Consider the following 57,671-nt stretch of genomic DNA (forward strand, 5'->3'; position numbering starts at 1 on the left):
GCCGCCGGTACCGGGTCGATGAGCGCCACCTGCTCACCGACTGGCGGCAGCGCCTCGCCGGCACCCGCGCCCTGGTGCTGGCCGCCGCCCGATCCGTCGACGAGGATCCACGCGACGGCACACTGGCCGCCGCGGCGAAGCTGCGTGCCACCCGCCTCGCCGAGGAGATCACCACCACCGCGGTGCGGTTGCTCGGGCCAGGGGCGCGCTGGGAGCACCCGATGCTGGACAAGCTCCTGCGCGACGCGCGGGCCTTCGAATTCATGGAGGGCACCGGCAACATTCAACGGCTAACCCTCGCCGAGGGCTATCTGCAGGGACGGCTTCCCGATGTCCGCGCCGCGTGAGCCGGTCTGGGTCGACGTCGGGGCGCCGCCGGGCACCGACGTGTGGCACATCGTGCTGGATGTCGCACGCGAGACCGTCGACCCGTTCACCGCGCTGCTCGACGCCGACGAGCTTCGGCGCGCGCACCGGCTGCGCGACGAGCAGGCGGCCCACCGCTTCGTGGCGGCGCACGGGGCGGTGCGGTCGGTACTGGGCAGCTACCTCGACGTCGCCGGCTACGCGCTGCACTGGGCACGCGGCCCCAACGGCAAGCCGTACTTCGACGGCGAGTGGCGCCGGTGGCAGTGGAGTCTGAGCCGCTCCGGAGGTCATGCCCTGCTCGCCGTCCGCCTGCACGACCCGGTCGGGGTGGACGTGGAGCAGATTCGCGACGATGTCCAGGCCAGCGCCCTCGCGGCCCGGTTCATGCCGCCCGAGGAGGCCGCCGAGGTCGCCGGACAGCCCGACGACGCCGCGCGCAACGCCGCCTATCACCGGTTGCTGTCGCGCAAGGAGGCGTGCGTGAAAGCCAGCGGCGGGCGCCTGTTGGACGGGCTGCGCCTCGGCGTCCTGGTACCCGGGATCGTCGAGGGCACCGGCGCCTTCGTCGGGCAGCGCTGGTCGCTGCGGGACCTGCCCGCCCCGCCGGGCTTCGTCGCCACCCTGGCCACGGTCGGTGACCGGCCCCGACGGCTACGGATGTTCGAGTGGGACTGGCGAACCTACCCGTACGGCGTCCACACCGACGCACCGATCGGCCGACCATCCGGGCGGACCGAGGCCACCCGACCACCGGGAGACGAGGACTCGTCCCCGCCGAACGTTGCGAGGAGGGCCGCATGAGACAGCATCCGGAACCCGCCCGCCGGCGCTGCCGGCCAGCCAACTCCACCGGGCCGGGCCGGGGCCGTTGCGGTGAGCACGACGACCGGTGCACCGCCCGGCGGTCCGCGGCCGGCGGACCGTACCCGCCGGGCGCTGCGCCGCAGGTCCGCTTCACCCCTTCGGCGATACCCGTCCTGACCTGTACGCCCGCCCGGCATGACGCGGCGCTGCGGGGTGCCGTGGAGGCCCTGGCCCGTCTGGGCCGCTCGGATCTGGGCGGCATCCTGCGGGTCAACGCACCGGGCCCGGCCGATGCCGCCGCCGAACGCCTCGCCGCACGGCGGGCCGTCGAGAACGCACTGCACGGCGGCTGCGGAAGCGTGCTGCTCCCGCCACCCTGCCCTCCGTCCGGGCCGCACCGGACCCGCCAGGACACGCCGACACCGCCCGGCCCCCCACCAACGACTCCCCTTCAGAGTGAGGAAATCCGATGACGTCTACCGACAAGCCCCAGGCCGCACCCGACGGGGGCCAGGCGGCGGTCCAGTGGCGGAAGGTCATCACCCTGACCGCCAGCCAGGGTCTGTCGCTGACCGCCGACTACGTCCTGCTCGTCGCCCTGGCCTGGACCGCGGTCCAACTCGGCGGCGTGGGCGCGATCACCACCCTGATGCTGGCCGGCACCATCCCCCGCGCCCTGACGCTCATCTTCTCCGGTGCCATCGCCGACACGCTGGGTGCCCGGTTCGTCCTGTTACGGACTACCTCCGCCCGCGCCCTGCTGCTCGCCACCGCCGCGGTGGTCACCTTCACCACGCCATGGTTCTGGCCACTGGTGGTGGTCGCAGCCATCGAGGGGGTGTTGCTGGGCATCGGCAGCCCGGCCGCTGGCACCCTGATGCCCCGGCTGGCCGGAGGTGAGCAGTTGGCCCGAGCGAACTCGCTGTCGTCCCTGGTCACCCGACTCGCGCCGATCATCGGCACCCCGATCGGCGCCTGGCTGATCGCCACCGGTGAGCTGTGGGAGGCCATGGCGGTGGTGGCGGCCACCTGCACGGTCTCGTTCGCCGCGATGTGGGTGGTCACCCGAGGCATGGACGGTGGCGACCGGATGCCGGGCGAGAACATGCTCCGGCGCTCCGGCGACGGCATCCGCCTGCTGCGGACGTACGGTCGCCTGCGGTGGCTGTTCATCTGCGCGTTCCTGCTCGACATGGCCTTCGGCTGGCCGATCGAGGTGGCCCTGCCGCTGATCGTCGACGGGCGGGGCTGGGGCGTCGGCTCGGTGGCCGTGGTCGTGGTGGCGTTCAGCTGCGGTGCGATCGCCGCCGGGTTGGCCGGTGCCCTGCTCGCCCACCGCATCCCGTTGATGGTGCGCCTGGTCGTCACGGGCGTCGGCATCGGTCTCGGCATCCTGGCAATGGCGGCGATGAACTCGGTGTTCACGCTCGCCGCGGTCGGCGCGCTGGTCGGTCTGATGGCCGGCCTGAACGGCCCGGCCATCGTCACCGTCTACCAGCAGGCGTCCCCTCGCGCCCGGCTGGGCACGGCGATGTCGATGCTGACGCTGGCCGGCATCGGCACCGTTCCGGTGTCGATCGTCGTCTTCGGCGCGCTCTCCGCCGTGATCGGGGTGACCGCCACCTGGTTCGTGTGCGGGCTGGTCGCCCTGGCCGCGCCCGTAGCGGCGCTGCGGGCCCTACGCCAGCCGGCACCGGGGCCGGAGAGCCTGGGCGCCCCGGCCACCACCGGCACCGCGTCACCCGCTACCGAGCCCACGCCGGCTGGGGCAGCCCTGTCCATTGAAGCACCGGCGACGGTCGGGGCGCCGTCGGTATCCGCGGTCGTCGACGGTCCGCGCGAATCCGGTCCCGACCTCATCACCGACGCCGAATCCGACCGCGTCACGGACGAGCTTCTGGTTGGCACGAACCGGTCCGCCTGACCCACCCGGCGGGTGCGCCGTGACCCGCTGCCCTGAGAAGTCAAGCGGTCGGGATTCGTCGCCTGGTGCCACGGATCCCGGCCGCTGACCCGGTCAGTCCGGCGCGACGTAGTAGAAGCGCCGGTAGCCCAGCAGCATCCCCTCGTCGGTCAGGGTGAACACGTCGACGAAGTCCTGGCCGCTCTTGCCCGGCAGATCGGTGTACCGGCCGGTGACGGCGACACCGTCACCGTCCGCGATCACCTTGTAGATCTGGTGGTGGCTCGGCGGCCCGGCAAGCCGGGCATGGGTACGCAGCACCTCGTTGCGCCCGTTCCCGTGCACCATGTCCGGCCGCTGGACCTGCACGTTCTCGTCGAACAGCGAGCCGAATCCGTCGATGTCACCGATGTTCAGATAGTGGTACGACAGTCGAACGTGGTCGACCCCGGCCGCAGTGGCGGCACCATACTTCAGCGAACCCCCATAGCTGGTCATCCGGTGGTCTCCTCTGTCTGGCTAGCTGGCCCCCACCCGTGTGCGGCCGCTGAACAGAATCTCCACGAGACGGACAACTTCCGCCTATCACGGCGCTTTCTCCACCGACCGCTCGATCCGCGCTGATGGCCGGCGGGGCGCCGTTCGTGGCATCCCAAACGGCGACGAGTCGCGCGGGAGTTGCATTTTCCCGCCGTTTCCGCAGGGCAGCAGCCTGCACAGATGCAGAGATACGACCGGAAACGGGCAATTTCGATCGATAGCCGTCGAAGATCACCTCATTCGTTTTGGCTGCTGGACAAATCTGTCGCCAATGGAGTGAACTGTTTCAACAGAAACACACTGTCGGCCTGGGAGTACCATGCACAACCTGACCCTCACCCTCCCGGTCGCTGAGGCCGGGATCGTCTTCCGCGTCCTCGGGCCCCTCCAGGTGGACGGGCCGACCCGGACAGTCCGCATCCCCCCGGGGCGTCAGGAGATCATCCTCGCCTGCCTGCTCATGGAGGCAGGCCGGCTCGTCGACACCGACCGATTGCTCGATCTCGTCTGGCCGGACGAGGCACCGGACACCGCCCGTACCCAGATCCAGATCTGCGTGTCACGGCTGCGCAAGAGCTTCACCCAGGCGGGCGTCAACGCCTCAGTGGTCTCCCGCGCCCCCGGCTACCTCCTGCGGACCGACGACGACACGGTGGACCTTCAGGTGTTCAACCGCCAGGTGATGGCGTCGCGGGTACTGGTCAAGGAAGGCAGGCTCGCCGAGGCGGCCGAAACCCTGCGCGCCGCCGTGTCGCTGTGGCGGGGGCCGTGCCTCAGCGGCGTACCCAGCGACGCACTGCGCACCCGTGGGCTGCGGCTGGACGAGGAGCGGCTGACGGCGATCGAGACGTACCTCGGGCTGGAACTGAGCCTCGGACGCAGCCACGAACTGGTCGGCGAGATCAGCCAACTGCTGCACGAACATCCGCTGCGCGAGCGGCTGCGCGGACAGCTGATGCTGGCGCTGCACCGCTCCGGCCGGCAGGCGGAGGCGCTCGACGTCTACCGTGCCGGCCGTCAGCTGCTCAACGACGAGTTGGGGCTGGAGCCGGGTGAGGAGCTGCGCCAACTGGAGACCGCCATCCTCACCAGAGACCCCGCACTGCACCTGCCGGCCACGCCGGCCCCGGTGACGACGTCACCGCGCATCCCCGACGTGCCCACCGCGCCACTGGCCCCGTACGGCGAGGAGCAGCCGCACCAGCTACCCGCCGACACGGCGGACTTCGTGGTGAACGAGCCGATCCTGCACACGATCGAGGCCGCGTTGCTCGGCGGCGACGGGCAGCGGGCCCTCGGGCTCGTGGTCATCGCCGGTAAACCCGGAATCGGCAAGAGTGCGCTCGCCACCCACGTCGCACACCGTCTCGGCGCGCAGCGGTTCCCCGACGGGCAGCTCTACTGCGACCTGCGTGGCGTCGGCGTCGACACGGTCAGCGCGAAGGACGCCCTCGGCCGGTTCCTGCGGGCGCTCGGCATTCCCGGCCCGGTGATCCCGGACACCACCGACGAGCGCGCCGAGATGTACCGGACGCTGCTGGCCTCACGCCGGATGCTGGTCGTCCTGGACGACGCCGCCAACGAGGCCCAGATCATGCCACTGCTGCCGGGCAGCAGCAGCTGCGCGGTCCTGGTCACCAGTCGGTCGCGGCTGACCGCGCTGCCCGGTGCCCAGCGGGTCGAACTGGACGTACTCGACCAGTCGCAGGCCCTGCAACTGCTGAGCCGGGTGATCAGCGCCGAGCGGGTGGCCCAGGAGCCGGAAGCCGCCATCGCGCTGGTACGGACGGTCGGCGGGCTTCCGCTGGCGTTGCGGATCGTGGCCGCGCGGCTGGCCGCCCGGCCGCACTGGAATCTCGCGTCGATGGTGCACCGCCTGGCCAACGAGCGGCACCGGCTCGACGAGCTCGCGCACGGCGAGATGACGATGCGGGCCAGCCTCTCCCTGACCCACGACGGCCTGCGCCGCCCCGACCGGCGGCTGCTGCGGCTGTTCAGCCTGGCGGAGGGACCGACGGTGCCGGGTTGGATCGCCGGCGCCCTGCTCGACGACGACCGTCCGTTCCCGTCCGACCTGCTGGAACCCCTGGTGGACGTGCAGATGCTAGACGCGGTAGCCATCGAACGCACCGGCGAGTTCCGCTACCGGTTCCACGAGGTGATCCGCCTGTTCGCCCGCGAACAGCTCACCCTGCACGACGGTGAAGCCGTCCAGCTGGCGGCGACCGAGCGGATGATCGGCGGCTGGCTTTCGATCGCCGAGCAGGCACACGCCCGCATCTACGGCGGCGCCTACACCCTGCTGCGCGGTGACGGCATGCGATGGAATCCGCCGGCCAGTTACGTCGAGAGTCTGCTGACCGAGCCGCTCGAATGGCTCGACAGTGAGCAGCCCAGTCTCTGCCTGGCCGTCGAGCAGGCCGCCCGCGCGGGTCTGCACGAACTCTCGTGGAACCTGGCCACCACGCTGGTGACCCTGTTCGAGGCACGAGGCTACTTCGATCAGTGGGAACGGACGCACCGGCGGGCCCTGGAAGCCGCTCAGAAGGCGGGCAACCGACGCGGTACGGCAGCTGTTCTCGCCTCGCTGGGCACGATGCACCTGAGCCGGCAGCAGCCGGACGAGGCACGGCAGTCACTCGGTGCGGCACTGGAGATCTTCGACGAGCTGGAGGATCTGCACGGACTCGCCCTGTGCCGCCGGGATCTCGCCCTGCTGGACCGGCAGATCGGTGAGGACGACCGCGCGCTCGTGCTCTACGAGCAGGCGGCCCGTGACTTCGATCGAGTCGGAGATGTGATCGGCCGGGCGACAGTCCTGACCCAGAGCGCCTACGTGTGGATGCGCCGCGGTCACACCGCCATGGCGCAGGATCAGCTCGACGAGGCACTGGCCGTCTTCCGTTCCGTCGGGTACGCCCACGGAGAGGCGCACGCCCTGCGCCGCGCGGGGCAGGTACTGCTGTGCCGTGGTGAGCACGCTCAGGCGGAGCAGGTTCTGGCGAAGGTGCTGGAGATGGTCCGCCGTGGCCGCGACATCATCGGCGAGGGACACCTGCTGCGCAACCTCGGTGAGGTCCACGAGGCCAGCGGACGCTTCGAGCAGGCCCGTGAGGCGTACGCGCAGGCGCTGGCGGTGCGGGAGAAGATCATCGATCTCGGCGGCGCGGCGGTGGTGCGCCTCGACCTGGCCCGGCTGCTGTTCCACAGCGGTCAGTTCGTCGAGGCCGGCGAACTGCTGGAGCAGGCCACGGAGACCTTCCGGGCCCGGGGCATGCGCCCTGAGCTGCGGGAGGCGGAACGGCTGGCGCAGGAGCTCGCCACCTCAGGTCCGTCCGCCTCCTGACCTCGCCGCTATCACCGCTATCACCGCACTGCGGGAGAACCCGGCAGCGCCGCTCCCCGCACCCCGGCGAACAGCTTGTCGACCTTGCAAAAATCCGCCCTGACCTGCGATGACACCACCGATTGGCGGCAGGATGGCCCGCCGATAGCGAGATCACGACCATGGTGTGTGACGGCGGTTGTCCCGGTGTCGAGATCGGTGCCGGACGGCGCTTCCTGGCGCGCTACCCCCGTCGCCACGACATCGTGATAGGGAGTGGGACAACAGATGAGCATCGCCGTGCCGACCACCGAGAACGTGCCGCTGTTCGGGTTACTGGTACGCCAGCATCGCATGCGTATCGGGCTGACCCAGCGGGAACTGGCGGACCTCTCCACCGTCAGCGTCCGGGCGATCCGCGACCTCGAACAGGGCCGGGCACGCCGACCACGGCAGGACACCGTACGGCTGATCGCCGACGGCCTGCGGCTCGGGGTGCGGGCCCGCGCCGATCTGGAGTCGGCCGCCGGCGAAGGACGGACCAGTTGGGCGGTGAAGGCCAGCTACGAGGCCGACCCGCCGGCCCCACCCCTCGCCGTCGACGTGCAACTCGGGCGGGAGGCCGAGACCGCCGTCATCGTCGACGAACTCGCCTCCGGCGCCGAACGGCTGGTGACCATCGTCGGGATAGACGGCGTCGGCCGCACCCGCCTCGCCCTTGAGGTGGCTACCCGGTTGCACATTGCTGACCGCACCCCGGTGCTCTGGTGTCCCGTGACCGGTCCGGCCGGCAGTGACCGGCTGTCCACACTGGTACGCGCCGCCGCCGATCAGCTGCTCGGCACCGGCGGTGGACCGCACCTCGTGAACGGGACGGACGACATCGCCGCATTCGTGGAGATCGTCGCCGACCGGCCGCCGCTGCTGGTGCTCGACGGGGTGGTGGAGGCCGCCTGTCCCAGCCGTGTGGTGCAGCTGCTGCGCGACTGCCCGGGTCTACGGATCCTGGTCACCGCCGCATTCCCGCTGGGGGCACCCGGTGAGCGACACTTCCTGCTCAATCCGCTGGCCGTCGCCGACGAGGGCGAACCCTTCAATGCGGACGCACCCGCCGTACGGATCTTCATGGAGCGGGCCCGCCGGTACCGTCCCGACGTCAACCCCGACGCCCGGGAAACCGCGCTGATCGCAGACATCTGCCGGCGGCTCGACGGGATACCGCAGGCCGTCCACGCCGCCGCTTCCTGGCTGGTCGTCTACGACATCGCGACCCTGCACCAGTGCCTGCACGACGGTCCGGCCGAACTGCTGCACCACCTCGCCGGCCCCGACGGCGGCACCAACCTGCGCGACGCCCTGGACCGCCGGCTCGCCACCCTACCCACTGCCGAACGCGAACTGCTCGACGCGCTCTGCGTCCAAGGTGAGACCTTCGACCTGGCCGAGGTGATGACGCTGACCGGCCGCAGCCTGCCCGACAGCGGCCGCGCGGTCCGCTCCCTGGTGCTACGTGGCCTGGTGCGCCCCTCGTACACGGCCGGCCAGTCCCGGTTCCGGATCCTGCACCTGGTACGCGCGGCCCAGCTCTGCGCTCTGGACGTCCGGGTCTGACAGTGCGGTGCGGCCGCGGCGGCACGCCAACCGGCGTGCCCCCGGCTCGTCCGCACCGCGACCCGGTGGCGCGAGTCTCACCACCGGCGACGCTCCGCCCCCGTACGCGTCACGAGCCCCGCGATCACCATGCTCGGCTTCCCCTGCATTCACAGCTAAGACGAGGACTGGCGGCGCAGTCCCATTGGCACGCCGGGCTACGGCTCGGGCGTCAACTTAGCTCGGCGAAGGTGAATGCGTGCACCTGTTCTGTGGCGGAAGATGCCGGTCAGCTCGAATCCTGCCGGTGTGGGGTGGCGGATGGCGGGACCGAATACACCAGTCTGTGGTGTCCTTTCGATAGCGATCACGAGCTCATCGACATGTTCGAGCTTGTGGACCAGGGCCTGGTGGGCCCCTACTGCGAGGATCCTCCGTGAGCCGCTTTCGTAGCAGGTGACCAGCCACTGCCGTAGGTCGTTGGTGGGGGCGGCGGGCAGTGTGAAGTGTTGGGGCGCGTGGCCGCCCGGAATTCCCTCTTTGATCGTGTCGGTATGGAGCACGAGGTCTGCCGTGGCGCGCAACTCTGCGAGTAGTTCCTCTTCTATCTCGCGGTGGTCGGGGTCGAGAGTGTAGGCCCAGGTCAGGTAGGGGCGACGGCGGTGGGTGGCGGTGAGCCAGGGGCGCAGGACGGTGAGGGTTTCGTCGGGGATGACGTGGGTTTCGACGTCGATGCCGTGGGCGGTGAGTACGGCGGCGCCTCCGTCGCCTCGGGAAGTGGGGTCGATGACGCTGATGACGACTCGGGTGATGCCGGCGTTGATGAGTTCTTGGCGACAGGCGGGGGTGACGCCGATGTGGTTGCAGGGTTCGAGGGTGACGACGGCGGTGCCGCCTCGCGCTGCGGTGCCGGCTGCGGCGAGGGCGTTGACCTCGGCGTGGGGTTGGCCTTTGCGGTGGTGGTAGCCGGTGCCGACGGTGTTGCCGTCGCGGTCGAGGATGACGCAGCCGACGGGTGGGTTCGGGCTGGTGGTGCCCAGTCCGAACGATGACAGGATTATCGCTTGCCGCATCGCGGCCAGTTCAGCGGCGGATGCCATCAGCCGGCCCCTTGAAGATCGTGGAGGAAGTCGCGGACCTCTGGTAGTTGCTGGTGGCGGTTGATCGCGGTACCGAGTTGCGCGAGTTGACGTAGGACGTAGCGCAACGCCGTGTTCGCCTGCTCGACGGCGTGGGTGGGGTGTCCGCTGGTCAGCCGTTGTTGGCTGCTGCGGTAGGTCACCCACGCGGTCATGATCGGGTCGTCGATCTGCTCTGCCCAGGCGAACGCCTGCTGTGTCCACCGGTTGCCCGCCACAGCTTCATCGAGACACTGGTGGAGCCAGGCGGCGGACTCGGCGTACTGGGCAGCGAGACGAACGGCGCCCGGCCGCAACCCTCGGGGCACCTCCGGTAGGAAGTCCGTGATCGCGGTCAGCTGTTTGGTGACGCCCGTCAGGGCATACTCGGGACCGAACAGCTTGTCGTTCTGCACCAGCAGATGCCACTGCTCGCGCAGCAGATGGATGGTCTCGTCCACGCTCCAGCTTGCCGACCCACCGGAAATCAACGTAGTGGACTGCGACATTCCGGTCGGGATATAGCAAGTCGAGCGAAGCGTTGACGGCGTCAGCCAACTCGGTGCGGGACATGCACTGGCCAGGCCGTATCGGTGAGGGCGTCCGCTTCCGGGCAGTGCTGAGGACGGTGTTCGGTGTGATTGTGGTGTCTGGATGGCGCGGCACCCTGTCTCCCCTCAGCCCGGCATGCCCGACTATGCCAGTGACTGTGGAGATCATCCACCGCCGATGCAGTCGCCCCGGACGCGACACGGTGCGACGGTCAGGTCGGACCGTAGGTCGGTCCACCGCCTGCGACCCGGCGCGCCGACCGAGGCGCGGGCCGGGTGGGTCGGCCCACCCGTGTGACGTGCAACAGCCGGTCCGGCGCTACGTCCAGCAGCGTGCCGAGGGTCGTGCGGGTGACGGCCACGTCGATCAGCTGGCTCAGCGGATGTGTAGCCAGCCCGGCCGTGTGCAGCGTCAACCAGCACCGCATCAGCACCCGTCCGAACTCGATCTGCCCGGCCTGGTCGAGACGGTCGGGGGCGACCAGGGCCAGCACGGTGCCACCACGGGCCAGTGGGTCGTCGGCGGCCGCGAGCAGTCGGGGCAGACCCAGCGGACGCAGGACCGGGTACGCGGCCAGCGCCGCACCTAGCCCCATCGCGACGGGCCGGGACAGGGCGAGGCAGCGGTCGGTGAGCCCGTCGGTGTGGTAGTTCGGATGCGTCGGATCGAGCCGAAGCCAACGGCGCAACTCGGCGGTGACCGCCGGGTCCGCGTACAGGTGACGGTCGGCGGTGCGCAGGAGGGCACTGAGGCGGTCGGCCTGCGGCACCACCCGTACCTCGCCGCCGGCCTGCCGGGCCTCCCGGTCCACCGCCGCGAGCGCCTCCGGGTCCGGACCGGCGGAGAACCGACCCCGGTCGGTACGGCGTTCCCACACGTCGGTGGCGCGGAAGGGGGTCGGGTAGCGGTCCTCGGCCGGCTGTAGCCAACCCACCCACTGGTCCTCGTGATCGGCGACGTACTGCAGGTGCAGGTCGGCGTCGGCCGCGACGATCAGGCAGGTCTCGACGAAGGCGCCGAGGGACAGTCGCAGGTCGCGACCGGTGGGGTCACCTGCTGGCAGCGTGTGGGCGGCGGTCCATCCGACGCGGATCGCCTCGGGTTCGTACCGTAGCCGCCACGGCTGGGTGTTGTGGGCGCTCGGGGCCCGCCAGCACAGCGGTTCGAGCGCGCGGAACGCGTCGAGGTCCACCTATCGCTCCTTGGCGTAGAAGGTGTACCCGTGCAGCGGGCGACCACCGAGGCGCCGGTACTGGGCGGCCGATGCCGGGTTGTCCCGCTCGACGTAGGTGCTGCGCAGGGTGGTGTAGCCGGCGGCGTACAGGTTGTGGTGCAGGTGGGCGGAGAGCAGCCGCTGGTAGCCGTGTCCCTGGTACTGCGGCACGACGCCCTTGATGATCAGCACTGCCTCCCGCCGGTAACGGCGACGGGCGGCCAGCAACCGCAGCTGGTTGACCGGGTGCAGGTCGCCGCGGACGCCGGCCAGGAATTCGCTGATGTCCGGTACGCAGAGCACGAACGCCACCGCAGCGCCGTCGCGGGTCAGGTAGAGCAGCAACGACTCGTCCAGCAGGTATGCCAGCCCGTCGGTCTGCCGCCGTAGTTGCTCGGCGGAGATCGGGGTGTAGTAGCCGAGTTGGGCGAAGGAGTCGTTCAGCATCCCGCGCAGCAGGTCGAGCTGCTCGTCGAGGCGCCGCAGGTCACCTCGGTGCACTTCGAGCCGTATGCCGTCCGATTTTATGTACGTCGACGGCTTCGGCTGCGCCGGTGCGGGCACGGGGCAGATCCAGGTGTCGGCTTCGAAGCGGCGGTGAAACCCGTACGCCTCGTAGGCGGTCACGTAGTGCGGCGGGTTCCAGGCGCTGTCGACGAAGCCCCGGTCGGCGTACCCGGAGGTGATCACCCCACCGGCCTGGTTGGGTAGCAGCGCCACCGGGCCGAAGATCAGGTCCCGGTCGGCGTCGGCGTACGCGGTGATCGCGTCGAACAGCGGCCCGGCGGCCGGCTCGGTGAACTCGGTGAGCCCGAAAAGCTGGCAGCGGCGACCGAGTTTGGCGTCGAAGGCCGCGTCGGTGTGCAGGGTGGTGCGTCCGATCACCGTGCCGGTGGCGTTACGCAGCAGGTACATCGGCACGCCGTCGCGCCACCACCGCCGGATCTGCTGGCGTGGGGTGGGCACGTGACGCGGTTCGCCCGTGTACAGCCGATCGGTGAGCGTGAGGAACTCCCGCAGGTCCCGGCGACCGGTGACCCGTTCGAACCGGGTGTTCACCGCACGACCTCCGGCCCGATCGTCTCCGCACCGATGGGGGTGAAGGTGGTGATGTGTCCCATCTCCGGGCCTTCGGCTCGCCACGTGCCGTTGGAGTATCCGTCCGGCGCAGCGGTGTAGAGCCGGATGAAGCCGGCGGTCGCGTTGCGGGTGCCGTCGGTCAGCCAGACCATCAACCGGCGGTGGTGGCGGGTCCGGGCGAAGCGCAGCATCGCGTCGCGGTCGGTGAAGAAGGCGATCGTGCCGAGCGTCAACGGGAACTGCCAGTAGACGGTGTGCCAGCAGTAGCCGGACATCCGGCGCATGTCGCGCAGCATCCGGAACCAGGCCGGTGCCAGCCGCAGCAGGACCAGGGGGTTGGTGTAGCGGGTCGCGCCGATGAACATGGCGCCGGCGCGGGCCTGCGCGGGGGCGCGGGAGAAGTCACGGGTACGCATGGTCACCTCACCAGATAGACGTTCTTGATCTTTTGTTCGCCGGCGAACGGGCCGCTGCCGGGTTCGTGTAGTTCCACCCGCAGGTCACCGGCGGTCGGGTCCTCCACGAGGGACTGCGCGAAGTCACGGGAGACCGAGGTGAGGTGCCGGCGTACCCCGCTGCGGCAGGCGGCCGCAAGGGCTTCGTGTTGCGAGGCGGGCAGCGGGCGGCGCAGTTCGATGTGGATCACCGGCCGGGTCTCCAGCGCCGCGTCCTCGACCAGCGCCAGACAGAAGCGATTGATCTCGGCGGCGTACGAGTTGCCGGCGTAGAGGCCGTACTCGACGTCCTGGGGGTAGAGGTTGGCCCCCAGGTAGGAGACCGTGGAGTCACGCCTACCGAACAGCAGCAACACCGGCAGAGTCATCCGCTCGACGGAGACGGCGGTGCGGAACTCGGCCCGGCGTACCGGGTCGGCGTGCGCCAACTCGACGATCCGCCGGTACGGCACGAGCAGCGCCTCGTCACCGATGTTGTAGCGCAGCCGGGGCTGGAGCACGTCACCGGTGACCGTGCAGACCAGCTCCCGCTGCTCATTGGTCTCCAGGTAGGTGGCGAACGGGTTGTACTGGAACACCATGGGCAGCCGCTGCTCGTCGGCGCCGAGCAACTCGACCCGCAGCGCGCGGTCGTTCTGCAACCGTCGCCGCAGCCACACGGTGAACCGGGTCTCCGCGCCGATGCCGATGGTCAGGTCCGAGGCCCCGTACGCCGACCGCACCAGCGCGAACCGCTGCTCCAGGTAGTCGCGCAGCGCCTCGGTCATCCCCTCACCTCCGCAACTGGCGTAGATGCGGTACCGCGACCAGGGGAACTCCTCGGCGTCGAGCCGGTCGCGCAGATGCTTGAGAAACGGCGGGTACGCGGTCACCAGGTAGTCGAAGTCCGGGCCGAACTCGCGGAGCGTGTCGACGATCTTCCCGAGGTCCGGGCCGGTGTTCTTCACCATCGCGACCCGGGCCATCGCGGCGCCGGTCGTCGTCCCGGTCGCCCAGGCCCCCATCGAATAGGCGTTGATCACGAACGGTCGACGCATCGGAAAGACCAGCCCGGTGTAGCCGGCGATGTCCCGGTGCACCGCCCGCAGTTCCCGGTCCCCACGAGGCCAGTTGAACGGCCGCCCGGACGAGCCGGCCGACTCGTCGACCACCACCCCACGGGTCGGCAACCGCCCGCCCCAGCAGCGTGCGGCGGCGTCGTGGGCCACCACGTAGCCGACCTTGTCGGTCTCCGGGAAATCCGACAGCCGACGACGCACACCGGCCGGCCGGGCGCGCAGGAAGGCCCGGTAGGCGGGCACCTGCCGGGCGGCCCGTACGCAGACGGACTGCGCGTGTGCCGCAGCCAGCGTGTCCAGGGCCGGATGGTGTCGCCGCGCCATCCACCGCCATCCGGCGGGGTGGCGGCTGACGAGCCGGCTCAGCGCGGCGACCGCGCGCCCGAGGGGGGCCAGCACGGCCTGCCGGCCACGCGCGGCCACGGCCGGCAGCGGTGAAGAAGTGGTACGCAGAGCGAGGTGTCGGTGCGGCAGATCGGCCATGCCATGATCCTCGCGATGCCGACGGGCCGACACCTGAGACCGCGGACGGTGTCCGCCCTGAGCATCCCTACTCAGACGAACTCATCGTGCCCGCCGGTCCGGACGCAGCCCGAGGCGGGCATCGGGCTGCGTCCGCTGCGTCCTCCGTCGGGTCCGGCGGGTCGACGCGCCCACCGCGACCGCCGTGGCCGAGATACGCAGACATGCCCTCAGCTGGCAGCTACGGCGGGCGGACCCGCCACTACCGCATGGCGGGCAAGGAGGTCACCGTACCGGGATGAGCCCTTTCTCGGCGTACCCGAAAGGCATCCGCTGCCGTCGATCGTCGGGCGGCGCGGACCTGTGCAGATCGATGACGAAGGCGGGCGTCGCGGTGAATCCGTCGGTACTCACACCACCGTCTCGCTGGACCGGGCTCGGGCTTCGATGTGCCGGCGGTTGTCCGCGGAGCAGCCGCGCCAACCCACGCGCAACGGCGTGGACCACCACCGATGGAAGTGGTCCACGCCGTTGTCAACGTGCTTTACACTGCGGCGTCACACGATGGCGATCGACCGCACCTGGGTGTTGCCCTTGGTGTCGACGTACACCTTGTGATCGCCGACGGTGTAGGTGCCAGCGGCGTTGTTGTTGATGGTGAACGTGGCCGTCACCGCAGACTCGCTGCCGTCGACATGCGTCTGCTGCACCGTGATGGTCAACTCGTTCGTGTTGCCCTTCAACTTCTTCACCACTGCCGCGGGCTTTGCATCGACGACCGCGTTGGCAACCGTCACGTAGACCGCGTCGGGCGAGGAGAACTCCGCGTTCTTCTCCCCGTCACCGAACAGGAAGAAGCCTCGCTGTTCGATCGCCCCACGCCCGGGGAACGGATCCGGGTTCGAGGCCAGGAACGCCGGATTGACCGTGTACAGGTCCGTCTTGGAATCCGCGAGGACGGTCCGCACCCCGCTGTACGGTGCGTCGGTGATCGCGAGGTTGACCGACAGGTAGATGGCGTCGGGGTTGGTGGCCGACATGCGCGAGAAGAAGTACTTGTCCGCACTCTGCCCGGCGGGAACGGCCAGCGGCACGACCCTGTCGCCGACCAGGATGTTGAACTGGAAGTCGCCGTAGCCACCGGCCACGAACTTCGCCCAGGCCGCGTCCGACATGTGGTCGGGGCGCTCCACCTTGAACTCCAGACGCATCGGCGCCACGTACGTGCTGTTGAGGTACTCGGGGTCGGTCAGGGGCAGGTAGACCCCTCCCGGGGCGTGCCCCAGTGCGAAAGCCGACGCAGTCGGGGCCGAGTTGCCCCGCCCGTTCCACATCGGGATGTTGAACGAGGTGGCACCGAGCAGGGCCTGGTTGCCCAGCTGGTTCGTGCCGACAGCGGCCGACGCGTCCTTGAAGGTTCCAATCGTGACGTCGAGCAGGTCGAGGTCCGAGCGGTCGGCGTTCAGCCCTGGCATGTCTGCCCACATGAACTTGGCACCGGCGGGCCCGGAGTAGCGGGCCATCTCCAGCATGCCATCGGCCATGATCTTGGTCATCTGCACTGCAGAGTCGACCTTCATCCGCTCGTTTGCCGTGTGCCACCAGCGCTCGTTACCCGGCAGGACGGCGCCGAAAGCGGTCATCTTGTTGCGGAAGTTGCTGGCGAGGGTGCCACCGGTCGTGCCCTGCGGATAGACCACGTCCCTGAGGGAATGGGGATCCGCGAACTCCTCCGGGTTGTGGTCCATCGAGGCCCGGTAGCTGCCGAACTGAAGAGCCGTCAGCGGGTTGTCGTGGGTGACGTACAACCCGGCGCCGATGGGCGAGCCGAGGTTGCCGATGGTGAAACCCTTCGACTGGAAGGCAGCCGTGACCGCAGCCGTCGCCTGGCCGGAGTCAGCCGCGGTGACGTGCATGCTGCGCACGTACATCGGCATGCTGAGGTTGCCGGAGGCGTCCGTGTAGAAGCTTCTCGGCGTCTCAGAATTGATGTTTGCCATGAGGGCCAGGGTCAGGTTCGGCGTGCCGTTGTTCGGGTTGCGCAACAGGTTCGCCGGGATTCCCATGTACTTGCCGATATAGGCTTCGCCTTCGACACCGTCGCGGAAGAACAGGTCCGCGATGCCGTCGGCAGCCTTCTTCAACTGCATGTCGTCAGCCGTGCTTCCCAAGGCGCCGAGCCCCTTGGAAAGGAGGAACATTCCCCACACGACGGCATTCTTGCCATACTGCGGGGTCGGCATCTCCATCGCCACATCGGTGTTGATCTCCAGCGTGAGCGAGTCGCCGGCAATCGTGGTCTGCACCTTGGGCGTGGTACGCGGAGCGGCCGGGAGCCAACCCTTCGTGGTCGCAGCAGCGGTGATCGCCGACACGAACCGGTCGCGCTCGGCGGAGTCGGCCCCCGCCACGTCGAGGGTGAAAATGGCCCGCGAGGCGATCTGCGTGGTGCTGCCGTAGGCGATGTCCTTGAGCGTCGGATCGCCTTCACGCAGAGTGACGCCGGCGGTCGCGTCCGTCAGCCGGAAGGCCTTCGTACGGTCGGCGGACAGGTCCATCGACACCGACGGGGTCACCGATCCGGAGTTTCCGACAATGACCGGGAACCGCGAGTCGGAGGTGTAGGCCGCGATCGGGGTCTCTTCCCGATTGAGGTTCTTGTAGGCCCAGTTGTCGTAGAAGCTCGGGTTCGAGTTGTACGGGATGGACTGGAAGGTGGCGGTGTTCGCCGCCGTGGGCGTGCCGGGACCGCCATCTTCGTAGATTCCCATGACGATGCGGATCCGTCGGTCCATGGGCAGTCCGGCCTCCAGCAGCGCCTTGGCGGCGAGCAGCGTCGCCAGCGTCGGGCCGCTGTCATCCTGAATGCCCGCCCCGTAGACCCAGCCGTCCTTGATGTAGGGCGAGTGGTAAGCACCAGGAGTGCCGAGATTGCCATCGGCGTCCCGCCAGCGAGCCAGCTGGGCTGCCGAAACGGAAGCCGTCGGCGAGTCGAGGTGACTCAACGCCATGATCATCTCCGGGGCGTCCGGATCACCGATCTCCGCGTAGACGTACTTGTCGGGTTGGCGTTGGACGACCACCGGGAAACCCAGGTCGGTGGCCAGCTTGACCACCCAGGCGAGCTTGGCGACCTTGCGGTCGTACTCGTACTGGTTGGCCGGGGTGTTGCTGACCGGGAACGGGTACGCCGTCGCGGCCGTACCGCCTCGGGAGATGGAGTCGTAGCTCGACCCGTCCAGCATCGCCCCGACCAGGCTGAGCGGGTCGTAGGTGCCGTCCCCCGCCCGTGCGCTGTTGACACGTCCGGCCAGCGCCTCGACTTCCGCGTGAATGGCGTCCCGTTCGGCGTCGTTCACCGACAGGTCGTAGGTGATGCTCGGCTGGAAGCCCTCCTCGGCGAGGCTGGTCGCGGAGGCGTTGGGCGCGGGCGCAAGGGTCGCCGCGAGGGACGCAGCGAGCAGGACGGCGAAAATGCTCGTCCGTCTGTCTCTCATGAAAGCTCCAGAGCAGGGAGTGGCACGGTGAGGACAGCACACGCTAGCCGTGCCGCCAGCGGCCGACGGTGCGGGATTTCTTGAGGATGTTCTGAGCGGCCGACTCGTCGACCACCACCCCTCGGGATGGGCAACCGCCCGTGCCAGCAGCGTGCGGCGGCGTCGTGGGCCACCACGTAGCCGACGAGACGTGCCCTGGCGACCGGATCGACCGCTACGGCATGGCGGGCGCGGGGGTGAGCGCCGTGCGCCGGAGACGGGTGGCGTCCTGGCTGGGTGGGGCGCCGAAGTGGCGGCGGTACTCGCGGCTGAACTGTGACGGGCTGTCGTACCCCACTGCGTGCCCGACGCCGGTGACGTCGTCGGGGTGGGTGGCCAGCAGCAGCCGGGCCTGCTGGAGGCGGATCTGCTTCTGGAACTGGATGGGGCTCATCGCGGTGACGGCCTGGAAGTTGCGGTAGAACGCGGACAGGCTCATGCCCGACATCCGGGCGACCTCCTCCACCCGAAACGCTTCCCGGTAGTTGTCGCGGATCCAGCGCACCGCGCGGCTGACGTGCGCGATGTTGCTGTCGGCCAGGCCGATCTGGCGGACGGTCTCGCCCTGCTGCCCCGTCATGAGGCGCCACAGGATCTCCCGCTTGATCATGGGGGCGAGCACCGGGATGTCGCGGGGCGTCTCCAGCAACCGCAGCATCCGTACCGCGGCGTCGACAAGCTCGACCGGGGCGTCGCTGACGGCGAGCGCGGACGGCGCGCCGTGCGCCCGGGGAAAGTTTCCCGGTGGCGTGTCGAGCAGCAGGTCGGCGATCGCCGCCGGCTCCAGGACGAGGCCGAACCCGAGGGCCGGCCGCTCTCGGCTGGCCTCGGTGTAATGGCCGATGACCGGCAGGTCGACCGAAGCGATCAGGTACTGACCGGCGCGGTACTCGTACACCCGGTCGCCGAGGGCGAGAGTCTTCGCGCCCTGGGCGATGAGCGCCAGCACCGTGCCGGACATCGACGCCGAGGGCAGGTGCGCCTGCTCGGCCCGGCCGATCAGCACGCCGTCGATGGCGGTGGTGGCGTCGGGGCGGGCGTGACGGGCCAGCAACTCCCGCAGTTCGTCGAGCCGCACCCGGTGATTCAAGCACGGATCCTGTCTTCCTGAAATAAGAGGATCAGGCAAGAGAGCGCGAGCATCCTTCTAATGAATCCCCTGTTCAGGCTGATCAGATGGACCTACACGAATCGCCGGGAGCAGATACAAGCTCCATGAATGAACAGGTGGGTAGCATGCGGGTCGCGATCGTCATCGGTGCCAGTTCCGGCATCGGCCAGAGCACGGCAATTCAACTCGCCAAGCGCGACACGGGCGTCATCCTGACCTACAGCGGCAACCAGGCCGGCGCGCAGGACACGGTGGCGGCCGTGGAGAAGGAAGGCGGCACGGCCGTCGCGCTCCGGCTGGACGTCGGCCACAGCGAGACCTTCCCGCCCTTCCGCGAGGCCGTCGTCACCGCACTGCGCGGCACCTGGCAGCGCGACACCTTCGACTACCTGGCCAACAACGCCGGCTTCGGCGGAATGGCAATGTTCGAGGACACCACCGAGGAACTGTTCGACCACTTCATGCGGGTGCTGCTCAAGGGGCCTTATTTCCTCACCCAGGCGCTGCTGCCACTGCTCGCCGACGGTGGCGCCATCGTCAACGTCAGCAGCAACTCGGCGCTGCCCACCGGCCTCGTGGACGCCGGCTACTCCGCGTACGCCACGATGAAGGGCGGCCTGAACGTGCTGACCCGCTACATGGCCAAGGAGTTCGCCGTTCGTGGCATCCGGGTCAACGCCGTCTCGCCGGGGCCGACGCGTACCCGGCTCTCCGACGCATCAGGCGTCGTGGGCTTCGAGGCGTACCCGGAGGTGATCCCGATGCTCGCCGCCAAGACCGCCCTCGGCCGCATCGGCGAACCCGACGACATCGGCAAGGTCATCGCCGCCCTGCTCGACGAGACGGGCGGCTGGATCACCGCGCAGAACATCGAGGTCTCCGGCGGCTACGACCTCTGAGCGCGGACGGCGTCCGCCCGCCGCCCGGTAACGGGGCGTGCGGGCGGACCCGGCGCGGAGCCGCTCGTTCAGCACCGGCGACGACGCCACTGTCAGATCGTGGGCGATCCACCTCAGCGTGCACTGGTCGGTGGATGGCTGTCGTCACTTAATGGCGGCCACGGTGGCGGCAGCCCGGACAGCCGTTCGGCGCCGATCGACGGCCACGGTGGGTCGCGCCGGCCGGCGAGACGCCGATAGAGCGCTCGGGCCTCGTCGTGCCGGCTGGCGTTGCGTAGCGCGTCGCCGGCCTCAAGCATCAAGCCCGGATCGTCCAGGCCGGCCAGCGCCTGACTGTAATAGCCGAGCCCGACCGAAGTCGTCGCCGGGTCATCGCAGAGCAGGCGCCCCAACTCGCGGGCCGCGAGCGGCGACCAGGGCGGATCGTCGAACTCGATGGCCTGCCGCCAGGCCTGTGCAGCCCGGCCGGCGTCGCCCATCGCGGCGAGCCGCGCGCCTCGGCGGCATGCGGCCTCGGCGGCCCAGCGTGGGTCACCGGCCTCGACAACCATGGCGTACGCCTCCGCGGCCGTCACGTCGTCGCCGTCGGCCGTCGCAAGATCACCGAGCCGCATTCCCGCCAGGACGCCCCAGCCGCCACCCTCGTCGCTGAGCCGGCGCAACAATCTCTTCGCTGCGGCACGATTGGCCGGTTCCAGCCGCAGTGCCTCGTGCAGACGCCTCGGGCCGTGCTCGGCCTCCACGTTGCGAACGGTACGGGTACGGCCCAGGGCCACCAAGCCGATCAGCTTGTTGCGGTATGTGGGCCGGATCGCGCCCTCGACCCTCATGCGCTGGTGCACATAGTCGTAGAGGTCGTCGAGCAGCAGAAAACCGTCGCGCCCCGTCGCGGCACCGCCCAGCCCGGCGATCAGATGACCGGTGAACTGACTGGGCTGGCCCAGGACAGCCGCGTCGCGGCTCGGCAGATCGGGCTGAGAGCTGGTCAGCGCAGCGACGCCCTTACCGTCGAACACTCGACCGGAGGCCGGTCCCTTGAATCGGTAGTTGCCGGAGTTGCAGCAGTCCAACACGACGATCTTGGCGGAGGCCCGGCTCGCCTCCGCCTGGCGGGCCAGGGTTGCGGCGCTCATCGTGGTGCTTTGGATGGCCCTGCGGGTGGTATCGCGGGCGCACAGGTACAACTCACCGTCGTCCTCCTTCCACCCGTGCCCTGAGTAATAGAGCAGAAGTTGGTCACCAGGTTCACCCTCGCCGAGGAACATCTCGATCTCCTCGCGCATTGGTGAGATCTCGAGGTTCGTGCGCACCACCACGTCCTCGGGACGGTGCAGGCCGCAATCCGGGTTCGTAAGCACCTCGCGCAGCCGTACCACATCGGTCGCCGGCCCGGCGAGATTCCGCAACACGGCCGGCTCGCGCGGGAACTCCCAATTGCCGAGCAGCAGGGCGCGGTACCGGCGATCAGCCGTCATTGCTCCTCGGCCGGCTGCAAACCCTCGGCCGCGTCGCCGTCGGCACCGTCCGCCATGTCCTGGTGGCCGAGTGCGGCAAGCAGAGCAGCTCGCATGGAACTGTCGCTCAGTCCCTCGCCGACCACCTTCACGGTTCGCCTGTCCGCGCCGCTGCCCACGGTCAGTGTCAGTCGTCGGGTACTGCGCGCGTTGAGCCAGGTGAGCAAGACGGTCGTGGCAGCACCAACCGCGCCGGAGCCGCTGAGCACCAGGATGATCTCGGTGGCAAGACCCTTCTCGCCGGATTCTGGTGGCAGTACCCGCTGCCGAGCGTCGAGGTCGTACGCCTGTAGCAGGCGCACGAGCAAGCGACTCTGTTCACCCCACTGCCAGTCTCCTGGTTCGAGAGAGGTGTCCTCGGGAGTCAGCACCACCGGCCATACAGCATCGGACACCACGCCACACCCCACAGTCGACGGACAGAGCAATAGCGTGCTTACATCATCTGTGGGTGAACAGCCTCGGTCCGTCGGTGATGCGACAGAGCCCTCTCGGCCCGGTTTTTCGCGTCTAGAAGGTGGATAACGAATGATCGATCGGCGTTTTCTCTTCGACGATCGCCGCTTCCCCGATCTCGTGCAGCAGGCCCGCGCCGAACTGCGCCGACGGCTCACCGACACGGGAGCCAACCGTCCGATCAGCGCTGACGAGGACGCTGTGCTGGTGTCTGCCGCCTTGCTCGTCGATCACCTCCACGACCGGCTCGGTGCGCTCTCCGGACGCCTGCGGCAGCCACTGTTGGAACTGGTTGGACTACGGCTACGAGGGCCACACGCCGCGCACACTCACATACGCCTCACCTTCGAGACACCGCTGACCGCACCGCTTGAGGTCCCGGCCGGCACGGAGGTCGGACTCGACCCCGGCACACCGCCGTTCACCACGGTCCGGGACCTGCGGATACACCCCAACCGGGTGACCCACGTGCTCGACCATCCCACCGGGCTGCTGATCGGCCTAGCCGAGCCGGGTGGCGGAACGACCGTGGAGCTAACCGGTGTGACCGGCACGACGACGAGCGATTTCTGGGACGGCCAGCAGTGGCAGACCTGCCGCCGCCGGCCCGCCTCGGGTGAGGCACTGTTGTTGGAGACGCCGCCCAGCCACGTCCGGCACCGGCTCGACGGAGTCGAGGCCGCGTGGCTTCGCCTACCCGGCGGACGAGTGTCAGGTGAAGTGCGAGCGCGCACGGCCGAGGCGGTGCTCCTCGCCGTGCATGCTCGCCGCATTGCCGAGGAGCCGCTCGGGATCAGCGACGGCACCAGCGGCCAGCGCTTCCGCCTGCGGGAACGGCCGGCCGTCGTGCCGGGCCAGCTACCGGTGGTGGAAACCTGGGACGGCGACGGCTGGCAGCCCTGGGAACCGGTCGAGTCCTTCGCGACGAGCGGGCCCGGCGACCACCACGTCCAGTACGACGTGGCGGCCGGAGAGATCGCCTTCCCCCCGGCCGTGAGCAACCCCGACGGGTCACGCCAGGCCATCGGCCCGGTGCCGCCGGCGGGTGCTCTGGTCCGTGTCCGCGGCTACTGGACGGGCGGCGGTGCTGCTGGCAACGTCCCGGCCGGGGCACTGCGCGAGCTCGGCTTGGACCTACCCGGTGTGCGCGTGGAGAACCCGGATCCTGCGACGGGCGGATGCGACGCGGAGACCGAGGCAGACCTGTGGCGGCGAGCTCCCGGCCTGCTGAAAGCCGGCGACCGGGCGGTCACCCCCGCCGATCACGAGGAACTCGCTTGGCGGGCCGACCCGTCGCTGGCCCGGGTGCGTTGCGTCGCTGACGAGCAGTCCGGCGCCGTTCAGCTGCTGCTCGTGGCCACGCCGCCACTGGCAAGGCAGGACCGGCCGTCCCTCGCAGATCTACAGCCGTCCGAGACGACGTTCGAGGCGGTTCGGAAATACCTCGACGAGCGGCGCCTGCTCGCCGCCCGGCTGTACGTGACGCCCCCGCACTACCAGGGCATCGAGGTGGCCGCCGAGATCGCCACCGTGGCCGGAGCCGACCCGCTGGACGTACGAGCACGGGCGGAGCAGGCACTGTACGCCTTCTTACACCCGATCACCGGTGGCGAGGACGGCACGGGCTGGCCCTTCGGCGAAGCGGTCCACGAATCCACGATCAAGAAGCTGCTCTTCCTGCTACCCGGCGTTCAGGACTGCGTCCACATCGCGATGTCGTCGGTCGATCCGGTGACCGGTGCACACAGTCCGACTCAGACGGTTATCCCACTCAACCCGACGGCCCTGCCCTTGTCAGTCGGTCATCGGGTTCGAATCGTCCAAGGGTGACAGAAAGCACCAGAAGGGTTGGACGGCATCCGCCCCGGCAGTGGAGCATGCCACCCGATCATGCGTTCCGTCATGTGCTTGTAGCTGAGAGCGAGAATGACGATCGCGGCCTAGGTTGAAACCGCATCACCGGCCGGAAAACCCTGGCGAGTACGCCAGATGGCCTGTTCATGACGAAGCGCACTGCTCACAGTGTTGTCCGTCAGCAATTTCCCGGAGGATCCTGCATGCCCGAACCGGCGTTTCATGCGGTCGCGCTCGTCGATATCGAGGGCTTCGGCAGTCGACCCAATCCCGTCCAGCGTCAGGTACGCGCCGACCTCTATCAGGTCGTCCGAACCGCGCTGACCGAGGCAGGTTTCGATCCCACCCGCATCGACCAAGAGGATCGCGGCGACGGCATTCTGCTGATCGATCCAGACGTGGCGGTACTCAAACTAGCTGGCCGGTTCGTCCAGGAACTGGTAAATGGGCTGCGGGAAAAGGCACGCACCAGCTCGGAGATCGCCCGGATCCGGCTGCGCGTGGCGGTCCACCACGGCATGTGTGAACACGACGGCGAGGGCTGGGTGGGCACTGCGGTGAACACTACCGCGCGGCTCGTCGACGCACCGCCGCTCAAAGCCGCCCTCGCCGCAGCGGACGGGGCGAACCTGGCACTGATCGTTTCCCGACAGGCTTTCGACGACGTCATTCGGCACGACTACCGGTCGGTCGACTCCTCGACCTTCGAGCGGGTCGCGATCGACGCCAAGGAGCTGCGGGGCGAGACCGCCTGGATCCAGGTGCCCGGCTTCACATACCCGCCAGGTGTTACGGCCCCGCCACCTCCTTCATCGACGGGCACCGACGCGCGGCCGACGTCGAAGCCGAGGGAGTCAGCCGGTCAGAGCGGGTTCGTCTTCAACGGCAGCACTGAGATCACGGTGCAAGGAGACCAGTTCGTCGGCAACAAGACCGTCAATGGGAAGGGCTTATGACGTCGACTGATCCGGGTCCCGCTCCCGCCCAGGCTGCGACCGCGCCCACTGCCCCCGCTGCGTCAGGCGCTACCGCCAGGCCTGTTGCTCCTGCTACTGCGGCACCCGGGCCGAGTGGACCTGCGCCGGCAGGTCGGGCGCCCACCGACAAAAGCGATCCGCCCACGCCCGGGCAGCCACCCGTACCGAAGCCGGTGCTGCCCGACTTCACCGCCGAAGGCCAGTTCAAGACCACAGTCGACTCGACTGACCCGGACGCCTCGCGGGTCGAGGGCCATGCCGGGCGCCAGCGGCAGCAAAGTATCGAAAACGCTCGGATCAAGGTTGCGGGCGACATGGTCGGCGGTGACAAGTTGGTGTTCGCCCTGGGCGACGCCGAGCCCGCCCCGCTACAGGCACTCGCCGCCTGGATGAGTGAGCCAGTGCGACACGCGTTCGTCGCCCCGGACGGCTGGGACAGCGTACGCAGCGCCGTCGGTGATCGGCGAGTCGTCGTGCTGCGCGCCGATCCCGGCCACGGCAAAGTCGCGGCGGCGATCAAGATGCTGCAATCGCCACCCGACCGCCGCATCTTCAACCTCGACCGCAACGTGGACCTGCGCCGCTTGGGCCACTGGCTGGAGAACGACGCGAAGAGCGACGATCCCCTCCCCCACGCCGCCGGTTTCCTCCTCTGCGAGCCGCTCGCCTGGGGTCATGTGCCTGGCTGGGTGCTGCAGCAGCTCGAAACCACGCTGGAGAAGAGCGACGCCCGGTTGGTGCTCACCGTCACCGCCGACGCGGCACTGGGAGACCCCGACCTCACCAAGTACGTCGTCACGCTTCCACCGCCCCAGAAACAGACCACCGTGCTCGCTGCGCACCTCGCCTGGTCGCTCGGCCGGTCACAAGACACGATCGAACGGCTGCTCACCGAGCCTGAATTGGCCGCATTCACCGAGCGGGTGTTCGCCGCCGACCGGTCGATGAAGGCCGCCGCCGACCTCGCCCTGATGATCGGCCAGGAGCTCGACGGCGCAACCGTCGACCTGAAACGACTTGAACGCCGCTGGGCCGAGCGCGCCACCGAGGACTTCGAGATCTGGTTCGGCGGTCTGCCCGACGTGCAGACCCGATGCCTGGCCATCGCTTTGGCGGTGCTCAACGGCCTGCCTTACGAGATGGTCGTCTACGCCGCCGGACACCTGTCCGATCGTCTCGACGGCCCGCACGACGGCTCCGAAGGCGACCACCCTCGCCCACCGTGGCGCGACCCGTTCTGGGCGACCCGTGGCGAGTTGCTGCGGCTGCTGCGCGCGCGGATCCGCACCACGACTGTGCGCGGGCCGTTCGGTTCCGCCCCGGCCGAGGTGATGGAGTACGTCGGCGAGGACTACGCCGCGGCCGTGCTGACCCGCGTATGGAGCGAGTACCGGATCCAGGTTCCGCTGATCAGGTGGCTGCTCGACCTTGCGGACAACCCGTCGGAGGACGTCCGGATCTGGACGGCCACCGCGCTGGGTGTCTTCGCCAAGCAGGCGTTCGACTTCGTGCACCGTAACGCCATCGCACCGATGGGCATCGACAACAAGTTCTGGCTGCGTGACGTGGCGGCCAACGCGCTGAGTGTGCCGGCCGGCAGCCCTCGGATGCGCCCGCTGGTCGAGTCGGTGGTGGCCGGTTGGTACGGCAACGAGAACAACCGCCTGGGCCAGGCCACCGCCGCGCGGGTGTGGGGCACGGCCCTCGGTGTCCACAACCCTGACCGCGCGCTGAACGTGCTGGAACGCCTCACCACGATCGATGACCGCCGGGTGGCCAAGGGTGTCGCCGACAGCTTGGCCGACCTGCTGCTCGCCGACGAGGCAGGCAACGCGACGCGCGTGCTGCGCCGCGTCGGTAGTTGGTTGTTCGACGACCGGCGGGCCCTCAGCGGCACTTACGTCTTCCTGGCGCTGGCTGAGAACCTCACTTCGGAGCCTGCCGGAGACGCCGGCACCTGGCCGATGCTGCTGTTCATCGCCGACCAGCGCCCCGAGCTACGCGACAAGCTGCTGGCGATGTGGCACCGGGTGATCCAGTCCGGCCTGCTGGCTGACACCACCGCTCGGGTGCTCGCCCGCTGGGCCGACCTGGCCGAGGCCGACGCCGACGTGCGCGGCGCGTTCGCGAACATGCTGGCCGCGCTGCCCGGCTCGGTCGGCCGGTTCGACGCCGTCGAACTGAACCTACGCCACCAGCTCAGCCAATGGCTGGCGCCCGACAACCTGCAGCCCAAGATGCTGACCGCGTACGCCGTCGAAGCCGAACTCGCGAAGAGGAACGGGTCCCGATGACCAACTCCGTGCCGCTCGTCCAGAGTCAGACGACCGTCCAGCGCGGGTTCCGCCCGGAACCCAACCGTGACCCCAGTGTCGCGGCGGTATATGCGACAGCCTCGGGCGAGCTCGTCTTCTACTCCGGCCGCACCCTGTCGCTCAGCCAGCGACTGTTCACCGATTGCCGGACCCGGTACGACGTGGACATGGGCGACCATCGCCGTACCGCAGAGCTGGCCAGCACGCCCCTGCGCACCCGCGACGGGCACTACTTCATCGCCACCGTGAACGTCGGTTTTCGGGTACACGACCCGTGCGAGATCGTCCGGCGCAACATCCGCGACGCCCTGCCGGTGGTCTACGGCTACCTGGGTCACGCCCTCGACGCGGTCACCATCCTGTACGACGTCGAGAACCCGAGCGCGGCAGAGAAGGCCATCCGAAGCACGTTCGCCAACCCGGTGTTGCTGCCGGACGGGATCACCATTTTCGAGGTGACGCCCCGTCTGCGGCCGGACGACGCGACCGAGCAGTACCTCAGAGCCCGACGCGACGCGCAGCGCACGCTGCTCACCGACGCCGATCAGCACCTGGTGGACCTGCAGCGGAAGCGCCATCACGTCGAACAGGAGGAGTTGGTGCAGGCCGGCCGACACACCGCGCTGGAGAAAGAGCGCAGTGCGCTCGGCGGGCGTGCACTCACCGCCGTAGACATGGCCCGCGAGCACCTCGCCCGGCATCCCGAGGACACCGAAAAAGTGACCAGCATGTTGCTGGAACACGAGCGTGCCATGTTGGCGGCGCAGGACGTGCACAGTCAGCGAACCACCGAGTTCATCAAGTTCATGATGGACAACGGTGTCGTGCAGCCCGGCCAGTTCCAGCCGTTCGTGCAGGGCGCGGCCCAGGCGTACGGCCTGCCCGGCACGGCGGGTGCGATCTCCGGGCCCGGCAGTTGGAATCAGCCGCCGGTGCTGACGACATCGACGCCGGCAGGCCCGTCCGGCCCGGCCACGCCGACCGCCCCGCCGCCGCGCGAGCAGGTCGTGCTCGAACATGACCCCGCCACCAAGGTATGGGCACCCGCCGATGGCGTCCAACCGGTCTATCTGTTGATCGATGAGTCCACCGAGGCCGCTCCCTACCTCGACGACCTCTGCGATGGGCTGCAGCGGCTTCTCGACGGCCTGCGCCAGGCGGCCGACATCGCCCCGGCGATCCGGCTCTCCGTGCTGGGGTACGCCGACCAGGTTGCGGCTCGGCTGTCGATGGCGGCCGTCGACAGCACCACATCGGTGCCGTGGCTGACCTCACGCGGGCCGGCGAGCTACGCCAACGCGTTCGAGACGCTGTACAGCCGGATGGCCCCCGACGTCGACGGTCTCAAGGCCCAGCAGATCACCGTCCGCCGGCCGCTGGTCTTTCTCCTCGCCGCGGCACCGGCGGTCGACGAGGGTATCTGGCAGACGCCGTACGCCCGGCTGACCGACCCGGCCGCACACCGATACGCCCCGCAAATCGTGGCCTGTGGCGTGGGCAAGGCGACGGCTGGGCTGATCGCCGCAATCGCCACCAAGCCCGAGTTCGGCTACGTGATGACGGCTGACGCCGACGCCCGCACCGCGATCGCCGAGTACTGGGACGCGCTGACCCGTTGCCTGGTCACGTACGGCCGAACGCTGTTGGCCGGCGCACCGGACCTTGAGTTCGAGCTGCCGCCCCAGTTCCGGGTGGCGGTCGCTTCCTGACCGTGCCGACCATCACGAATCGAAACCTGATCCCGTCCGGCCAAGTGCCGGGGAGAGTGAGTAATGACATGACGGAGAACTCCGGGAATCTGCTCCCGATTTACATGGTGGCCGACGAGTCGGCTTCCATGACGAACTACATCGGCGACCTCAACCATGGTCTGACCCAGCTGCACAACGCGCTGCTCGGCGAGCCGATGGCAGCAGCCAAGGTGCGGTTCACCATTCTCGGGTTCTCCGACGACGTGCAGCTGCGGCTGGCGATGGCCGATCTGCGGCACGAGAACGAGCTGCCGCAGCTGACGGCGCGTAGCAACACCGCGTACGGGAAGGTGTTCGAGGATCTCCGCGCCCGGATCCCGACCGATGTGGCCTCTCTCAAGGGACAGGGATACACCGTGCATCGTCCGGCCGTGTTCTTCCTCAGCGACGGCCAGCCCAACGACGGCGACGGCTGGCGCACGACGCGCAACCAGCTGGTCGACCAGAGCGTCACGAAAGCCGCCCCCAACATCATCGCGTGCGGGATCGGCGCCGTGAAACCGGAAACCATGCTGGAGGTGGCGACCAAACCGGAGTACGCCTTCGTCTCGACCGGGTCGGATCTGGGCGCGGAGATTGCCAAGTTCTGTGCGGCGCTCACCAAGAGCATCGTGAAGTCCGGCAACACGATCGGGTCGGCACAGCCACAGCTCGTGGTCGAACGGCCGCAGAACTTCAAGATGGCGATCGACGTGGTCTGACGATGACCTACTTCTTTCGACGCGTCGTCTGGCGGCTCAACAGGCTGCTCCGTAGAAATCGTGGAAGGGTACGGAAAGTGCCGAAGCATCAAATGCCCGACGAAGATCGGCGGCCTTCCGGTGCGATCCAGCCTCGCCGTCCGAGCCCGGGGCCTGGCGCAATCTACTGCGGCAAGCAGAAGATGCGTTCGGTGGAACTGCCTGCCGCGGTGCCGGAACAGCAGCCCGCACCGGGTCGAAACGAGGAACCTCAGGGCCGCGGCCTGCTCGGGCTCAACGCGCCGGCCGGGCCCGCCGCACCAGCACAGCCGAGGTCCGCATCGCAACCTCCCACGGGAGTCGCGCCGGTGTCCAGCCCGTGGCAGCGGCCGGTGGTAGGGCCGCCGGTCCCGAAATTCGCACCGAAGCCGTCAACGGCGGCTGCGTACCGTCCCGACTACATCGTCGACGGATGGAGTACCCCGCACTTCACCGTACGGGCTGCGTCGGCCCGCGGATACTCGCACCGCCACAGCGGTGAGCCGCGGCAGGACGACATGGCCGTCGCCTTGCACCAACCGAGCGGGGCGGTGTTGTTCGCGGTCGCTGACGGTGTGGGCAATGCTCCGCTGTCGCACATCGGCGCCACGTCGGTCTGTCGCGCAGCGATCGGCGCCATGACGGACGGCCTGGACTCCCCTCAAGTGGAGGTTGACTGGGAGGGATTGCTGAAGACCGCGGCGTGGCAGCTCTGCGAGCAGGCCCGGATCTCCCTCGGTTTGCCGGACATCGACCAGCTCACGGCCTACGAGCAGATGGCCACCACCCTGGTGGCCGGGCTGGTTTGTCCCCACCCGGACGGGCCGCTGGTGCAACTGGTACAGGTCGGTGATTCCAGCGCATGGATGTTGAACACCCGAACGCAGGTTTATCGGTGCCTCGTGCCCACCAAGTACCGCAGGGGCATGAGCGTCGTCAGCAACGAGGTCGTCGCTCTGCCAGCAGTGCCGCCGGTCGACGTCAAGTCCGGGCTGATCACCCCCGACGAGGTGCTGCTGGTCGGCACGGACGGCTTCGGCGACCCGCTCGGCGACGGTGAGAACGCGGTCGGCGGCCACTTCGCTGCAGCGCTTACCGAAGTGCCGCCGATGCTGAAGTTCGCCAACGATCTGGACTTCTCGTTCGACACGTGGGATGACGATCGGACCCTGTTCGCGCTCTGGCCGTACCCGGTCAAGGGCTGAGCCGCATGTCGGCGGACGACGTTCCCGAGGTGTCCCGGGAAAAACTGGGCCCGCTACGCCAGGTGGGTGACGGTGGCCAGGGAATTGTGTACTTCACGGATCGCGTCAAAATCAACAGAGTCTGGGATGCCGCGTACAAGGAGTACTTGCCGACGACGTCGTTCGACCCGTGCGCGCTGCGCCGAATGGTTGCCTTCGTACCCGAACTCGACGCGGACAGCGGCCGCTGGCTCTGCGAGAACACTGCATGGCCGGCAGCGCTCGTGGTCAACAGCCACCAGGTGAGCGGCTTCCTCATGCGCCGCATTCCGGACCGGTTTTGGATGCCCTGGGGCGACAACGGCGCCGAGGTACCCGCCGGGCTGCAGTTCCTGCTCAACCCACAGGCCTACCTGAACCGCAAGGGTATCCGCCTGAACGCGTACACCCGTCTGCAGTTACTCGAGGCGATTGCGGACGTCATCGCCCGGCTGCACAGCTTCCAGGTCGTTATTGGTGACCTGTCACCGAACAATCTCCTCATCGACATCGAGCAGCCCGGTTGTTTCCTCATCGACTGTGACGCCATGCGGCTACGCGGCCAGGACGTGCTCAACCAAGTCGAGACGCCAGAGTGGAGCCTGCCGCACAAGCATGAGCCAACCGCGACGATGGCCTCTGATTCGTACAAGTTCGGGCTGCTCGCCACCCGACTGTTCAGTCAGGACCAGATGGGGCAGAACATCTCCGTACTCGCCGGTGTATCCAGCGAACTAGGGGTGTTGGCTCGACGGAGCCTGCAGTTCAACTCGACTCAGCGCCCGTCGATGGGCGACTGGCTGAGCACTCTGCGAGCGGTACAGTCCCGTCCGGTGACGCATTCCGCGCCGTCCGTGCGTCGGGTCGTCAACGGGTCGCCCCACGTCTTGCGAAAGGCCACCGTGCCCACGGCGCCTCCTACGTACGTAAAATCCACCGTGCCGCAGCCGCGGTCGGTCGCTCCTGGACAGGCGCCGAGACACAAGGCTGCGGAGAATCCGGTGATGGAGTGGCTGGCCGGCCTTGTGCTGTTGCTGCTCACCCTCGGCTGCGTCGCGCTCCTCGTGGAACTGTTTTGAGCGGCGTCGACATGGACGGCGGACATACTATGAGGACATGACGCCCGGCCATCCCCGTGAGCCGTTCTGGACGGCACTGCGCGACGACCAACGTGCCGCGCTCATGCGGATGGGAATGCGACGGCGCTACACCCCGGACGAGGTCCTGGTCCGCGAGAACGACACCTCCGACTGCGCCTTCGTGCTGCTCGACGGCTGTGTCAAGGTCTCGGCGATCGCCCACCACGGCTACCAGGCGATCCTCGGCTTGCGTGATGCCGGTGAGCTGATCGGCGAACTGGCCGGCTCGGACGGTGGGCTGCGGTCGGCAACGGTGATCGCGCTGACCGATGTGGATGCACTACGGCTACCCACTGCCTCGTTCGGGCCGTTCGTACGCGCCGATCCTGAGGTGGCAGCGATCCTGCGTCGTACCCTCTCGGCCCGGCTACGCGAGGCGGACCGGTCGCGGGCCGCGGCCGGTGCCGAATCCGCTCAGCAGCGGCTGGCCGCGCTCCTGCTGCACCTGGGCCAACGCTACGGCAACCCCCAGCCACAGGGCGAAATTGTCATCAATCTCGCCCTGTCGCAGCACGACCTGGCCGGGCTGGCCCTCACGTCGCATCGTTCGCTGGGCCGCATCCTGACCGGCTGGCGCCGCGACAACGTGGTCCTCACCGGTCGGCGACGCGTCGTGCTGGTGCGCCCGGCAGAGCTGGCCCGGCTCGCCAACGGCGCCTAGATGTTCTGATACGACACCTGGCCGTGACCGTACCCCGGCCCGACCTGGTTCCACAGGTCAGCGAACCGCTGCTTGGCCTTCGTTGCCGCAACCGACTCCTTGTCACCTCGCTTGCGGTCCGGGCCGTTGCGTACCGACTTTCGACAACCCTGCTTGCTCAGTTTCAATCCCCAACTGCGGTACGCATCGTCGGCAGCCTTCGAATGCTTGAAAGCGGAAATGAGCTGCGCCTTCATCGTCGCGCCGTCGGTCAGCTCGGTGACCTGCAATCCCTTAGCGGCAGTGAGCGAGCGCTGCCGGGCCGATGAGGCCGCGCCGAGGTCGGCCACCGATCGCTTCATTTTCTTGCAGGCCGCCAGGTTGGCGACGGCACCTTTCACCTTTGTCCGGACCGGCGCGGACGAGGCCAGCAGACCGGCGATTTCGTCGGCCTGGTGGCGGGCCTCTGCATCATTCGAAAAGACGGCCTCGGCGGCCCGCCGCGCCACGGATTCGATCTCAGGGGCATGCGTGACGACGTATCCGAGGAGCAGCGAGAGCACCACGAGCTTGACGAGCCTACGACGCTGCACCCGAGTCCTGCGCGGGCTCGTGGAAACCGGCACGACGTGTGGCCTCGACGTCCGAGCCGGTGGCGATGGCACGCTCGCTCGAGTCGGTGTCGGAGGCACAGTCACTCTGAGGGGCGCCGAGGGTACGGTCACCGTGGTAGGCGGCTCGGCCGGTGTCGGGCGGGCGGCTCGCAGGCACTCCTCCCAGTCGCCGAATTCCGGGCGGTCGCTGGCGTCCTGGGCCAGCGACCGCTGGGCCAGCGAGAGCACACCCGTCCCAGCCCGGCGCAGCGCCTCGAGATCGGTGGTGCTTTGGTCGCCGGCGAACAGCCGTGCGCACAGGAGGGCGAACTTGTAGGTGTCGCTGTCCTTGGAACCGAGGGCGCCGACGCCTGCCGGTACCTCCCAGTCCGTGGTCTCCACCTGCGGCAGGGCCGTGCGGCCGTGCAACTGCATCGCGTCGCAGTCGATGAAGTGGCAGAGGGGCTCGCCGGTGAGGCTGTAGAGCAGGTTGTTCGGGGACAGGTCACCGACCGTCAACCCGAGGCGGTGGAACAGGCGCAGCGTCCCGGCGATGTCGGCGAGCAGATTCAGCCGGAATCTGTCATCGATCCGGCCTGCGATACGAGTCAGATAGGCCGGTGAGTTGAGCAGCAGCTGAATCTGGCCGAGATGCTCTTTGTGACCCTCGGCCAACTTGATCTTGGTATGAAACCGTTGCGGGACCAGCGCCATCGTGAACCCACAGACGCGGTCACCTTCGGTGACGAGGTCACGCGGCCAGGCCGCAACCATCGACAGCCTGCGTCGGTCCTGGGCAGACAGGCCGGATGGCAAATCGACCAACTCGGTGAGCACGTCCGCGTCCAGGTCGGCGAGGACATCCTCCGAGTACGCCTTGTAGACCAGCGACGGCGACCGGGTATGTGGCAGCGCGAAGACGGCGCCCTGCCCACCGGAGCCGAGCTCGTCACCCAACGGACCAAGGCTCACCAGTGTTACCCGGCCCATTCGTGACCTTTCCCCTCTTGTTTACCTACCACTGCACATTCGTCGATCCTGAGCCTGAGCACCAGGCCATATGGCGAACAACAGCGTCATCGGCGCCGGCGACTCACCTGATAGCCGACCCCGACGGGTAGCGCCGATCGAATCACCTCGTCCAGACCGTCGAGCGGCTCATCGGTATCTAGCAGTACCGTGACCGGCGCGGCCGGCTGCCGGACTGGCGTCTGGGGCACAGCGGAGCAAATCGTGCCACCAGGGTCGATAACCTCAGCGCTGACCCCGTAGCGAAGCTCGATCAGATCGATCAAGCCGCGGGCAGTGCCGCGCCGCCGGTAGCAGTACACAAGGCCAGGCAGCAGGCGACGGCCGCTCCGATCGTCGAGCAGATGCGGACTGTCCACGCCGACCGTCCGATACATCCACGCCAGCACGTCGGCAGGTGCGACGTCGGGCGACAGCAAAATGGACAACTGTTCGGCGAAGTCGGCGACGGGCGCGGCGACGGCGTGCACGACCTCGGCGATGCTCGCCGTCGCAGGCACGGCCACCGCCGGGGTCGGTCGCCTGACACTGGTGGTACGGACCCAGAATGGCGGTTCCGCGTTGGTCACTTCGGTGAAGTCCGGGTCAAGGACCCCCGTGATGTCAATCATCGCGGCGCTGATCGCGAGGCGCACTTCATCCTCGGCAGAAGGTAACTCCGCAAGCCTTCGGGCCGTCGTCACGGCATCCCCGTACCAGCCTCTGTCGTCGCGGTGGCAGACACCGACGGCCAACCCGAGGCCCAGACGCAACGATCCGGGAAGGGCATCGGCCAGCGCCTGCGCAAACCTCTTGACCAATGGTCCGGCGGTCGCAGCCGGCGTCGCGACGAGCAGCCCGGGAACTGAACGGACGTAATCGGCCTGCCGCCAATCCAGACCTGAATTCCGAAAGGCGGTGGGCAACACCGAGCGCGTGAGCTCATCCCACGGCAGCATGCTGCCCGCGGTAGCAACAGCGAGCACCGCCCGATAGCTGTCTGCCATGAACCCAATCCTGGCGTGTCGCATTGCCACCGGCCACCAGCCATACGCACAGTGCCGAATGACTGTTTTCCGGCGGCTTTCCCCGGTCACCGAGACTCGATTCCAAGTGGAGATGCCCAGGTTCAGACAGTGCTACAGCGGCGGTCGCGTACACGCCGTCGCCCCAACCAGAACCGACCACGTCGGCGACCATCGACGTGATTGGATGCCCCTGCTCGACGCAGACGGCACTGCGGACAGTGGGCGATGATCTGGGGATAGGGTCGCGAGGTGACGACGAACGCCGATTCCGAGTCTGGTTGTACGCCGGTTCAGCGGCGGTGGGTCTGGGAGCATCCGGTCGACCCACGCTGGCTGTTCCTTGGCGGTGTCGGCGTCGATGGCCCCGACGAGGACGACATCCCGCTGGCGCTGTGCGCGGAGATCGAGGGATTGTTCGTCGACCTGCCGCCCCGGCCGCGGGAGCGGTTCACACTTGTCGGCTGCGCCCCGGACGGCGCGCTTGCCGACCTGTTGGATCGGCTGCCCGTCGAGGCGCTCGGCACCGAACGAGCCTGGCTGGGTGACATCTTCCTGGTGGCACCACCGGGGCCAGCAGACGCGCCGCCGACCTGGTGGGGCGAAGACCTCGGTGACGTCGTCGTACTCGGTCAACGACCGAGCCCCACGACGCCGCAGACCGTGGACATCGAACTCGACGGGTTCGTCCACGTCTACGACCGCACGGACGCGGTGGTACGTCCCGACGTCGCCGAGTTCGTCCTGCTCGGCCGGGACGAGGCGCCCTACGGCACCTGTCGGGATGTGACGGGCGTGTTCCGCGAGCAGGCCGCACCGCCGGTGCCGCAGATCAGACTGCTGGGTTGCCGACCGGAAACGCCACTGCTCACCGCGCTCGGTGCGGTCAGCAACGCGAGCAAGGCCGCCCGGCGTCGCCGTCGGATCCACGCCGAGGTGCACATGACAGCCGCCGACGGCTCGATCCGCCAGGTGATCGACGCCATGGTGTCCGGAACGGTCGTCGCGAGCGAGCCGTCGCGTCTCGGCGCCGGACTTCTCGACGTGACCGTCGACAGCGACCCACGGGAACCACTACCGCTGGGGGTCCTCGACATCCTGGAGCATTGGCGCACCCGACGGCCCGCAGCGAAGAACGAGTGGGCGGGCTACCACCGCGAGTTGCGCCACCACTGGGCCGGTGTGGCGCTCGCCAACCGGATCGGTGTGGCCGACCGGCCACCCGGCACCACCTACGACCTCGACGGGCGGTACGTCACCGACATCGAAGGGTTCTACTGCGCAATCGGCGAGGCGATCAACGGCCCCGGCGGATACTTCGGCTGGAACCTCGACGCGCTCCACGACTGTCTCAGCGGAGGGTTCGGCGCACGGACACCGTTTCGGCTGGTGTGGCACGACTCGGCCGTCGCCCGCGCGCACCTTGTCGCCGGCTATGACGGACGTCGGCTGGCACCGGCGACCACTCTGGATCACCTGCTGGACATCCTCGCGGCACACCAGGTCGAGATCGACCTTCGCTGACCACTGAACACGCCCGACCAAGCCCACGCCGCCCGGTCGAAGCCGAACTCGGCCAACGACCGGGATCACGCGGCGCAGGAGTCGATCCACCATGATCAAGGCTTGCTCATGCCGCCGAACGGGCCGCGCCGGGCTGCGGGCCCATCGGAGTGCAACGTACCGTCAGGGCATCGGCCCGGCCTCGGTTCTCCCCGGCAATCGATCACCGACGCCGGAACGGCGCTCAGCGCCCAACTGGCGCACCGGCAGGTACGAATCGTGCATCGCCGGCCGCGGCGTCGCTCGCCCCTCTGCTGGTGGCCGCCGGGATGCGCCGAGGAGCCGACCCGCTGTCGCCGAGGCAGACACGCCGCCCGGCCTGGGGCAGCAGAGGGACCGAGCCACGCCGGTAACGGCGGCGTGGCTCAGCTACGCAGCCTTGCGATCACCGACCACGCGGTGGGCAGCGCGACTGCCGCCAATGCGATCTTGAGCAGATCCCCGACGATGAACGGCGCGGCACCCAGGGTGAGCGTCTCTGCCACGTTCGTCCCGAGGTAGATGCCGAGCCAGATCAGGCCGAGCAGGTAGATCACGGCATTGCCGGCCACCATGGCCACCGTCGACGGCAGGACATGCCGATCCCAACCGCGCTCCGCAGTCGCGCCGACGATTCCCACAGCGAGCAGCATGCCCACCAGGTAGCCGCCCGTCGGCCCCAGCAGCGCCTGCCAGCCCGAGGCGCCCTCGGAGAAGACAGGGGCACCGGCGGCGCCCACCGCCAGATAGAGAGTGAAGGTGAGCAGACCCCGCATCGCGCCGAACGCCCCGCCCACGAGGAGCACCGCAAAGGTCTGACCGGTCAGTGGTACAGGGGTGAACCAGAGGGGTATCACCACCTGGGCGGAGAGAGCCAGCAGGAGGACGCCGGTGAGTACGAGCGTCATCTCCGCCACCAGGCCCGAGCGTCGCACCAGCGTGGGTGCCAGGGTCATCGAGGACATGTCGGATCCTTCCGTTGATTGCGTTGATTGCAGCTGGTCCACCCCCCACGGGCGGTTGCTGTCATTCGGCAGGCGCGTCCACGGCGGCCGTCTCGCCCGCGGCGATTTCGCGCTCAGTCATCGGCGCGCACATCCGCCACGATTCCGGTGTCGTAGGCACCTGAGACAAAGCTCGGGTGCGTGAGCAGCCGATCGAAGAACAACAGGTTGGTCGTTGGTCCGCCGATGACGAACTCCTTGACAGCGGCCCGGGCGCGCTCGATCGCCGCGTCGCGATCGGCGCCGTACACACAGAGCTTGGCGAGAAGCGGGTCATAGTACGGGGTCACCACCGACCCCGCCTCGTAACCGGCATCGACCCGGATTCCGTCACCGGCGGGTTCGCTCCACGTGGTGATCTTGCCGGGTCGCGGGAGGAACCGCACCGGGTCTTCGGCGTACACGCGAAGCTCGATGGCGTGGCCCTTGGGCAGCAGATTGTCCATGTCAGCTGCGGGAGGTAGCCCGGCAGCGATCCGTAGCTGCTCCTCGACCAGGTCGACTCCGGTCACGAGTTCGGTGATCGGATGCTCGACCTGCAGGCGCGTGTTCATCTCCAGGAAGACGTACTCCTGGCTCTTCGGGTCGACAAGGCACTCGACGGTGCCGGCGTTGCGGTAGCCCACGGCCTCGGCGGCGGCGATGGCACCGGCCAACATACTTTCGCGCAGTTCTCTGGAGACCCCCGGCGACGGGGTTTCCTCGACGATCTTCTGGTGCCGCCGCTGCACCGAACAGTCTCGTTCGCCGAGCGCGACGACACGACCGTCGGCCAGGCCGAGCACCTGGACCTCGACGTGCCGTGCATTCTCGATGTAACGCTCGAGGAGGATCCCGGGCGAGCTGAAGAAGCGCTCGGCACGGGCCTTGGCGGTCTCGTATGCCGTTCGAAGCTCTGCCTCGTCACGGGCCAGCCCCATCCCGATGCCACCGCCACCGGCTGCGGCCTTGACCATGATCGGATAGCCGATGGCCGCAGCGGCACGAACCGCCTCCTCGACGTCCTCCACCGGAGACTCGGTACCCGCGGCCACCGGCACCCCCGCCTTCGCCATGAGATTGCGGGCGTTGACCTTGTCGCCCATCGCCTCGATGGCATCGGGCGACGGCCCCACCCAGGTCAGGCCGGCGTCCCCAACCGCCGCCGCGAAGGCGGCGCTCTCGGCGAGGAAACCGTACCCGGGATGGATCGCCTGAGCGCCCGCCCGGCGCGCAGCGGAGAGAATTGCCTCTACGTTGAGATAGGACTGAGCCGGTGCCGCAGGGCCGAGCAGGACTGCCTCGTCCGCTTCGCGAACGAACGGTAGCTGCGCGTCGGCCTCGGAGTACACCGCAATCGTCCGCACGCCCAGCCGTGCGGCAGTCCGGATGACCCGGCGGGCGATCTCGCCGCGGTTGGCGACAAGCAGCGACTCAAACATCGAACTCCTTAGACAGTCGGCTGGCGCAATGCGATGAAATTCGAATAAGCCAGCTTCGGTGCCGAAGCCTGGCGGGAATGGACGATCAAGGCCGAACGACGCCCTTCACGGGCATCTCAGCCCTCCAGCACCACCAGCAGGTCGTTCTCGGCCACCTGGGAACCTTCGGTGACGTGCACCGAGGAGACCGTGCCGGCGCTCGGGGCCATTACCGGGATCTCCATCTTCATCGACTCAAGGATCACCAAATCCTCATCGGCTGCCACCGTCTGTCCCGGCTGCACCAAGACCTTCCATACGTTGGCAACCATTTCCGCGCGCAGCTCCGTCATATCGACTCCCGTTCTCTGATTGTTGGGGACGCTTTGTCGCCCGAGGTGGGCTTCGTCGCCGCCGGCCCGACGAAGGATGTGCACCGGGCCGGTGACGACAGCGGTTCAGGCGGGGGCGATCCCGCGCTTCTTGGGCGGCCGCCAGTGGCCCGACTCGTGCCGCGAGTCGGCGATGAAGTCGAGTGTTCGGATAACGGCCAGGCGAGTGTCCCGCGGATCGATGACGTCGTCGATCTTGAACTTGGCGCCAGCGACGGCCGGCTCTTCCAGTCGCTTGTAGTGGTCGACCAGCTCCATACGCTGCTCCGGCGTGACCGTTGGGTCCTTACCGTGCAGGATGTTCACGGCGCCCTCGGCACCCATCGGGCTCACCCGTGCGGACGGCCAGCAAACCATGAGCGCTGGGTGAAACTCGGCACCGCCCATGGTGTGGTAGGCAAGTCCGAATGCCTTGCGAACGACAACCGTGCAGATCGGGACGGTGGACTGGCTGAGCTCCCACAACGGACGCATGCTGCGGCGGAACAGGTTCGTCCGTTCGGCCGCGGTACCGACGATGTAGCCGGGAACGTCCACCAGCCACACCAACGGGATGTTGAACGCGTCGCAGATGTTGATGAAACGCGACATCTTGTCTGAGGCGTTGCCGTCCAGCACCCCGGCCTTGAACATGGGGTTGTTGGCGATGACGCCGACGGTGTGCCCGCCCATCCGGCCAAACGACGTGACGAGGTTGGGCGCGAACGTCGGCTTGAGTTCGAAGACGCTGCCCTCGTCGAGAATCTTCCGAACCAGCCTGCGCATGTCGTAGGCGCGGGCCTGGTTCGCGCTGACGAGAGACAGCACGCTGTCGTCCAACCGATCGTCGGTGGGCTGGCGCGGGTGCCTGGGCGCGGGCTGAGTGCAGTTCGATGGCAGGTAGGACAGATATCTGCGCAGGTGCGCGATGAGATCGTCCTCGGTGTCGGTCTCGTGATCGATCGACCCGAGGTCCTTGGCGTGCAGCTCGCTGCCGAAGTCGGCGGTGGAGACATCCTCACCAGTAGCCGCCTTGACCAGACGGGGACCGGCCAGCCCGAGTGAGGCACTCTTGACCATCACGACGTAGTCGGCGAGCGCGACGAGGTTGGCATGTCCGGCGTAGGTGTGACCGACCACTGCGCACAGGATCGGCGCCCACCCGGACATCAGGCCGAGGTCGGAGAACCGTTCGTGCCCGCGGATCGTGGTGGAGCCCATCCGTTCGGTGATTCGCGCGCCACCGCCCTCGACGAACATGACGAGTGGCACGCCGCTCCGTAGGGAGATCTGCCGAGCGCGGGCGAACTTCTCGTCATTGGTGCGGCCCATCGACCCGCCACTGACGGTGAAGTCATATGAGACGACCACCACCGGGCGTCCGTCCACGCGGCCGGTGCCGATGACGATGCCGTCGGCGGCGCCGAGAACCTCGTCACCGAACGGATCTTCGGGATCCGGCCTGCCGAGCTGTCCGAACTCGACGAAGCTGTCCGGGTCGACGAAGCGGGTGACCCGCTCGCGGGCAGTCAGTGCCCCCCGTTTGCGCTGGGCGGCGACGGCTGCGGGCCGGTTGTGGTCGAGCGTGGCATCCTTCCAGACGAGATAGCGTTCGGTTTCCTCGGCAAGCGTGGCCGGACGTTCCTCTATGTCGTTGTTCACCCCGCACCTCCGTCAGTAGATCGTGGTCGGCCAGTTGGCCAGGTGATGCTCCCCGACGCGCCGGCTGTGCACCCGCAGCGCGGAGGTGAGGTAGGCGCGGGTCTGCCGCGGGTCGATGACGCCGCCCACCGCGAAGACCCCTGCGGCGTCGTAGGCGCTGGTGCCGTGGGTCATCTCGGCGACGGCGGCTTCGTACCGTTGCGCATCGTCGATGACGTCCCTGCCGTGCACGATGCGGGCGCCGAACCGCGGGTCCATGAAGTTGATCTCCGCTGTGGTCCAGGCGCAGGTCTCGTCCGCGTTGCCCCCGAGACCCATGTTGAGCAGCGCCTGGCCGTACGTCTTGCGGGCGACGATCGCGATGCGCGGGACGGTGACCAGCGACAGGGCGTTCATCCAGTTCATCACCCGGCCGGTGGCACCCTTGCGCTCGCCGTCCTTGCCGATCAGGAAGCCCGGCTGGTCCGCGATGAACACCAGCGGCACGTTGAAGGAGTCGCACAGGACGAGGAAGCTCGTCGCCTTGGAGCACGCCTCGGGGTCGATCGCGCCGCCCTTGACGAGCGGGTTGCTCGCGATGATGCCCACGGTCTGTCCGTCGATCCGGGCCAGGGCGGTGATGATGGGGCGGCCGTAGAGCCGCTTGAGCTCGAACAGCGAGTCCGGGTCGACGATGCACTCCAGCACCGTGCGCATGTTGTAGACCCGGCTGCGAGATGTGGGCACGAGCGTGGCGATGCGCTCAGCGCGGGCCGGATCGTCGGCCCCGGTGGGCACCGCGGCAACCGGCGGCGGCTCGTTGCGGTTCTGCGGAAGATAGGAGAGAAAGCGCTTGACCAGGTCCAGCGCCTCCTCGTCGGTGTCGACGGCCACATCGACGAGGCCGCTGTCCTGGGCGTGGACGCGCCAGCCGCCGAGCTCCTCCGGGTCGACGCTCTCCGAGGTGGCCATCTCGGTGAGGCGTGGGCTGGACACCGCGAGCACCGCACCCTTACGCATGACGACGAAGTCGGACATCGACGCGTACCACGAGGACGACCCGTAGCAGGGGCCGAGCACGGCCGACACCCAGGGAGAGTTCCGGCGCCGGAGGTACTGGGCGGGGTCGTCGGAATTGGCGACGGTGCCCTCGGCCCCCATCGCGTCGGGCATCCGCGCGCCGCTGGACTCACCGAGGAAGACGATCGGGTAGCCCTGCCGACCCGCGACCCGCTTGACGTGCTTGATCTTGCGAGCGTTGGTGCGGCTGCTGGACGCGCCGAGCACCGTGAAGTCGTTCGAGATCACACCGACGGTGTTGCCGTCGATCTGCCCGAACCCGGTGACCTTGCCGTCGGCCGGGGTGCGCTCACGCATGTCCGGACGGTGCGAGACACCGAAGAGGCCCGCCTCCTGGAACGTGCCCTCGTCGAAGAGACGATCGACGCGTTCCCGGGCGTTGAGGATGCCGGCGGCGGCGCGGGCCTTGAGCTTCTTCTCACCGCCCATTGCGAGGGCCCGTTCCCGGAGCCGGTCGTGCAGTTCCCTGCGATCGTCCAAAGTAGAATCAGTCACGTCAGGATCTCTCCAATGCCGGTCAGGGTCGCGGAAGCGGCGACGGCGCCCTACAGGGCCGCGCGCAGCGACGAGCGGTGGTCCGGATGCGCGATCTCGACGAGCGCTCGGGCCCGGTCGCGCAGACTGAGGCCGCGCAGCTCGGCGACGCCGTACTCGGTCACCACCACGTCGGCCAGGGAACGGGGAACGGTCACCGTGCTGCCGGGACGCAGCCGCGTGACGATGCGTGACACGGTGCCCTTCCCGGCGACCGACGGCAGCGCGCAGATGTAGCGCCCGTTGCGGCCGTAGGCGGCGCCGATGGCGAAGTCGAGATGACCGCCGGGCCCGCTGTAGAGCTTCGGGCCGATCGACTCGGCGTTGATCTGGCCGGTCAGATCGATCTCGATGGCGCTGTTGACCCCGATAAATCGATTTACCGTGCCCAATGTGGCTGGGGAGTTGGTCCGGTCGACCGGCAACATGACGATCTCGGGGCGGGAGTCGATGGCCCGATACAGCTCCTCGCTGCCGGTGACGAACGTGGCCGTGATCGCCGGCTGACCGTCCGGACCGGGCGCGAGGGTGCCGGCCTTCATCAGGTCCAGCGCCGAGTCGCTGAAGGTCTCGGTGAGCATGCGGATGCCGTCCTTACCAGCGACACCGCGCAGCACCGCGTCGGCCAGCTTGCCGATCCCGAGTTGGATGGTGTCGCCGCTGCGGATCAGGCCGGCGACGTTCGTCGCGATCGCCGAGGTGACCGCGTCGGGCGGGGCGGTGGCCACCGCCTGCAGCGGCTCGTCGACCTCGACGACGTGGTCGATCGCGGAGAGATGCACCGACGTTCCGCAGGTCCGGGGCATCTGGCGGTTGATCTGGGCGATCACGGTACGAGCCCGGGAGATCGCCGCCGGTAGGTACGCGACGCAGGTGCCGAGGCTGCACCAGCCGTCCTCGTCGGGCGGGGAGAGGTGCAGCACGACCACGTCGCAGCCGACGGCGCCACTGCTGATCAGCGCCGGGGTCAGGCCGTAACAGTTGGGGACGAAGTCGGCCGAGCCGGCGGCGATCTGCTCGCGGGTGCTGTGACCGGCCATGAAGCCGGCGTGCCGCACGGTCGCGCCCGCCGGCCCGTCGAAGTACGGCAACTGGTCGTCGATCCGGTTGTGCAGGATCGTGAACGGCCCGCGCGCGCCGGCCACCAGCGACTCGACGATCCGGCGCGGCCATCCGCCGCCGTGCCCGATGACGACCGCGTCGTCGGGGCGTACGAACTGGGCCACGTCCTCGACGGCGAAACTCTTCGGCCTGCGGGTCAGGTCACCGCCGCGGGTGATCCGGACCGCCTCATTCTCCATCGCGACGCTCATCTGGTGCCCGCCAACTCGTTGCTGATGCGGGCGGCTGCCGCCTTGAGGTCGGGGACGAAGTCCTCGAGCTTCGGCAGCGGCAGCCGCGCCTCGACGGCGGACAGCACGACGGCGCCCATGAGCACGCCCTCGCGGGTGAACACGGGGCAGGCGACGGCGCAGCCGCCCAACGTGCGTGCCCCCGCGCTCAGCGCGTACCCACGTTCCACCGTGCCGACGAGCTCCGCGCGCAGCTCGTCCTGGTCGGTGATGGTGCGGTCGGTGAACCTCTTCAGCGGCAACTCCGCGAGGAGCTTTTCGCGTCGCGGCTCGGGCTGGAACGCCAGCAGCGTGAAGCCGGTGGCGCCCGCGTTCAACGGGTAGCACTCCCCCGCCGTCGGGCAGTAGCTGAGGTCGTTCGGCGAGTTGTGCTGCAACGCGCAGTAGTACTGCAGGCCGTGCAGGACGGAGAAGCTCGCGCTCTCCCCGGTCAACGCGACCAGGTCGGCGAGCGTCTGCTTGATGACCGCCCAGTGGTCGAGCATGCCACGGAAGGCCAGGAAGTAGAGCTCGCTGCCGAGGACGAAGCGCCGCTCGGCCGTGCGCTGCACGAGGCCACGGCGTTCGAGGGTGCTGACCAGGCGGTGCGCGGTGGACCGGTCGAGACCCAGCTGCTCACTGAGGTCGCTGTTGGTGATGCCGTTCCCCGCCTGAGCCACCGCCATCAGCACGTCGACCGCCTTGTCGACCGTCGAGCTTCCGTACACGCTGCACCATCCCGTTCCGCCCGTGGTGAGGCCAATCCTAGCACTTCGATTACATGCCGAGACAATACGCCGTCTCATGCTCGACTATTGAGTAGGCTGCGCTGACAGTCGGGCGCTCAACAGTTCCTCCATCAGCTCCAGCACCCGGGTGTTGTCCGCCGCGCCCATGCCCCGGTTGACCGCCACCCGGTAGAGCTGGCTCGTCAACGCGCCCAGCAGCATCGGCCGCCCACTGCGGGCCGCCATCTCGGCGGCGATCCGGCAGTCCTTCTCCATCAGGCCCAGGGCGAAGTTCGAGGTGAACCGGCGGGGCAGGTAGTACAGCGGGAAACGCACGTCGGTCATGTGACTGCGACCGCTGCCCTGATTGATCGCCGTTACCGCCAACTCCGGGTCCACCCCGGCCTTGACCGCGACGAAGAACCCCTCCATCGCGGCCAGCAGCGCCGTCGCCGACATGTGGTTGTTCAGCGCCTTGGCCGCATGACCCGCGCCCAGCGGACCGGCGTGCACGATGTCGGTGCCCAACTGGTCGAGGACCGGCCGCACCCGGGCGAGCGTCTCCGCCGCACCGCCGACCAGGATGGACATCGTGCCCTCCCGGGCCGCCCGCGCTCCCCGGCTGACGGGGGCGTCGAGGAACTCGACGCCTGCCTCGGCGAATCGCTCGCCCAACGCCAAGGTGCTGTCCGGGTCGCTGCTGGACATGTCCACCACGACGGCGCCGGCCGGCGCCCCGGCCAGGACGCCGTCCGGGCCGAGTACGACCGCCTCGACCAACCGCGAGTTCGGCAGGCTCAGCAGCGTCACGCCCGCGACGGCCGCCACCTCCGCCGGGCTGGCGCAGGGCCGGGCACCCAGCTCGGCCAGTTCGGCAACCTTGTCCGTGTCGATGTCGAACACCGCCGGCGCGACACCCTGGTCGATCAGCCGCCGAGCCATCCCGCCGCCCATGGCGCCGAGCCCGATCAGGCCCACCTTCACGTCCGTCATGAGCCGGCCTCCGTCCCCTGATCGGCGCCGAGCAGATTCCACAGGAACGGCACGATCAGCATGTTGTCGTCGTCCGCCGTCGCGTCCGGCTGCGCGAGGTACATGTTGTAGATCTCCAACGCTCGGGTGCCGTACAGCGCCGGCGCCCCCACCTCCTCGGCGAGGTCACGCGCCACCCGCAGGTCCTTGCGCATCAGCCCGGCGCTGAACGCCGAGCGGTAGCTGCCGCTCTGCACGAACCGCGGGAAGTGGTTGCTCGTCATGAAGTTGCCTCCACTGGACGCGTTGAGCACATCGAGGAACGCATCCAGCCCGACGCGGTACGCGCCGGCCACCGCGACCGCCTCGGCGGTGGCGATGAGGTTGACGCCCATGAGCATCATATTCACCGCCTTGATCGCGTGTCCCGCGCCGAGCGGACCGACATGCAGAATGTCGGTCGCCAGCGGGGTCAGGTACGGCATCGCCCGATCCACGTCCGACTTCTCACCACCGAGCCACACCGACAGCGTGCCCTCGATGGCGGCCGGCACCCCCCGGCTGACCGGGGCGTCCACGATGGCCGCCCCGGTCCGGGCCAGCGCCGCCCCGACGTCGCGGGTGGTCTCCGGCGAAGAGGTCGTCATCTCGATGACCAGCGTCTGGGCACCCGCGCCGCCGAGCAGGCCGCCCGCGCCGAGGATGCAGTCCCGCACGGCCGCCGGATCCGACACGCACGTGACGACCGTCGGTGCGGTCGCCGCGACCTCGGCCGGGCCCGACGCCCGCGTGACGTCCGGGTGCAGCCGCGCCAGCGCCGCCGGATCGATGTCGTAGGCGATGACCTGGTAGCCCGCGCCGAGGAACCGATCCGTGAGCACCTTGCCGAGCTGCCCGGTGCCGATCACTCCGACCGGCGTTTCCGACGACCGTGCGGCACTCATCTCAGGACCCCGATCCCGTGCCGGCCCGGTGCGTGAACGAGTCGCGCCGGAAGCTGTAGAGGGCGTCCGGGTCGACCTTCACGTCGACGATGGCCAACCGGTCGCTGGCGATCGCCTCGCTGATCGTCGACTCCAGGTCGTCCGGCTTCTCCACCGCGAAACCGTGCGCGCCGTAGAGGCGGGCGAGTTCGTCGTACGGGGGGTTCACCACGTCCGAGCCGATGTACCGCCCGCCGTAGAAGTCCCGCTGGTACGCCTTCTCCGCGCCCCACACGCCGTTGTTGAGCACGATCACGGTGGTGTTGATGCCGGACTGGACGGCGGTGGAAATCTCGCTGGTCACCATGCCGAACCCGCCGTCGCCCATGAGGCTGACCACGGTGCGGTCCGGGTTGCCCAGCTTGGCGCCGAGACCGGCCGCGAACGAGAACCCGACCAGGCCGAAGTCGACAGGCGTGATGAGCGCCGGCGACTGCCGGTACGGCAGCACGTCGTGCGCCTGGAGACAGAGGGTGCCCGCGTCGAGCGTGACGATGACGTCCTCGGGCAACGTGGCCCGCAGGGCCTTCCAGATCCGAGCCGGCTGGATCGGGGTGGCGTTGTCGTCACCCTCGCGTTCCCGCTGTTCGAGCAGCTCCCGGCGGCGGGCCGTGAAGGTGTCGAACCAGTCGCTCACGGCCGCACCCGGCTGGTGGCCGGCGAGCACCTCGGTGAGCTGCCCGGCGAAGCCGGGGGCGTCGGCGAGCACGCCGAACGCCACCGGGAAGTAGCGGCCGAGCGCCGTCGCGTCCATCTCGACCTGAATGATCTGCGCGTCCCGGCTCAGGTTGTCGTAGGAGAAGAACGTCGAGTTGAAGCCGAGCCGGCTGCCCAGCACCAGGATGACGTCGGCGTCCTTGACCAGTTGGGTGGCGACGACGTTTCCACGCGGGCCCATCTGCCCGGCGTATGCCGGGTGCGTCGACGGCACCGCGTCGCCGTGCCCCGCCGAGGTGACGATCGGCGCGCTGACCACCTCGGCCAGCGCCGCCACCGGCTCCCACTCGCGGAACTTCACCCCGCCACCGGCGACGATCACCGGACGCTGGGCGGTTCGCAGCAGGTCGGCGGCGCGGGCCACCAGGCCGGCGGGCGCCAACGGACGCAGCCCGTCGACCCCCTCCGTCCGGCTCAGCGGGGTCGGGTTGATCGTGTCGTCGAATTCCTGCGCCAGCACGTCGCGGTGCAGGTTCACCAGCACCGGACCGGGACGCGGGCTCAGCGCGGTCCGGAACGCCTGGGTCAGCAGGTCACCGAGACGCTTGCGCTGCACGACGTCGAACGTCCGCTTCGTCACCGGAGTGAAGAGTGCGTGCTGGTCGATCTCCTGGAACCCGTCCAGCTGGAAGTGCTCCGTAGAGGTCGCCCCGGCCAGCGCCACCACCGGAGAGTAGGCGCGCAGCGCCTGGGCCAGCCCGGTCACCAGGTTGGTGGCGCCGGGGCCGTTCTGGCCGGCGAGGATGACCCCGGGCCGGCCGGTCGTCCGTGCGTAGGCATCGGCCATGTGCACGCCGGTACGTTCGTCGCGGACCCCGATGAAACGGATGTCCTCCGCGTCGTGCAGCGCGTCGAACAGCTCCATCGTCGCCGAGCCGATCAGGCCGAAGACCGTGTCGACGCCGTACGCGCGCAGCACCTCGACCGTCAGCTGTCCACCGTTACGAGTACTCACACCTTGCTCCTTTTGTCGTGAGTGGATTCAGCTGGCCTTGGCCTCGTCGAGCACGACCTTGGCGTAGTCCAGGGAGGTCCGGTTGGCCTCCTCGACCATGCCGAGCTCGACGACCAGGCTCGACAGGTTGTCCCAGGACTGCGGGTTCACCTTGAAGTCGTAGCGCTGTTCCACCTTGAAGATCTCGTTCAGCGCGGGAATGATGATTTCCTTGTACTGGCCCTTGTAGACCTGGTCGGCGACGATCTGCGCCGCCTGGTCGATGTTCTGCTTCGTCCAGTCGTACGCCTGCTTCTGCGCCTTGACGTAGCCGCTGACCACCTCGGGATTCTCGGTGGCCAGGCTGTTGAGCACCGGCAGCGCGTAGGAGCTGTAGGCGCGGATCTTCTCCGGGGCCTCCTCGCCGGTCAGCGAGGCGAACTGGACAGTGTTCGCCCGCTGCTCGAACACCCCGACATCGGTACGGGAGTAGGTCACGTAGGCATCGATGCGACCGGCCTCCATCTGGCCGACCCCGCTGTCCGGTTGGCCGACGGCCAGGATCGTGGCGTCCTTCTCGGTCATGCCGGCGGAGGCGAAGCCGGCCATCAGCGACTGGTAGACGAGCGAGCCGATCGCGGTCAGGCCGATCTTCTTGCCCCGCAGCGCCTGCATCTTCTCCGCGAACGGACGGTCCTTGAGCGCGGCCAGGTCGGAGTCGGCCGGGACGACGACTCCGAACGGGATCCAGTTGTCCAGCCAGCCAGCGATCTTGATGTCCTCGCCCTTGGCCATGTTCTGCATGATCGGGGCCGGGTTACCCGGCCAACCCTTGAGCGTGCCGCCGAGGAACAGCGTGTTCGCCGACGCGCCGCCCTGCTGCGGCGAGATGAAACTGGCCTTGAGCCCGTTCTGCTCGAAGAAGCCCTGCTTGTCCGCGACGTAGTCGAGGACGTAGATCTCGCCGTTGAACGAGCCGAGGGTGAACTCGAAGAGCCCGTCCTTGTTCGCCGATCCGGAGCCGGAGCTGCACGCCGTCAGCGCGAGCACCGCCGCGCTGAGGGCCGCGATCAGCCGCAGTCTTGTCTTCATCGGTCTGTCCTTCCGGGCAGCACGAAGCCGCCAGCAAATGCCGGTTTCTTGCGGAAGAGGTGGAGAGTGGTCGCGCTGCGCCCGGCGGGCGTGCGTGACGCCGCTCAGGTGGCGGGGACCACCGCGGCGGCCGCGGTTTCGCCGGCGATGAGGCCGGTGGTGAAGGCGTGCGAAAGTCCGTTGCCAGAGGTGTAACCGGCGGCGCCGAGACCGGACATGCCGGCCGCCGTGCCGCCGGCGGCGAAGAGTCCGTCGATCGGCTTGCCCGCCGGGGTCAGGACCCGGGCCGCCGGATCGATCCGCAGGCCGCCCTGGGTGTGCGCGATCCCGCCGGTGACGACGGAGCCGTACCAGGGCGCCGTCAACGGGGTGCCCGACGGCTCCCGACCGAAGGCGTCGGCGGCCACGCCCCTGGTCCCATCGTTGTAGGCGGTCACGGTGCGCCGTACCGCCTCGACCGGCAGGGAGTAGGCCGCGGCCAGGTCCTCGAGCCGGTCGAACCGGTGCACCGCGCCGGCGTCGTACGCCTCGCGGAAGACCCCGTTGGTCCAGAGCGCGTCGACGATGCGCTGGTCGAAGATCTCCACCGCGATGCCGCTCGGCTGCGCCAGGATGATCGGGGTGAGTTCCGAGTAGCCGAGGTCCTCACGAGCGAACCGCTCACCGTTGACGTTGACCATGATGCTGCCGAGATACGGCAGACCACCGGAGAGGTGGGTGCCGTACTTCGGGTTGACGTGGGCGTGGCCCTGCCACGCCGACATGAACTCGACGTCGGCGCCGAGCGCCATGCCCCAGACGATGCCCTCGCCGGTGCTGGTCTCTGAGCCGATGTACACCGCGTCCAGCGCGTCCGGGCAGTACTGCGCCAGCATCTGCCGGTTGTTGCCGAAGCCGCTGCAGGCGAGGACGACGCCGGCGGCGCGGAGCTCCTCGGCCCTCCCGTCGCCGATGCCGGCGGTCACGCCGACGATCCGGTCCTCCTCGGCGAGCAGTCCGGCGACCCGGGCCTCGTCGACGAAGGTGATCCGTTCCTCGGCCGCCACCGCACGGCGCAGGTGGGCGACCAGCTCACTGCCCTTCTCGGCGGGGCCGGCGTGCATCCGGAACGCGCTGTGGCCGTACCACTTGATGGTGGTGTTGAGGTGCAGGTCCAGGCCGACGTGGTCGGCGATGAAGTGGACGTAGTCCTTGGACCGGCGGCAGATCTCGGCGACCACCTCGACGTTGGCCACTCCCCCGTTCTTCTTCATGATGTCGGCCATCATGAGTTCCGGGCTGTCCTCGATACCCATCTCCTGCTGGTAGCGCGTCCCGGCCGCCTGCAGGAACCCGCCGCTGAGCTGCGCGTTCGTGCCCCGGAGCACGCTCTTCTCCAGCAGCAGCACGGTGGCGCCGCGCTGCGCCGCGACGAGGCCCGCGATGATGCCTGCGGCGCCCGCGCCCACCACGATCACATCGAACTGGTTCGTCTCTGACACGTCAGCCTCCTTCAGCCCGCCGCGTCGGGGTTACGGGCGGGGATGTACCGCTCCTCCGCCGCGTAGATGTCGTCGAGGCCGACCAGCCGGTACAGCTCCTTGCGGTGGTACATCCGATCGAGCAGGCCGCGCTGGGTGCCCCGCTCGCGCAGCTCGGTGAGCACGTCGACGATCGCCTGCTGGGCCGCTCGCATCGGCGCCGACGGGAAGATGACGACGGTGTAGCCCATCTCGCCCAGCGACTGGGCGTCGACCACCGGCGACTTGCCCCACTCGGTCATGTTGGCGACCAGGGGCACGCCCTGGAGCTCCTGGGCCATCCGGGCGAACTCCTCCTCGGTGCGCATCGCCTCCGGGAAGATGACCTCGGCGCCGGCCTCGGCGTAGGCGACGGCACGCCGCACCGCGCGGTCCATGTCCTCGGTGGCGCGGGCGTCGGTGCGGGCGACGATGACGGTCTCGGGATCGGTCCGGGCATCGCAGGCGGCACGGATCTTGCCGACCATCTCCTCCAGCGGCACCACGCTCTTGCCGTCCATGTGTCCGCACTTCTTCGGGAAGGACTGGTCCTCGATCTGGATCGCGCCGGCACCGGCCTTCTCGTACTCCCGGACCGTGCGGATCACATTGACCGCGTTGCCGAATCCCTGGTCGGCGTCGGCGAAGATGGCGATGTTCGTCGCGTCGTTGATCCGCGACACGTTCTCCACGAGTTCGGTCATCGTCATCAGGCCCACGTCGGGCAGGCCGAAGATCGTCGCGGCCGTGCCCGCGCCGCTGACGTACAGTGCCTCGTATCCGGCGTCCTGGATGAGTTTCGCCATGAACGCGTGGGTGGCGCCGGGCACCAGAAGTGGATTGCTGCCGTCGTGCCGGGCCAGCAGTTGTCGGAATGATGGAGCTGCCATGGGGAAGCCTCCCGCGAGTCGATGTGGTGGCCGGACGGGGTTACAGCAGCCGGGTGTCGGCCGAGCCGACCCGGCGCTGGACGAGCCGCACCGCGAAGTCGAGGATCATGGCGCACACGGCCATCAGGACGAGCACGGCCATCGAGCCGGTGATGTCGAACGAGTTCGCGGCGCGCACCATGAGCACGCCGAGGCCGTGGTACGCGGCGACGATCTCGGAGACGACGACGCCGAGAACGCTGTAGACGGCGCCCAGGCGCAGGCCGGCCACGATGCTCGGCAACGCGGTGGGCAGTTCGACGTGGATGAACCGCTGCCAGCGGCTGGGACCGAGCGAGTCGGTGAGCAGCCGGATGTCGGGATCCACCATGGCCATCCCGGCCATCGTGTTCAGCAGCAGGATGAAGAAGACGATGCTGACGCCGACGATGATCTTGGCGGTGATGCCGAGCCCGAACCAGAGGATGAACAGCGGCGCGAGCGCGGGTCGGGGCAGCGCGTTGAAGAGCGTGATGAACGGGTTCAGCGCCTTGGCCAGGACCCGTACCCGGTGGAACAGCAGACCGCAGGAGACGCCCAGCGCGGTGCCGATGGCCAGGGCGAGCAGGGCGGCCTGGAAGGTGTGCCCGATCTCGTACCAGACCTCGGGGTCGACCAGCATCTCCCCGATGCGTACGGTCACGTCCCACGGGGTGCTGACGAAGTTGACGTTCACCAGCCCGGTCGCCGACAGGCTCCACCACAGCAGCGAGAAGACGACGAAGACGACCGCCCGCAGGCTCCAGGACAGCAGCCGTTCCCGGCGCCGTCGGCTGACGACCACGCCGAGGAGGGCGTCGTCGAACTGCTGCTCGTCGGTGGGGGTGGGGGTGGGGGTGAGGACTGTGCCGGTCACCTTGCTCATCGCTGCTCCTCCACCTCGGTCACCTGGGCCCGCACCTCGGCGGTCAGCAACCCGTACAGGTCGTCGTAGTACTTCTCGAACAGTGGGTTGTGACGAACCTCCTGGCCGCGCGGGCGCGGCAGCTCGATCCGCAGGTCCGCGATGACTTGGCCGGGACGGTGGCTGATCAGGACGACGCGGTCGCTGAGCATGATCGCCTCGTGCAGGTCGTGGGTCACCAGGATGACCGTGGACCGGATCCGCTCCCACAGCTTCAGGAACTCCTGCTGCTGGATCAGCCGGTTCTGCGCGTCCAGCGCGGCGAAGGGCTCGTCCATCAGCAGGATCGACGGCTGCAACGCCAACGTGCGGGCCACCGCCACCCGCTGCCGCATGCCCTGCGACAGCTCGCCGACGCGGGCGTCGGCGAAGTCACGCAGGCCCACCCGATCCAGCCACTCGGTGCTGCGCCGCCGGCGTTCGGCCTTGTCGATCCGCCGGATGGTGAGGCCGTACTCGACGTTGCCGCGAACCGTCCGCCAAGGCAGCAGGGCGTCGCGGGCGAGCATGTAGGCCACCTGGTTGGACGGTCCGGTGACCGGCTTGCCGTCGACCGTCACGGCGCCGACCCGAGGCCGGTCGAGACCGGCCACCATGGTCAGCAAGGTGGTCTTGCCGCAGCCGGACGGGCCGACGACGGAGACGAACTCGCCTGGCGCGATGTCCAGGTCGAGGTCCCACAGCGCCCGGACGACCCGGCCGTTCTTGGCGAATCCGTGACGGATGCCGGTGAGGCCGATCGACACACCCGCGGTGCCGTCGGCTGCCGTGGCGGCGGATCGCTCACCGTTGGCCGGTGAGGTGAGCTGAGGTCTCATCTGCACTCCATGAATTTCGGGTCGATCGGGCAAAGCCGGCGGCGGCGATCCAGAGGTAAGAGCCCGCTCCGCTACCACAGCGTGTTGATATGTGAGACGCGGACCTGATCTGTGTCCATATTCTGCTCACCGGGGGATGTAGTCAAGATCTCACCAACGCAATTTCTAAATCGTTGTCGTGAGGAGTCCGCCCAGCCCGGCCGCGAGCACGACGAGCGTCACCACTCGGATGAACACCGACTCACCCAGACGAACGAAGAGCCGTTCCCCCAGCCAGCCACCAACCACCACCGCCGGGAGCAACAACAGGGACCACAACGCGATGTGGAACGCGCCCGACACCACGATCTGAGCGGGCACCAGAACAACGTTGAGCACAGTGAAGTACGTCGACATGGTGGCTCGGTAACGCACCTTGTCGAGATCCAACCCGGCCAGGTAAACGGTCAACGGAGGACCGCCCAGACCGACGCTGCCGGCGAGGAAGCCGCTGGCCACACCGGTCGCCACGCTTGTCACCCGACGCTGCCGCAAACGAAACCGGGTGCCGGTCAGCAGTATCACCGCGACGAACGTGACCAATATTGCGATGGCAATCTTCAATATCCGGACATCCGCGTGGTACAGCACCAGCATTCCGGGAACCAGACCGAAAATGCTGCCGTACGCCATCGTCCGGACCAGCGGGACGGAGCAGTGGTGTCGCACCCGTGCGGTGACTGCGACATTTGCAATCATCGACAGAACGAGATTCACCACCACCCCGTCCCGCACCCCGAACAGAACTGCGAGAAACGGAACTGCGACGATCGAGAATCCGAATCCGGTCGCGGACTGGACCGCGGACGAGACCAGGACGACGGCCGCGACCGGAATCAGCAGTGCTGCGTCAGGGAACAGGCCGGTCAAGCCGGCTGCAGAAACGCCTGCACCATGTCGTCGGTGCTGGCCCGCCAGATCTCCCGATGCGCGGCCACGTGCGCCAGCGCCCGTTCCACCTGACCGATCCGGAACGGCTGCCCGGTGATCCACGGCCGCAGGTGCAGCAGATACAGCCGGCCGGAGTCGGACGACTCGCGGTACAGCACGTCGAACGCGTCGGTGAGCATCCGGCCGTAGGTGCTGATCGTCACCTTGCGCTGCAGCAGCGCGTTGGCGTCGTCCAACTCGTAGGTGGGCGGCAGCGCGACCAGACCGTCGGTCATCCGGTACGGCTGGTCGTCGTTCACCCAGTTCAGGGTGTACCCGACGCCGGCCTCGGCGAGCAGCCGCGGGGTCCGCGTCGACTCGCTGTACTCCGGGCCGAACCAGCCCCGTGGCCGGGTACCGGTCAGCCGCTCCAGCGCGTCGAGCGTGTCGGCGATGTACGCCCGCTCGACCTCCTCCGCCGCCTGCTCACTGACCAGGTCGACGGCGGACCGACCGGCCGCCACGATCGTCGCGCCACGGTCGAGCACGTGATCGACGAGGAACGGATAGCGCGTCGCGGTGGCCACGTCCATCGCCACCGTCGCCGGGACCCCGTGCTGCTCCAACGCGTCGAGCAGCCGGAACACCCCCACCCGGTGCCCGTACGCCCGGTGTGCCAGCAGCGGCACGTCCGGATGCGGGCGCTTGCCCAGGCCACCCAGGAGCGAGGCCGCCCGCAGGCCGGGGGTGACGTCCTCGTCGGCGGAGGCCAACTGGAGGACGACACCGACCGCGAGCCGGGCGTCGCCCGGCCAGACCAGCCGCGGCCGGTCAGGCAGCGCGGACCACTCGTACAGTCCGTGGTCCATTCCAGGAACGCGTTCAGCCGGCATGCCGCCTCCCCGAGGTGTATCGGGCCATCTCGGCGAGATGCGCGACGGCCTCGTCGTAGTGGTGGTCCAGGTAGTACTGGGCGATCTCGTCGCCGGTGGTCAGCCAGACGTCGTCGTGCCGGCGGATGTGCTCCAGCACCGACTCGAAGTAGTCGATCCGGGCCGCCTGCGCGATGCGGAACGGGTGCACCGAGAACGGCATCACCATCCCGGTCCGGGCGCCTTCCCGGTAGAGCCGGTCGAACTGGGCCTTGCACATCTGTGCCCACTCCGCGCCGTCGACGTTCGCCTTCAGCAGCGGGCCGTCGTTCAGCTCGTAGCTGTACGGGATGGAGATCAGCCGGCGGTCGCCGGAGACCTCCAACGGCACCGGCTGGTCGTCGTGGATCCAGTCGGCGTGATAGATGAGGCCGGCCTCGGCCATCAGATCCGGGGTCCGTACGGTGCCCGTGATCGCCGGCCCCAGCATGCCCTTCGGCGTCTTGCCGGTGTGCTTCTGCACGGTGGCGATGCAGTCCTGGTAGAACGCCCGTTCCTCGTCGGCGGTGGCGCCGTACAGGTAGCGGGTGTTGAAGACGCCGTGCAGCATGTAGTCCCAGTCGCGTTCGACCATCGCCTGAGTGATCTCGGGGAAGTGGTCGAGGACGCCGACGTTCAACGACACGGTCGCCCGGATGCCATGCCGGTCGAGCACCTTCAGCAGGCGCCAGAACGCGACCCGGTTGCCGTAGTCGTGGAAGCCGTACTCGCGGACGTCGGGGTGCGGCGTACGGGGCCACGGGTCCATGTGCTCGTTCGGCGGCGGCAGGTACTCGGTGTGCTCGACGTTCGGAGCGACCCAGACCGCGACCCGCGCGCCACCGGGCCAGCGGACCGGCGGGCGTTGCACGATCGGGCTGTAGCGGACCCGCTCAGCGTGGTATCCCATCGGACTCCTCCCGGGCTGTTTCCAGTTGTTTCAGGTAGTCGAGGACGTCCGCCGACGGGCTGACGTCGGCGTACTTCATCCACAGGTCCAGCAGCGACGCCTTGTGCGAGGCGGCGATGCGGTCGGCGACGCCGTCACTGACCACCGTGACCTTGAAGTTGTTGCTCTGCGCGTCGACCGCGGTGGCGCGCACGCACCCACTCGTCGACACGCCCGCGACGATCACCGAGTCGGCGCCGAGCCGGATCAGCGACGAGAGCAGCGCGGTCGCGTAGAACGCGCTCGCGTGCACCTTGTCGATGACCAGCTCGTCGTCGCGGGGCGTGAGCGGCTCCACGATCCGGGTGCCGGGCGCACCGTCGACGAAACGCGCGATGTTCTTGCCCCGCTTCGCGGCGAACGAGTCGTACCGGGCGGATCGTTCGCTGAAGCAGTACCGGGTGTAGATGACCGGCCGCTGCTGCCGACGGAACTCGTCGAGGATCGGCACGATGCGCCGTACCGCCGCCCAGGCCGCCGCTCCGCCGCCGGCGGGATGCTCGTCGATCTGCTCCAGGATCGGCGCGTCGGCGCCGATGTGGTTGTACTGGCAGTCGATCAGCAGCAGCACCGGGCGCTCGCCCATGCCCGCCTTCTTGCCGTATCCGCCGCGTTCGATGACGGCGAGGTCATCGGCGGTCAGCAGGTCTTCCCATGGTTGTCCGGACACCGTTTCTCACTTTCTCCCAGGCTCGACACCGCAGGCCGCGAGGTCGTTCCAGACCTGTTGTTCGACGATCTCCCCGTCGGATACGGCGAACCGGTCGATGAAGCGAACGCCGTCGAAGGTGTGCCCGGAGGTCGTCTCACCCTCCAGGAACCCGCGGACATAGATGACGAGATCGCCATTGGCGGCGTGGCAGACGTCAATCTCATGGTCGCGTTTACGGACCCGTTTCATCCGTGCGCGGAACCAGCCGAGCCACTCACTGAGATCCGTGAACTCGCGACCACCCGGGAAGGTGTGCCGGACTCGCGGGGAAAGGTAGGCGCGCGCCTCGTCCAGGCGCCCGGCCTCGGTGAGCCGCAGGTACTCCAGCACCCGCTGGACGTCGGTCTCGGTGTCATGTCGTTCGTCGGTTCTCGCCACACTGCCCACCTCGTTGTGTTGGGCGATCCGGGTTCGCGCGTTTACGCGCGGGTCTTGTCGGTGCGCAGCGCCCTATCGGCCGGCGCTGCCCTCATAGCGGGGCT

Annotated in this window: 51 protein-coding genes (2 of these 51 only partly in view); 16 read left to right on the forward strand and 35 right to left on the reverse strand. The window is 68.6% G+C overall.

Translation table 11 applies throughout. The annotated features are described in order from the left end of the window. The 4 genes in view from AB0M35_RS15010 to AB0M35_RS15025 are tightly spaced (each overlapping or abutting the next) and all read left to right on the forward strand, a layout consistent with a single transcriptional unit that may run on beyond the window. Positions 1–347, forward strand: partial view of an acyl-CoA dehydrogenase gene (locus tag AB0M35_RS15010; RefSeq protein ID WP_363745535.1) — the end only. It extends 808 nt beyond the left edge of the window; the window shows 347 of its 1,155 coding nt (coding positions 809–1,155); the start codon falls outside the window, past its left edge; its stop codon occupies positions 345–347. Next, the gene (locus AB0M35_RS15015; RefSeq protein WP_363745537.1) at positions 331–1,170 is read left to right on the forward strand and encodes a 4'-phosphopantetheinyl transferase superfamily protein; all 840 of its coding nucleotides are present in this window, start codon (positions 331–333) and stop codon (positions 1,168–1,170) included. The genes AB0M35_RS15010 and AB0M35_RS15015 overlap by 17 nt, the downstream gene beginning before the upstream one ends. Further along, on the forward strand, positions 1,167–1,646 hold the full coding sequence (locus AB0M35_RS15020) for a hypothetical protein (protein WP_363745539.1): 480 nt from the start codon (positions 1,167–1,169) through the stop codon (positions 1,644–1,646). The genes AB0M35_RS15015 and AB0M35_RS15020 overlap by 4 nt, the downstream gene beginning before the upstream one ends. Then, positions 1,643–3,097, forward strand: coding sequence for an MFS transporter (locus AB0M35_RS15025; protein WP_363745541.1), 1,455 nt, complete (start codon positions 1,643–1,645; stop codon positions 3,095–3,097). The genes AB0M35_RS15020 and AB0M35_RS15025 overlap by 4 nt, the downstream gene beginning before the upstream one ends. Before the next feature lie 93 nt (positions 3,098–3,190). Here the strand turns inward: AB0M35_RS15025 and AB0M35_RS15030 are convergent, their stop codons facing one another. Further along, positions 3,191–3,574: a nuclear transport factor 2 family protein gene (locus AB0M35_RS15030; protein WP_363745543.1), complete on the reverse strand. Its 384-nt coding sequence runs from the start codon at positions 3,572–3,574 to the stop codon at positions 3,191–3,193. A 361-nt stretch (positions 3,575–3,935) separates the two neighbouring features. Between AB0M35_RS15030 and AB0M35_RS15035 the strand changes: the two genes are divergently transcribed. Both AB0M35_RS15035 and AB0M35_RS15040 read left to right on the forward strand, forming a co-directional pair. Continuing rightward, entirely contained in the window at positions 3,936–6,962 is a 3,027-nt protein-coding gene (locus AB0M35_RS15035) for a BTAD domain-containing putative transcriptional regulator (protein WP_363745545.1), read from the forward strand. Between the two features lie 267 nt (positions 6,963–7,229). Next, positions 7,230–8,552 carry a helix-turn-helix domain-containing protein gene (locus AB0M35_RS15040; RefSeq protein WP_363745547.1) on the forward strand — a complete coding sequence of 441 codons (1,323 nt, stop codon included), beginning with the start codon at positions 7,230–7,232 and terminating at the stop codon, positions 8,550–8,552. A 197-nt stretch (positions 8,553–8,749) separates the two neighbouring features. Here the strand turns inward: AB0M35_RS15040 and ribD are convergent, their stop codons facing one another. The 9 genes from ribD to AB0M35_RS15085 all read right to left on the reverse strand — a co-directional run bounded on the left by ribD (position 8,750) and on the right by AB0M35_RS15085 (position 19,095). After that, a complete protein-coding gene (gene ribD / locus AB0M35_RS15045; RefSeq protein ID WP_363745549.1) occupies positions 8,750–9,631 on the reverse strand; it encodes a bifunctional diaminohydroxyphosphoribosylaminopyrimidine deaminase/5-amino-6-(5-phosphoribosylamino)uracil reductase RibD in 882 nt (293 codons plus the stop codon). Next, on the reverse strand, positions 9,631–10,158 hold the full coding sequence (locus tag AB0M35_RS15050) for a hypothetical protein (protein WP_363745551.1): 528 nt from the start codon (positions 10,156–10,158) through the stop codon (positions 9,631–9,633). Before AB0M35_RS15050 ends, ribD begins: the two co-directional genes overlap by 1 nt. Positions 10,159–10,412: 254 nt before the next feature. Beyond that, positions 10,413–11,393 carry a nitroreductase gene (locus tag AB0M35_RS15055; protein WP_363745553.1) on the reverse strand — a complete coding sequence of 327 codons (981 nt, stop codon included), beginning with the start codon at positions 11,391–11,393 and terminating at the stop codon, positions 10,413–10,415. After that, positions 11,394–12,473, reverse strand: coding sequence for a hypothetical protein (locus AB0M35_RS15060; protein WP_363745555.1), 1,080 nt, complete (start codon positions 12,471–12,473; stop codon positions 11,394–11,396). It lies immediately after the preceding gene. Further along, positions 12,470–12,910 carry a DUF4188 domain-containing protein gene (locus tag AB0M35_RS15065; protein WP_363745557.1) on the reverse strand — a complete coding sequence of 147 codons (441 nt, stop codon included), beginning with the start codon at positions 12,908–12,910 and terminating at the stop codon, positions 12,470–12,472. Before AB0M35_RS15065 ends, AB0M35_RS15060 begins: the two co-directional genes overlap by 4 nt. Positions 12,911–12,912: 2 nt before the next feature. Then, positions 12,913–14,490, reverse strand: a complete 1,578-nt coding sequence (locus AB0M35_RS15070) for a phenylacetate--CoA ligase family protein (RefSeq protein ID WP_363745558.1) — start codon at positions 14,488–14,490, stop codon at positions 12,913–12,915. Positions 14,491–14,754: 264 nt separating this feature from the next. Beyond that, positions 14,755–14,883 (reverse strand): hypothetical protein, encoded by a 129-nt coding sequence (locus AB0M35_RS15075; protein ID WP_363745560.1) that lies wholly within the window; start codon positions 14,881–14,883, stop codon positions 14,755–14,757. Between the two features lie 143 nt (positions 14,884–15,026). Next, positions 15,027–17,966, reverse strand: a complete 2,940-nt coding sequence (locus tag AB0M35_RS15080; RefSeq protein WP_363745562.1) for a M20/M25/M40 family metallo-hydrolase — start codon at positions 17,964–17,966, stop codon at positions 15,027–15,029. 214 nt (positions 17,967–18,180) lie between these two features. Then, the gene (locus tag AB0M35_RS15085; protein WP_363745564.1) at positions 18,181–19,095 is read right to left on the reverse strand and encodes an AraC family transcriptional regulator; all 915 of its coding nucleotides are present in this window, start codon (positions 19,093–19,095) and stop codon (positions 18,181–18,183) included. A 146-nt stretch (positions 19,096–19,241) separates the two neighbouring features. Here AB0M35_RS15085 and AB0M35_RS15090 point away from each other — a divergent pair, with 146 nt between their 5' ends. After that, on the forward strand, positions 19,242–20,015 hold the full coding sequence (locus tag AB0M35_RS15090) for an SDR family oxidoreductase (RefSeq protein ID WP_363745566.1): 774 nt from the start codon (positions 19,242–19,244) through the stop codon (positions 20,013–20,015). Positions 20,016–20,128: 113 nt separating this feature from the next. Here the strand turns inward: AB0M35_RS15090 and AB0M35_RS15095 are convergent, their stop codons facing one another. Continuing rightward, positions 20,129–21,490 (reverse strand): caspase family protein, encoded by a 1,362-nt coding sequence (locus AB0M35_RS15095; protein WP_363745568.1) that lies wholly within the window; start codon positions 21,488–21,490, stop codon positions 20,129–20,131. Then, positions 21,487–21,903 (reverse strand): hypothetical protein, encoded by a 417-nt coding sequence (locus AB0M35_RS15100; protein WP_363745570.1) that lies wholly within the window; start codon positions 21,901–21,903, stop codon positions 21,487–21,489. Before AB0M35_RS15100 ends, AB0M35_RS15095 begins: the two co-directional genes overlap by 4 nt. Before the next feature lie 154 nt (positions 21,904–22,057). Between AB0M35_RS15100 and AB0M35_RS15105 the strand changes: the two genes are divergently transcribed. The 8 genes from AB0M35_RS15105 (at position 22,058) to AB0M35_RS15140 (ending at position 32,624) form a co-directional block, all read left to right on the forward strand. Further along, positions 22,058–23,815 (forward strand): putative baseplate assembly protein, encoded by a 1,758-nt coding sequence (locus tag AB0M35_RS15105; RefSeq protein WP_363745572.1) that lies wholly within the window; start codon positions 22,058–22,060, stop codon positions 23,813–23,815. A 227-nt stretch (positions 23,816–24,042) separates the two neighbouring features. Then, positions 24,043–24,795, forward strand: a complete 753-nt coding sequence (locus AB0M35_RS15110) for a hypothetical protein (RefSeq protein ID WP_363745574.1) — start codon at positions 24,043–24,045, stop codon at positions 24,793–24,795. Positions 24,796–24,989: 194 nt separating this feature from the next. Continuing rightward, positions 24,990–27,110 (forward strand): hypothetical protein, encoded by a 2,121-nt coding sequence (locus AB0M35_RS15115; protein WP_363745576.1) that lies wholly within the window; start codon positions 24,990–24,992, stop codon positions 27,108–27,110. Then, positions 27,107–28,840: a hypothetical protein gene (locus AB0M35_RS15120; RefSeq protein WP_363745578.1), complete on the forward strand. Its 1,734-nt coding sequence runs from the start codon at positions 27,107–27,109 to the stop codon at positions 28,838–28,840. Before AB0M35_RS15115 ends, AB0M35_RS15120 begins: the two co-directional genes overlap by 4 nt. 2 nt (positions 28,841–28,842) lie before the next feature. Next, positions 28,843–29,583 carry a hypothetical protein gene (locus AB0M35_RS15125; RefSeq protein WP_363745579.1) on the forward strand — a complete coding sequence of 247 codons (741 nt, stop codon included), beginning with the start codon at positions 28,843–28,845 and terminating at the stop codon, positions 29,581–29,583. 182 nt (positions 29,584–29,765) lie between these two features. Beyond that, positions 29,766–30,806, forward strand: coding sequence for a protein phosphatase 2C domain-containing protein (locus AB0M35_RS15130; protein ID WP_363745715.1), 1,041 nt, complete (start codon positions 29,766–29,768; stop codon positions 30,804–30,806). 5 nt (positions 30,807–30,811) lie between these two features. After that, positions 30,812–31,903 carry a hypothetical protein gene (locus AB0M35_RS15135; RefSeq protein ID WP_363745580.1) on the forward strand — a complete coding sequence of 364 codons (1,092 nt, stop codon included), beginning with the start codon at positions 30,812–30,814 and terminating at the stop codon, positions 31,901–31,903. 37 nt (positions 31,904–31,940) lie between these two features. Beyond that, complete coding sequence (locus AB0M35_RS15140; RefSeq protein WP_363745582.1) at positions 31,941–32,624, forward strand: Crp/Fnr family transcriptional regulator; 684 nt, start codon at positions 31,941–31,943, stop codon at positions 32,622–32,624. Here the strand turns inward: AB0M35_RS15140 and AB0M35_RS15145 are convergent. Together AB0M35_RS15145 and AB0M35_RS15150 are read right to left on the reverse strand one after the other, a co-directional pair. Further along, a complete protein-coding gene (locus AB0M35_RS15145; protein WP_363745584.1) occupies positions 32,621–34,153 on the reverse strand; it encodes a hypothetical protein in 1,533 nt (510 codons plus the stop codon). The two genes, AB0M35_RS15140 and AB0M35_RS15145, sit on opposite strands and share 4 nt — an antisense overlap. 119 nt (positions 34,154–34,272) lie before the next feature. Next, positions 34,273–35,211 carry a hypothetical protein gene (locus tag AB0M35_RS15150; RefSeq protein ID WP_363745586.1) on the reverse strand — a complete coding sequence of 313 codons (939 nt, stop codon included), beginning with the start codon at positions 35,209–35,211 and terminating at the stop codon, positions 34,273–34,275. A 270-nt stretch (positions 35,212–35,481) separates the two neighbouring features. On the opposite strand from AB0M35_RS15150, the gene AB0M35_RS15155 reads away from it, so the two are divergent. Further along, the gene (locus AB0M35_RS15155; protein WP_363745588.1) at positions 35,482–36,753 is read left to right on the forward strand and encodes a barstar family protein; all 1,272 of its coding nucleotides are present in this window, start codon (positions 35,482–35,484) and stop codon (positions 36,751–36,753) included. Positions 36,754–37,157: 404 nt separating this feature from the next. Here AB0M35_RS15155 and AB0M35_RS15160 read toward each other — a convergent pair whose 3' ends face one another. The 21 genes from AB0M35_RS15160 to AB0M35_RS15260 all read right to left on the reverse strand — a co-directional run. Then, entirely contained in the window at positions 37,158–37,736 is a 579-nt protein-coding gene (locus tag AB0M35_RS15160; protein WP_363745590.1) for a biotin transporter BioY, read from the reverse strand. 113 nt (positions 37,737–37,849) lie between these two features. Further along, a complete protein-coding gene (locus AB0M35_RS15165) occupies positions 37,850–39,196 on the reverse strand; it encodes a biotin carboxylase N-terminal domain-containing protein (RefSeq protein ID WP_363745592.1) in 1,347 nt (448 codons plus the stop codon). A 116-nt stretch (positions 39,197–39,312) separates the two neighbouring features. Then, entirely contained in the window at positions 39,313–39,528 is a 216-nt protein-coding gene (locus AB0M35_RS15170; protein ID WP_363745594.1) for a biotin/lipoyl-binding carrier protein, read from the reverse strand. Between the two features lie 105 nt (positions 39,529–39,633). Continuing rightward, positions 39,634–41,208, reverse strand: coding sequence for a carboxyl transferase domain-containing protein (locus tag AB0M35_RS15175; protein WP_363745596.1), 1,575 nt, complete (start codon positions 41,206–41,208; stop codon positions 39,634–39,636). Positions 41,209–41,220: 12 nt separating this feature from the next. Beyond that, a complete protein-coding gene (locus AB0M35_RS15180) occupies positions 41,221–42,762 on the reverse strand; it encodes a carboxyl transferase domain-containing protein (protein WP_363745598.1) in 1,542 nt (513 codons plus the stop codon). Positions 42,763–42,812: 50 nt separating this feature from the next. Further along, positions 42,813–44,102 (reverse strand): acetyl-CoA hydrolase/transferase C-terminal domain-containing protein, encoded by a 1,290-nt coding sequence (locus AB0M35_RS15185; RefSeq protein ID WP_363745600.1) that lies wholly within the window; start codon positions 44,100–44,102, stop codon positions 42,813–42,815. An 8-nt stretch (positions 44,103–44,110) separates the two neighbouring features. Next, entirely contained in the window at positions 44,111–44,860 is a 750-nt protein-coding gene (locus AB0M35_RS15190; RefSeq protein WP_363745602.1) for an IclR family transcriptional regulator, read from the reverse strand. An 84-nt stretch (positions 44,861–44,944) separates the two neighbouring features. Beyond that, positions 44,945–45,853 (reverse strand): NAD(P)-dependent oxidoreductase, encoded by a 909-nt coding sequence (locus AB0M35_RS15195; RefSeq protein WP_363745604.1) that lies wholly within the window; start codon positions 45,851–45,853, stop codon positions 44,945–44,947. Then, a complete protein-coding gene (locus AB0M35_RS15200) occupies positions 45,850–46,776 on the reverse strand; it encodes an NAD(P)-dependent oxidoreductase (protein ID WP_363745606.1) in 927 nt (308 codons plus the stop codon). The genes AB0M35_RS15195 and AB0M35_RS15200 overlap by 4 nt, the downstream gene beginning before the upstream one ends. Before the next feature lies 1 nt (position 46,777). Continuing rightward, positions 46,778–48,487, reverse strand: a complete 1,710-nt coding sequence (locus AB0M35_RS15205; protein ID WP_363745608.1) for a thiamine pyrophosphate-binding protein — start codon at positions 48,485–48,487, stop codon at positions 46,778–46,780. Between the two features lie 27 nt (positions 48,488–48,514). Next, entirely contained in the window at positions 48,515–49,558 is a 1,044-nt protein-coding gene (locus AB0M35_RS15210; RefSeq protein WP_363745610.1) for an ABC transporter substrate-binding protein, read from the reverse strand. A 104-nt stretch (positions 49,559–49,662) separates the two neighbouring features. Further along, positions 49,663–51,039: an FAD-dependent oxidoreductase gene (locus AB0M35_RS15215; RefSeq protein ID WP_363745612.1), complete on the reverse strand. Its 1,377-nt coding sequence runs from the start codon at positions 51,037–51,039 to the stop codon at positions 49,663–49,665. Positions 51,040–51,050: 11 nt separating this feature from the next. Further along, a complete protein-coding gene (locus AB0M35_RS15220) occupies positions 51,051–51,947 on the reverse strand; it encodes an isocitrate lyase/phosphoenolpyruvate mutase family protein (protein ID WP_363745614.1) in 897 nt (298 codons plus the stop codon). A gap of 40 nt (positions 51,948–51,987) precedes the next feature. Beyond that, a complete protein-coding gene (locus AB0M35_RS15225; RefSeq protein ID WP_363745616.1) occupies positions 51,988–52,851 on the reverse strand; it encodes an ABC transporter permease in 864 nt (287 codons plus the stop codon). Continuing rightward, a complete protein-coding gene (locus AB0M35_RS15230; protein ID WP_363745618.1) occupies positions 52,848–53,708 on the reverse strand; it encodes an ABC transporter ATP-binding protein in 861 nt (286 codons plus the stop codon). Before AB0M35_RS15230 ends, AB0M35_RS15225 begins: the two co-directional genes overlap by 4 nt. Before the next feature lie 165 nt (positions 53,709–53,873). Continuing rightward, entirely contained in the window at positions 53,874–54,617 is a 744-nt protein-coding gene (locus AB0M35_RS15235; RefSeq protein WP_363745619.1) for a sulfite exporter TauE/SafE family protein, read from the reverse strand. After that, a complete protein-coding gene (locus AB0M35_RS15240) occupies positions 54,614–55,486 on the reverse strand; it encodes a polysaccharide deacetylase family protein (protein ID WP_363745621.1) in 873 nt (290 codons plus the stop codon). The genes AB0M35_RS15235 and AB0M35_RS15240 overlap by 4 nt, the downstream gene beginning before the upstream one ends. A gap of 13 nt (positions 55,487–55,499) precedes the next feature. Next, a complete protein-coding gene (locus tag AB0M35_RS15245; protein WP_363745623.1) occupies positions 55,500–56,438 on the reverse strand; it encodes a polysaccharide deacetylase family protein in 939 nt (312 codons plus the stop codon). Further along, complete coding sequence (locus AB0M35_RS15250) at positions 56,422–57,147, reverse strand: isochorismatase family protein (RefSeq protein WP_363745625.1); 726 nt, start codon at positions 57,145–57,147, stop codon at positions 56,422–56,424. The genes AB0M35_RS15245 and AB0M35_RS15250 overlap by 17 nt, the downstream gene beginning before the upstream one ends. Positions 57,148–57,153: 6 nt before the next feature. Then, on the reverse strand, positions 57,154–57,576 hold the full coding sequence (locus AB0M35_RS15255; protein ID WP_363745627.1) for a nuclear transport factor 2 family protein: 423 nt from the start codon (positions 57,574–57,576) through the stop codon (positions 57,154–57,156). Positions 57,577–57,639: 63 nt separating this feature from the next. Continuing rightward, positions 57,640–57,671, reverse strand: the 3' end of a protein-coding gene (locus AB0M35_RS15260; protein ID WP_363745629.1) for a 3-isopropylmalate dehydratase. Its footprint extends 493 nt past the window's final position; only the last 32 of its 525 coding nucleotides appear in the window; its start codon lies beyond the right edge, outside the window — the gene reads right to left on this strand; its stop codon occupies positions 57,640–57,642.

Source organism: Micromonospora sp. NPDC051196, assembly GCF_040682415.1.
GTDB lineage: Bacteria > Actinomycetota > Actinomycetes > Mycobacteriales > Micromonosporaceae > Micromonospora.

Bases quoted from the DNA above. Each gene is read 5' to 3' on its own strand.
- AB0M35_RS15015 (WP_363745537.1), top strand. From the start codon at position 331: ATGTCCGCGCCGCGTGAGCCGGTCTGGGTCGACGTCGGGGCGCCGCCG.
- AB0M35_RS15020 (WP_363745539.1), top strand. From the start codon at position 1,167: ATGAGACAGCATCCGGAACCCGCCCGCCGGCGCTGCCGGCCAGCCAAC.
- AB0M35_RS15025 (WP_363745541.1), top strand. From the start codon at position 1,643: ATGACGTCTACCGACAAGCCCCAGGCCGCACCCGACGGGGGCCAGGCG.
- AB0M35_RS15030 (WP_363745543.1), bottom strand. From the start codon at position 3,574: ATGACCAGCTATGGGGGTTCGCTGAAGTATGGTGCCGCCACTGCGGCC.
- AB0M35_RS15035 (WP_363745545.1), top strand. From the start codon at position 3,936: ATGCACAACCTGACCCTCACCCTCCCGGTCGCTGAGGCCGGGATCGTC.
- AB0M35_RS15040 (WP_363745547.1), top strand. From the start codon at position 7,230: ATGAGCATCGCCGTGCCGACCACCGAGAACGTGCCGCTGTTCGGGTTA.
- ribD (WP_363745549.1), bottom strand. From the start codon at position 9,631: ATGGCATCCGCCGCTGAACTGGCCGCGATGCGGCAAGCGATAATCCTG.
- AB0M35_RS15050 (WP_363745551.1), bottom strand. From the start codon at position 10,158: ATGTCGCAGTCCACTACGTTGATTTCCGGTGGGTCGGCAAGCTGGAGC.
- AB0M35_RS15065 (WP_363745557.1), bottom strand. From the start codon at position 12,910: ATGCGTACCCGTGACTTCTCCCGCGCCCCCGCGCAGGCCCGCGCCGGC.
- AB0M35_RS15070 (WP_363745558.1), bottom strand. From the start codon at position 14,490: ATGGCCGATCTGCCGCACCGACACCTCGCTCTGCGTACCACTTCTTCA.
- AB0M35_RS15080 (WP_363745562.1), bottom strand. From the start codon at position 17,966: ATGAGAGACAGACGGACGAGCATTTTCGCCGTCCTGCTCGCTGCGTCC.
- AB0M35_RS15090 (WP_363745566.1), top strand. From the start codon at position 19,242: ATGCGGGTCGCGATCGTCATCGGTGCCAGTTCCGGCATCGGCCAGAGC.
- AB0M35_RS15095 (WP_363745568.1), bottom strand. From the start codon at position 21,490: ATGACGGCTGATCGCCGGTACCGCGCCCTGCTGCTCGGCAATTGGGAG.
- AB0M35_RS15105 (WP_363745572.1), top strand. From the start codon at position 22,058: ATGATCGATCGGCGTTTTCTCTTCGACGATCGCCGCTTCCCCGATCTC.
- AB0M35_RS15110 (WP_363745574.1), top strand. From the start codon at position 24,043: ATGCCCGAACCGGCGTTTCATGCGGTCGCGCTCGTCGATATCGAGGGC.
- AB0M35_RS15120 (WP_363745578.1), top strand. From the start codon at position 27,107: ATGACCAACTCCGTGCCGCTCGTCCAGAGTCAGACGACCGTCCAGCGC.
- AB0M35_RS15130 (WP_363745715.1), top strand. From the start codon at position 29,766: ATGCGTTCGGTGGAACTGCCTGCCGCGGTGCCGGAACAGCAGCCCGCA.
- AB0M35_RS15135 (WP_363745580.1), top strand. From the start codon at position 30,812: ATGTCGGCGGACGACGTTCCCGAGGTGTCCCGGGAAAAACTGGGCCCG.
- AB0M35_RS15140 (WP_363745582.1), top strand. From the start codon at position 31,941: ATGACGCCCGGCCATCCCCGTGAGCCGTTCTGGACGGCACTGCGCGAC.
- AB0M35_RS15150 (WP_363745586.1), bottom strand. From the start codon at position 35,211: ATGGCAGACAGCTATCGGGCGGTGCTCGCTGTTGCTACCGCGGGCAGC.
- AB0M35_RS15160 (WP_363745590.1), bottom strand. From the start codon at position 37,736: ATGTCCTCGATGACCCTGGCACCCACGCTGGTGCGACGCTCGGGCCTG.
- AB0M35_RS15165 (WP_363745592.1), bottom strand. From the start codon at position 39,196: ATGTTTGAGTCGCTGCTTGTCGCCAACCGCGGCGAGATCGCCCGCCGG.
- AB0M35_RS15170 (WP_363745594.1), bottom strand. From the start codon at position 39,528: ATGACGGAGCTGCGCGCGGAAATGGTTGCCAACGTATGGAAGGTCTTG.
- AB0M35_RS15185 (WP_363745600.1), bottom strand. From the start codon at position 44,102: ATGGAGAATGAGGCGGTCCGGATCACCCGCGGCGGTGACCTGACCCGC.
- AB0M35_RS15195 (WP_363745604.1), bottom strand. From the start codon at position 45,853: ATGACGGACGTGAAGGTGGGCCTGATCGGGCTCGGCGCCATGGGCGGC.
- AB0M35_RS15200 (WP_363745606.1), bottom strand. From the start codon at position 46,776: ATGAGTGCCGCACGGTCGTCGGAAACGCCGGTCGGAGTGATCGGCACC.
- AB0M35_RS15210 (WP_363745610.1), bottom strand. From the start codon at position 49,558: ATGAAGACAAGACTGCGGCTGATCGCGGCCCTCAGCGCGGCGGTGCTC.
- AB0M35_RS15220 (WP_363745614.1), bottom strand. From the start codon at position 51,947: ATGGCAGCTCCATCATTCCGACAACTGCTGGCCCGGCACGACGGCAGC.
- AB0M35_RS15225 (WP_363745616.1), bottom strand. From the start codon at position 52,851: ATGAGCAAGGTGACCGGCACAGTCCTCACCCCCACCCCCACCCCCACC.
- AB0M35_RS15230 (WP_363745618.1), bottom strand. From the start codon at position 53,708: ATGAGACCTCAGCTCACCTCACCGGCCAACGGTGAGCGATCCGCCGCC.
- AB0M35_RS15240 (WP_363745621.1), bottom strand. From the start codon at position 55,486: ATGGACCACGGACTGTACGAGTGGTCCGCGCTGCCTGACCGGCCGCGG.
- AB0M35_RS15245 (WP_363745623.1), bottom strand. From the start codon at position 56,438: ATGGGATACCACGCTGAGCGGGTCCGCTACAGCCCGATCGTGCAACGC.